The sequence below is a fragment of the Methanolobus vulcani genome, assembly GCF_006546655.1.
GTDB lineage: Archaea > Halobacteriota > Methanosarcinia > Methanosarcinales > Methanosarcinaceae > Methanolobus > Methanolobus vulcani_A.
This window is the reverse complement of record NZ_VIAQ01000006.1, coordinates 1-57,452: the sequence shown is the minus strand read 5'-3', so window position 1 is coordinate 57,452 and position 57,452 is coordinate 1. Positions and strand designations below refer to the sequence as shown.

The following is a 57,452-nucleotide window of genomic DNA, read 5'->3' as shown; positions in this document are numbered from 1 at the left end:
TAACAATTCTGCTATATTCGCCCGGTAATAATTGCCCGATAAAATGCGTTGAAACCGTTGAAACGCAGATCAAATTAAATAATTATTTATTGCTTGAATAAAATACAAGAGACAACCATAAGGTATATTATACTTTTATTCATATAATAACGTGGTATTTTCGCGTAACAGCGATGAGGGACTGAATGGATTTGCGAGGCTTTTCATGAACACTGAAAACAGGGACTTTGTTATTGAACGCCTTGAGCGGCAGCTCAAGGAAAAAGAAGCAGAATTAGACGATATTAAAACCAATCTCCGGGAGTCTATACTCCGTGAGATCAGAAGCGATCTTAAGAACGACCTTGATTTTAACAATCGCATAGCTCAGCTTGAACGCAAGGTCCAGTCCATAAGCAGTAATCTTAACGGGATAATGGATGAGCTTCTTGACCAGAAATCAATGATCAGGTCGCTGAAAGAGGTTTCAGTTTCAAAAGAAAGGAAAGCTGAGCCTAAAGCCACACCAAGTCTGGTATCTAATCTAACACCCAATCCAACACCCAAGGTAGAAAAGCCAGTTTCTGAGGCAGCACCTGTTGAATACTCAAGTCCCAGGGTTTACAGGCCGGAACCTAAACCGGTTTCAGCTTCAGCCAATGCTTCTCCGCCTAAGAGTGCATCACTTTCATCGATGGTTCCTCCGTCAACCCCCTCAGTTCCTGAAGAAACCGTATCTTATACAAGCCAGTCAAGTCCAAAAGTATCCATCAGATCTGCAGAACCGGAGCCTGTTTCCAGACAACCCCCAACTTCTCAATCCTCAAATATGCGTTTTAATGTGAGGGAAGTTCCGACTGTAAAACAGCCGGAGATGCCAGAACCTGAACCAAGGTCTGAATATATTATTGCAGAAACCGATGACGAACGCCAGATGAGACTCAACTGGACATCACGTCAGGAAAGAGACTCCTGCAATTATATTGTTGCTGAAGAGGATAAGCCAGCTTCATGCAATGATAATAATGAAGATTCAGATTACGAGTCCGTAGAGGCACGTGAAGATGAAGATGCGGTAATAATGACCACCACACGAAGAAAATGACCTTTCATAAAAACAGAGGAATCACGTGCATATCAAGGAACTTGAGTTTATAAACTTCAAATCCTTCGGGAAAAAGGTAAAGATACCTTTTTTTGATGGTTTCACCACGATATCCGGTCCAAACGGCAGTGGTAAGTCTAACATAATAGACGGTATTCTCTTTGTGCTGGGTCTTTCAAGTTCCAGAACCCTGAGAGCTGAAAAACTCACCGATCTTATCTATAATGGGGAGGGTTCCAAAAAACCGGACTTTGCACAGGTTACCATTCGGTTTGATAATGTTGACCGTGAAATGCCAGTTGATGCAGATGAGATTTCCATCACCAGAAAGATAAGGGAAACTGATTCCGGTTATTACAGTTATTTCTATTTTAACGGCAAGGCTGTAAGCCTTACTGAAGTTCATAATTATCTTGCAAAGGCTCGTGTAACTCCTGAAGGATACAATGTTGTGATGCAGGGAGACGTTACCCGTATCATCAATATGACTCCTGGTGAGAGGCGTAAGATCATAGATGAGATTGCTGGTGTTGCTGAATTTGACAGCAAGAGGGATAGGGCACTCAGCGAACTTGAGATTGTGCGTGAGAGAGTCGAAAGGGTTGATATTATCATTGAAGAGGTAGGTCAGCAGCTTGAAAAGCTAAAGACCGAGCGTGACCAGGCTCTCAAATACCAGTCTCTTAAAGAAGAGAAAATGAAGTTTGAAGGTTTCGTTTTGCTGGCAAAGCTGAAGGATGCCAAAGTAGAACTCACAAATGTTGCTGACGATATTCTTGCAAAAGAGGAAGTTCTTGGTAAACTGGAAGTTGACCTGGAGGCCAAGAGAGTTGCTGTGGATAAACTGGAGCAGGAACTTGAGGAAATGACCCTGAACATCCAGAGAATGGGTGAGGATGAGCAGATCCAGATCAAGAAAGATATCGAGGGTATCCGTGGTGAAGTTTCAAGGTGCGTGGACACCATTGAGATTTCTGAAAAGGAAATGGAAGATGTTGAATCCAGACGAAGAAAGGCCTTTGTGGAAATCGATGAGATTAAAGGCAAGCTTGAGGAACTGGATTCTAAGATTTCTGAAGAGACAATGCGTAAGGAAAGCATCCTTGCTGAGATGTCAGAGCGCAAGACCGAACGCATGCTTCTGCAAAGTAAGATCGCTGATGTGGACGCTAAATTCGCACAGACCCGTGATGAGTTAAGCAAACTGAAATCCCGGCTTGAAGCTGTGAAGAATGAGAAAAACGAGCTTATGCGCCAGGAAGACCGCCTGCTTGATGCCCAGAGGAGAAAGTCTGTTGAAGCAAGGGATATCGAGGGCGAGATCGCTGATGCGAAATCAAAGGCAGAATCTTCAGGCAGTGACACAAAATCCGTAGAATATGATATTGATAAACTCAATGAGAAGATTGATGCCCTGACAAAGGACATGGATGACCTTGAGTTCACACGTTCCCAGTTGAAAGTTATTGTTAAGGAATTTGAGGACGAGCTTCGCAAGCATGAGAATGATTATGCCAGAATCGAGGTTCGTGTCAGGGCAGCAGAAGACCACAGTAAATATTCCAAAGCAGTTGACATGGTAATGAATGAGAAGAAGCACCATGGTCTGCCAGGAATTTATGGAACTATTGCAGAGCTTGGTAGCGTTGACCAGAAGTATTCCAATGCACTGGGAATTGCAGCCGGCGGACGTATGCAGGCAGTTGTTGTAGAAAATGATGAGGATGCTGCAAGAGCTATCTCTTTCCTGAAACAAAGGCGTGGTGGCAGGGCAACTTTCCTTCCACTGAACAAAATGGAAGCCCGCAGGCCGTACAAGGACCTTTCTGACAGGGAAGGTGTCATCGGTTATGCCATAGACCTTATAGATTTTGATAATAAATTTGAAGCTGCTTTCTGGTATGTTTTCAGAGATACTCTTATTGTTGACACTCTTACCAATGCACGCCGCCTGATGGGGGGCTTAAGAATGGTTACTCTTGAAGGTGAAGTTATTGAGAAGAGCGGTGCAATGGTTGGAGGTTCCCAGCAGCAGAAAGCCGGTCTTTCATTTGCAGCATCTGAAAAGGACAAGCTTGTGAGAATCGCTGAAAAGATCACCGAACTGGATTCAAAGCGCAGCAATGCGATCAAGAAACTGGACCAGGTTGAAGGGCATGTTGCTCAGATAAACCGTGAGATTCATGAGCACGATAAAGAAATCTCCAAGAAACAGATGCAGCTTGAGGAGATTGCAGGCAGGGGCGAGCGTCTTGAGCAGCTTATTGATGCAAAGAGTAACGAACTTGCAGAGATCGAGGAAGCCCGCAAGCAACTAAGAGTTGAGATGGATGCAACGCTGGCAAAGAAGCAGGAGCAGGAAGAACTTGTTGTTTCACTTGAAAAGGACATTGAGGTTCTGGAAGAGAAACTGGAAGGTTCAGAGGTTCCTGAACTTAACAGGCAGGCTGAGCAGCTTGACGAGGAAATCAGACGTCTGGATGGTCGTGTGAGGGATATTGAATCCACCCTTAATGCTCTGAACCTTGACCGCAATTATGCATCTAATAAGATCGAAGAGAACAGGGAACTCATCAAGTCTATGGATGAGAAGAAGAGCACTCACAAGCAGCGCGTTTCTGATCTTAAGGACAAGATCACTGAACTTGAGGAATCTCTCAAGGAGAAGCAGCAGCGTGAAATGGAACTTGCTGATGAGCTTAAGGAGTTGCAGCAGGAACGTACCCGCTTGCACGATGAACATATTGCGTTGAAGAAAGAATTTGATAAATTCAAGGCCAGGTTTGATGAAGGCAACAGGCAGATGATGGCTTTGAATGCAACAAAGGAAGCCCTTGATGAGCAGGTAAGTGATCTTACCGAAGAGATCCAGAGGCGTGGTATCGAGGAAACCGAGGAAGTTCCTAATTATGAGACTGTGCGCACAAGGATTGCTTCTATCGAAAGGGCAATGGAGCGCCTTGAACCTGTTAACATGCGTGCAATTGATGAATATGATGAGGTTGAAGCAAGACTTGATGAGCTTGTAAGCAGGCGTGACACTCTCTCATCTGAAAGGGAACAGATCCTTGAGCGTATCGCACAATATGAGCAGCTCAAAAAAGACACTTTCATGGAAACCTACAATGGTATCAACGAACCATTCAAGGAAATATTCCACGAGCTTTCTGATGGAATCGGAGAACTTGTTCTTGATAATTATGAAGACCCATTTGCAGGCGGTCTTACACTAAGGGCACAGCCTAAGGAAAAGACCCTTCAGCGTCTTGAAGCGATGTCCGGAGGAGAGAAGAGTCTGACCGCACTCTCATTTGTTTTCGCTATTCAGCAGTACAGGCCGGCACCTTTCTATGCATTCGATGAGATTGACATGTTCCTTGACGGAGCAAATGCCGGAAGAGTTGCCCAGCGTGTGAAAAAGGCAGTTAAGAATGCACAGTTCATTGTTGTGTCCCTGAGAAAACCAATGATCGAAGCTGCAGAGCGCACTATCGGTGTTGCAATGCAGGAAAATAACATTACAAGTATAACGGGAGTGAAATTACGTTGAACGAAATAGCAGAAGATATGGAAATGGTTCAGGCAGTTGACATTGCCCAGATAGCTGATGTTTCGTTACCATGTACCATTGATCCTGAGTTTGTTGAGACTTTGAGGGGTCTGGGTGTTGATGAAGCCCTTCTGGAATTCCCGGAAGATGTCCTCAGCGAACCTGTTGAGATCCTTATGAACCTTGCAAAGGATGGTGCTATCAATCCATGGGATATTGATATTGTCAATGTCACAGATATGTTCCTTGAGCGCATAGAGGTTATGCAGATGCTGGACCTTCGCTTATCCGGCAGGACTCTTCTTTATGCAGCGATCCTCTTGAGAATGAAATCCACCGGAATCGTTCAGGAAGAAGAGGAAGATGACGACTTTGATATGTTTGATGCTGAACTGGATTTCTATGAAGTTGACGAATATCCGGTCCCAAAGCTCCCAATAAGGCGCAGAGCCACTCGTCCTGTGACACTTCAGGAGCTTATCGTTGAGCTGCGCAAGGCAGAGAAGGTGGAAACCCGAAGGAAAGATCGTAGTGTTCACCGCAAACTTGAGGAAAAATCGGCAGTTACTACTGACGAGGTCCTTGGAATTGCACACGAAGAGGACATTCTTGGACGTGTAAAGGACATGGGTGAAATGCTGGAAAGATCCTTTGAAGACTGCGAATTTGTTATCCTTTCAGATCTTATGACCGATGACAGGTCTGAGAATATCATGACTTATGTTTCATTGCTGTTCCTTGCGACAGAAAAGAAAGTCTGGCTTGCCCAGAAGGAACTTTTCGGGGAACTGTATGTGTATCCATGCAACGAGACTTGCGATATTGTAAATGTAACTGAGGCTGCGTGAGGTGTATTCACAGTTATGAGCGATAAGGAAGTAATTGAAGCAGCTCTTTTTGCAGCCGGAGGGGCACTTGACGCTACAACTCTGGGCAGACTGATCGGCAAAAATAAGACGAAGGCTATTCCTGTTGCTCAGGAGCTTGTAAAGGAATATGCTGAAAGGGAAACCGGTCTTGAGGTTCTGGACCTCGGTGAACGTTACGTTATGCAGGTCAAACCAAAATATACAGATGCAGTACGACCACTTGCTCCAAAAGAGCTAAGCGCACCTATGTTGCGTACACTTTCCATGATAGCCTATCATCAGCCACTTGTTCAGTCTGACCTTGTGGATATGAGGGGCAATTCTGCTTACGATCATATCAGGGAATTAAAGGAAAGGGGATTTGTTGAAGCACTTCCTCACGGCAGGACAAAAATTCTGCAGACTACGTCTCTGTTTGCGGATTATTTTGGTCTGGAATCCAATGACCCTGAAATTGTTAAAAAGAAGATCATTGAACTTTCACGCGTCCAGAGTGGACAGAGCGGTCTTAATAAATGGCTTGGAAGAAGGTTCATTGGCGTCACTCCAATGTATGAATCCCTTATGCAGCTTTGTGGTATAAAAGAGTACAAAGTGATCAATGCCTATGACCCAACCGAAGAGGAACTTGAAGAGCTTGAAGATGTTTACAAGATGGTAATCTCAAAAGGCTATCTTGAGAAGGTCAGCAAGTATTATGATGGGGAGATAATCGAGGTTAGTTCCACTACATTCGATGATCTCATTGATTCAATTAAACTGCTTGAAAATGTGTGGGTAGAAGATACCGCAACTTCAAGTATTGAATCCATAACTGAACTCAAAGAGCGCTATGTATCAAAAGCCCTTGTGATAAGCAAGAAAGTCCAGCCTGCAACGGAGATGGTTGCGCGCATAGTCAGTGATCTGCGTCTTGGTGTTTCATCTACGGGAATCGTTATTGCTCCTGACTATGGACAATCAAGTGACGGCGTTGAAGTTTCAGAGGGCGCTGATATTCTGATACCCACGCACAAAGGCATGAAAGGCGATCTTATAGAACGTATATGCAGCAAATATGATGCGGTGATTGACGGTCTTAAAAAGTTTGAAGATGAATGATGCAGGATAATAATGTAAATTTCCTGTTAATATATCTTATAACATTTTCTATTTCATCAGTTTTTTAAAAACATATATAAATGAGAGGGTATAACTTTATATACTGAATTGTTGAATATTATCCCGCTTTAAATATGAGGATTATACTATGTCAGATTACAACATCAAAATTGAAAATGTGGTCGCATCTACCAAGCTTGCTGAGGAGTTCGATCTTACAAAAATAGAAGCTGAGTTCGAGGGCGCAGAGTATAATAAACAGAAGTTCCCCGGTCTTGTCTACCGTGTTTCTGACCCAAAAGCTGCATTTCTGGTCTTCACTTCCGGTAAAGTGGTATGTACCGGTGCAAAGAATGTGGCTGATGTTCACACTGTCATAGGCAATATGGCTAAGAAGCTTAATGATATTGGCATCAAGACAATCGAAAACCCTGAGATAACAGTTCAGAACATTGTTGCATCAGCAGACCTTAAGGCAGTTTTGAACCTTAATGCAATTGCTATTGGTCTTGGTCTTGAGAACATCGAGTATGAACCGGAACAGTTCCCCGGTCTTGTTTACCGCATTGACGATCCTAAGGTCGTAGTACTTATTTTCAGTTCAGGAAAGCTTGTGGTCACCGGCGGCAAATCCCCTGAGAATTGTGAACAGGGCGTTGAAGTCGTAAGACAGCAGCTTGACAGCATGGGTCTGCTTTAAGACCTTTTATTTCTATTTTATAATAATGTCAAACGAAAACGTTTGTATTTTGTTGCCCACTTTGAACGAAGAGGCTACCATAGGTCAGGTCATCCGGGATTTTCGCTCTGAAGGCTTTGATAACATTCTTGTAATTGATGGAAATAGCAATGACAGAACTCGTGAGATAGCTGAGGCAGAAGGAGCCAGGGTAATTATCCAGACCGGTAAAGGAAAAGGCCAGGCTATCAAGCAGGCTTTTGATTTTATCGAAGAAGACTATGTTGTCATGGCAGATGGCGACGGGACAAACCTTGCAAAGGATATTCATGCTGTGCTTGGTCCGGTACTGGAGGGCAAAGCAGATCATGTTATGGGTAACAGACTTGTGGATTTTGAAGAAGGAGCTTTCACCAGGCTCAATCTTTTCGGCAACAAGGTAATAAACAAAATGTTTGGCATGGCCTATGGTGTGTGGCTTGAAGATATTCTCACAGGTTACAGGGCATTTAACAAAAAGGCCATCAAGTCCTTTGACCTCAAAAAAATGGGATTTGAAGTGGAATCTGAGATCACCATAGAAAGTGTGAAGAAAGATCTGCGCATTGAGGAAGTTCCGACAACATATCTGGCAAGACATTCAGAAGGTGCTACTAAATTGAATCCACTTAAAGATGGCTGGAGAATCGGTTCTACTATTTATAAAATGGCAAAACTTCACAATCCTATGTTCTATTTTGGAATAATTGGCGGTGCGTTTATCCTTGCCGGTATTCTTGCAGGTACTTTTGTTGTCCATCAATGGTTCCATGGCGTTACACGCATTCCAATGACCATTCTTACAACCTTGCTTATAGTTGCAGGTTTCCAGATGTTTATTTTTGGAATTCTTAGTGATCTTATGGTCACTCTTCACAGGGAAAACATGCGTATGCTCAGAAAGATCAGTGAAAATACTGAAAACGAAGATAACTGATTTTAGGACTTGAGTTCATTTCTGTCTGCAAGTTCCCATAACTGTAACACTACTTTATTTTACAAGAAATCAAATCTGATTTAGTTGCATTATTCTCCATGATTATATTGTGATAATTTGATTTATAATATTCATACTGTCTAAGCATCCTTATTTTCACAATATGTTTTTTGTTATTTTGACAATATATTGAATGAACAACCAGCATCTATAAAGTTAACTTGACTTGATCTCAAGTTTATTTTTTGACAAATATTAAATAGAATTTGGTAATTGTAAGGTACATCAACACTTGAGGTATAAACAATGACAATAGTTACAGATGCAAAAAATGGTAAGATCACAGAAGAGATGAAGATCGTCGCCAAAGTTGAAAACAAAGACCCAGAATTTATCAGACGTGGTGTCGCATCAGGAAGAATCGTAATTCCAATGACTCCATACAGAGACATAAAAATCTGTGGTATGGGTGAAGGTCTTACAACCAAGGTAAACGCATCAATCGGTGCATCATCAGACATCGTTGACCTTGAAATGGAAGTAAAGAAAGCAAAGGCAGCAGAGGCAGCAGGTGCTGACACACTTATGGAGCTCGGTACCGGTGGAGATTTCCTTGGCATCAGGAAAGCTGTTTGTGACGCAATCTCCCTTCCAGTAGGTTCAGTACCACTCTACCAGGCATTCATCACAGCAGCAAGGAGAGATGGTTCCATTGTCCACATGACAGAGGACGATCTCTGGAATGCAACCGAGGAACAGGCAAAACTCGGTACAAACTTCATGGCTATCCATACCGGTGTTAACAACATTGTCCTTGACAGATTGAAGGCACACGGTAGATACGGTGGTCTCTGTTCCCGTGGCGGTGCATTCATGAGCACATGGATGCTGCACAACGAGAAGGAAAACCCACTTTATGCAGACTTCGATTACCTTTGTGAGATTCTCAAGGAACACGAAGTTACCCTTTCAACCGGAAACGGAATGCGTGCAGGTGCAGTTGCAGATGCAACTGACAGAGCACAGGTTCAGGAACTCATCATCAACTCCGAATGCGCACAGAAAGCACATGACAAGTACGACCTTCAGGTTATCGTAGAAGGACCAGGTCACGTACCACTTGACCAGGTAGAGACAAACGTCAAGCTCATGAAAGCAATGAGTGATGGAAAACCATTCTACATGCTCGGTCCACTCGTATCAGACATCGGTGCAGGCCGTGACCACATCGTGACAGCTATCGGTGCATCAGCTTCCGCAGCCGCAGGCTGTGACTTCCTCTGTTACGTTACACCAGCAGAACACCTTGCACTTCCAAACCTTGAAGATGTAATTGAGGGTGTCAAGACATCAAAGATTGCAGCACACGTTGGTGACATGGTCAAATACCCAGAAACAGCTCGTGAAGTTGACCTTGCAATGGGCAGAGCACGCGCAAGACTTGACTGGGAAGAGCAGTTCAAACTTGCACTCGATCCGGAACTTGCAAGAAAGGTCAGAACCGAGAGAGCTTCAGCAGACGAAGACGCATGTACAATGTGCGGTGACTTCTGCGCTCTTAAGATCGTAAACCAGAACTACGACCTTTGTAAGTAATGCCAATTGGCTTTATTTCTCTTCTTTTTTCTTTTTCAAAATCTAAATCTACACAAAAACTCTTTTTCACATTTTTCTTAATATTTTTTAAAAATCACTATCTATCGCGAGTCTTTGTCTGCTAAAAATGCAAATATTTTTATAATTATATGCCTTCCATATTATTGTGGGCAACACAATAAATAACGCAAAATGGTCTTTGTGTTCAGCAGGGCAATTCAGGCACTTATATTCTGAGAGGTAAACCTATGCATCCTCATGATGATGAAAAGAGGCAAACTAATCTTCGAAACAAGATTATAGGTCTGAGTGATACCTCTCACAGGAAAAGTTATTATCCTCAGTTAAAGGAGCAGATCAAAGAGCTTAAACAGGCAATGCAATCCCTGAAAGAAAGTGAGGAAAAATACAGGACATATGTAACTATATCTCCATACCCAATTTTTGTAATTGATTTTTATGGAAAGCATCTTGATGTAAATCCCGAGGCATGCAGGGTTACAGGTTACTCATGTGAAGAGCTTCTGGAAATGCATATTTCTGATTTAATTTTTCCTTCCCGCATGGATACTTATGCGGAAACTTTTTCCAGACTTCAGGAAGAAGGGAAAGTTTCCGGGGAATTTCCTTTTAAGAATAAGAAAGGGGACATATTCTATCTGGAACTCCATGCTGTGCTGATTCCAGGTGATAAGTTCCTTGCAATATGCATGGACATCACTGAAAGGAAAAAAGCCGAAGATGAGATGTTAAGAGCAAAAATTGTAGCGGAAAATGCAAACCGGACTAAAACCGAATTCCTTGCAAATATGAGTCACGAGTTGCGCACACCTTTGAATTCCGTAATAGGTTTTTCAGATATGTTACTTGAAGGTGTAGGAGGGGACCTCAGTGACAAACAGCTTAGCTATCTTACCAACATATCTAATAGCGGAAAGCATCTTCTAAGCATTATCAACGAAATACTGGATATTGCCAGAATCGAGTCTGGAGAAATGACAATTGATAAACAGATGATTCTCCTGAATGATGTATATGAAGAGATTTATCCCATTCTAAAACAACTTGCAGACAACAGGGGCATTGATTTCAGAATATCGCCTGAATCTGAAGAAACTTGTGTGTATGCTGACAAGGTCAAATTAAAGCAGATATTTTATAATCTTGTTACAAATGCCATCAAGTTCACAGAAAGTGGTGGCTCTGTTCTGATAGATTCAAATATAGATGGGAAATTCATTCAGATTTCTGTAATTGATACTGGAATCGGTATTGATACTGAGGGGTTAAAAAAGCTGTTTAAACCATTTGTGCAGTTGGATTCTTCTGAATCTCGCAAATATGAGGGGACAGGTCTTGGTCTCGCACTTTCAAAAGAGCTTGTTGAACTTCATGGTGGGACTATATGGGCTGAAAGTGAACCTGGTATAGGAAGCTCTTTTACTTTTACCATTTCTATATCCCGGTAGAATTTTCCCTATAAATGTAGGATTTTTAATTTCATTAGCAAGCCGAAACATTTTATAAAATAACTACTGATTGTATATATGGGATAATATAGTCGTAACGTAGTGGGTATTACGTCGTATGTATTTACGAAAAAAATTTCATGCTAAAAAGTTCACTTGTTTATGGGTGGTTTTTAAAAATGAGTGGGGAAAAAAGTGATAAAACAAGTAATCAGTCGCAGGGCAGTCTTCCAACCCGCAAGTTCTCTGCACCGGAAATCATTCTCGGCGATGGTTCCAGAAATCTTATTGGTCAGTACGTCAACAGTCTCTCTGGCAGAAACGTTCTTCTGGTTACAGATCCGGGCATTATTAAAGCAGGTTGGGCGGGAGAAATTGAAGATAGCATCAGTTCTGAAGGAATAGACGTTGTAGTCTATGACAAAGTCTCTTCAAACCCCAGGTCATTAGAGGTCATGCAAGGTGCGGAACTCTATGAAGCTGCAGGATGCGATCTTATTGTAACTATAGGTGGTGGAAGTCCTATGGATTGCGGCAAAGCAATAGGTGCAGTAGCTTCAAACCAATGCAATGTTCTGGAACTGGAAGGTGTTGATGAGGTAGCTTTGCCTGCACCTCCTCTAATATGTATTCCTACCACAGCAGGCTCCTCTGCGGATGTTTCACAGTTTGCTATCATCACCGATGAAGAGAAAAAACGTAAGTTTGCCATCATCAGTAAAACTATGATTGCAGATCTTGCACTCATTGATCCCGAAACAACTGTCTCTATGAATCCTGAACTTACAGCAGACACCGGATTGGATGCATTATGTCATGCATTTGAATCATACGTTTCCAATGCTTCCTCTGTGATAACTGATATGTATGCTCTTGAGGCTGCAAAACTGATAGTAGAATATTTGCCAAAGGCATATGATGAGCCTGATAATCTTGTATTTCGGGATAAAGTGATGCTTGGAAGTATGTATGCGGGTCTTGCATTCTCAAACGCCAGTCTTGGTCTGGTGCATGCAATGGCACATAGTTTAGGGGGTTATCTGGATTCTCCGCATGGTGAATGCAATGCTCAGCTCCTATGTCCGGTTGTCAGGTTTAATTACCCATTCGCATCTGAAAAGTATAAAATCCTTGAAAAAGCAATTGTCGGAGAAAATTCCTCACGCTCTGATGGATTAGATAAACTGGTGCGTGCGCTTGAAGATCTCAACGAGCATCTGGGAATAAAACCCGGATTGTCACGTATGGGTGTAAAAGATGATGACATCGAGCATCTAAGTAAAAATGCATTCCTTGATCCGTGTCTGGCTACCAACCCCAATCCTGCCACAGTTGAAGACATAGAGAGACTTTACCATGACTCGCTCTGAAGATGATCTCAGAAAGGATGATCTCAGACGGAAGATTATAGGATTAAGTGAGACATCCCATCGCAAAAGTTATTACCCTCAGCTAAAGGAGCAGATCAATGAGCTGAGCATAGCTATGGATGCTCTTCAGGAAAGTGAGGATAAATACCGCACTCTTGTTGAGAATGTGAATATCGGTATATTCAGAACTGAACCGTGGGAAGGTGGCAGGATTCTTCAGGCGAACCCGGCTCTATGGCAGACACTGGGATTTGAGAGTGAGGAGGAAATTTTAAGTCATCCAGTTGATGACATATATCTTCATATGGAAAACCGTGCTGAGCTGATGGATAAGTTGAAGCAGTTTGGAAAAATAAAAGATTACAAAATGGAATTTAAAGTGAGGGATGGTTCAACAATACTTTGTTCTCTCACCCTTTCCGCAGAATATGACTCAGAAGGCAATATCAAGTTCGTTGATGGTGTGGCTGAAGATATCACTGAGAAAGAAAAAAAGTCAGAAGCCCTCAGGCAGGCAAACAATAAACTGAATGTTCTCAGTTCGATAACCCGCCATGATATTGTCAATCAGGTAATGGTTCTGGAGGGATATTTGTTACTTCTCGAAGAAAAAGTAACGAGCCCTGAACAAATTGAATTGATACAGAAGATGAAGGGTAGTATAAGGTCTGTTGATAGGCATATTATGTTCACCAGAGATTATCAGGAAATAGGTATTAATGCTCCTGAATGGGTAAATCTCCGGGATGCCCTTAAAGATGCTATGATATCATTGGACAACTTTCAGGTGAATATCCATATGGAACCACAGGATTATATGGTCTTTACTGACCCGATGGTATGGAAGGTTTTCTACAATATTGGAAATAATGTGGTGAAACACAGCCAGGCCAAAAACCTTTACATAAGCACTGATGAGCAGGATAACCAGTTATTGGTGGTTTTCCAGGACGATGGAATCGGCATTGAGGACAAGAAAAAATTGTTCAAAAAGGGCAGTTCATCTTCAGGATACGGACTTTTTCTTTCAAAGGAAATCCTTTCAATTACTGGTATAGATATAAGGGAAACTGGTCTTCCTGATGAAGGTGCACGTTTTGAGATTATTTTTCCGCAGGGGCAGTACAAGCCTGTACAATGATATTTAATGATATGATGATGCTTACTGTATAATTTGAGTATATATTTATAGCAAAACTGGCAAAAATAACCTTATGTCAGTAATCACTCTTACTACTGATTTTGGCTCTCTTTATCCAGCATCCATGAAAGGTGTCATACTCAGCATAAATCCTGATGCCACAATTGTTGACATTAGTCACTCAGTACCTCCTGCTGACATCATGGCAGGTGCTTTTGCTCTCTATTCTGTTGTAAGGTATTTTCCTCAGGGAACAATTCATGTAGGTGTAATTGATCCCGGCGTAGGCAGTGACCGCAAAGCAATAATCGTCAAAGCAGGTGGTCAGTGGTTTGTGGGGCCGGATAATGGTCTTTTGATTCCTCCGGCACGTCTGCTAGGGGAGATTGAGGTCTATGAAATTATAGAAGAAGGGCTTTCTGGGCATATCTCATCAACATTCCATGGCAGGGATATCTTTGCTCCGGCAGCCGCATATTTGTCTACCGGTCGTGATGTCCTGGAAATTGCCCGCAAAACAGATGGTTATGTATATATGGATTTTTCAGGTTATAATATCGAAAAGGAGTTCATTGAAGCAACTGTTGTTTACGTGGATGATTTTGGAAACATAATTACCAATATTCCTGGCGAGAAAATCCTTGATGAAATAAAAGTAGGGACAGTTCTCTCCATATCAGGCAGGCAAATGCCTCTCCTGAATACCTATAGTGGAGTTTCAAAATGGGAACTGGTTGCATTGGTCGGAAGCCATGGATTCTTTGAGATTGCAGTGAATCAGGGTAGTGCATCACGTTTGCTTCAGCTGGGCAATGGAGGTAGTATGAGGATAGGAATAATGAGCAGGAGTTAACCGCTCATATTCTTATTTTCTCTTAATAATGTACAAACAGCACATTGCCATTATCGCTATTATTGCACTGTTCTGTCCGGTTTTTGGACTTTCTTCTTCATTAGTGGGTTCTGTCTCAGTTTCCTGTGCAGTTAGTTCCACATCACCAATAGCGATTTCTGCATTGGTTATTGTTATGGGTAGTTTGTCCCCGGCTGAGTTGGTAATAACCACATTTTGCATCTCAAGATCTGTAATTCCGGAATTGTCCTTTGCTTGAAGTGTGATGGTAGCAAAAACGTCCTTTTCAAGCATCATGTCATCTCCCATAATCACAGAATAAATGCCAGTCACAGTTCCAAGTTCATTATCAATGGTTCCTTTTGAGAACATTGTGCTTGCTCCTTCCTGTTTGAAGAAATTACCTTCTGTTATGGATACAACTTCTATCAGTGTGGGGTCGTATACAAGTTGCATCTCAGCTCCTGAAACATTGACATCACTTTCTATTGTGATATCAAGTGTGAATTCCTCGTTTTCTTCAACGTTTAATTGGGATGGGTCAAAAGACACTGAGATATCTGCGCTTGCAGTCCCTGCAAATAAAAGTGTAATAAGAACAAAAAAGGAAATAACTGCAAATGTCTTACAATTTTTAATATATGAAATATGATCACCTTCAATAATTCAATATAATTATTGGCGCGTTATTATATTAAAATTATTGCAGGTGCTAAAATAGTTGGATCTCACATCCATTCATAATGTCTTGCAACCTCAGGATTGAAATTATACATGAGGCTGTTCTCAACATAACCAAAGAACAGGCATTTTTGACAGTTACGTGCTTTCTCTTTTCGGATATCCCTTGTCCTTTCCCAGAAGTTTGCAATACCTTCGTTGATGTGTCCCAGTTGTTCACGATATACTCTGCAGTTCTCTATGCTGCCATCTGCTGTGACGTCAAGTATAATGTCGTTTGCATGGCAGGTAAAATCAGGTTTCAGGTCACGGACCATTTTAAGATATGTATAAGAGTTAATTATCGGATAGCCTTCCTTTTTCATCTCGATTATTCTGTCTACGGTCTGATGATACTTTGAGATATCACGAATTCCCATTCGGTCCCATGTATCCGTTTCTATTCCCTGGAATTCATACATGGGCTCAAATGATATTTTCACGTCAAGGTCTTTTGCCATTGTGATCAGTTCTTCGATATCATCCAGATTTTTTCCACTGATTACGCAGTTTAGAAGAAGTGGGTTGTCAATCCTGTCCTTTGCTTTAAGGATTCCAGGCATTATCCTATCAAGGTCAACTCCCCTGATATCCTTATAACTGGAAGTCCCATCAACAGAAACAGAAAGGTAGTCCAGGTCTGTGAGTTCATCTATCCGTTTTTCAAGTAAGAGTCCGTTGGTTATGAGGGATGTTACCATTCCAATGCTTTTAGCATGAGCCACAATTTCAGGAAGGTCTTTTCTGAGAAGTGGCTCTACTGTCCAGGCATTATATACAAGGATTCCAAAGTCTCTGGCTTCGTCAAGAAGCTTGAAGATGTCCTGAAGTTCCATTTCTTCGCCTTCTGTTTTCCAGTATTCGCAGAATGAGCATTTCATGTTGCATCTGGAATTGATAGCATGGGACAGCACAAAGGGACGTTTTTTGATGTGCATCTGCCAGACAGCTTTTGCAGCAATAAATGGTGAATATTTGGCCATGAAGATTATCCGGAATTGTTTCTCCTTTTTACCTTTACATAATGTAAAAAGATTTGCTTCACAAAACTACAATCACGATTGAAACCTTTTATATACCTTCAATATGAAAATATTATATGGGAGTGTGTAGCATCAGAGGTCATTCGGCAGAATCAATAACCGATGAGATTCTAAAAATATATTTATCCATAAAGGACCTTGAAGATGAAGATATACTTCAGGGTAATTCGAATTATGTTAAAAATATTAATCAAAAACTGGATGAACTGATCACACTACCCATAGAAGACGAAGCCGCAGAAGCTATTCTCAATGGTTACAGATTCAATCAGCTATTTGACACAATTGCCGCGTTCAGAGCTCTTTATACCATAAAGATTGAAACCGAATATGCTAATACTATACTTGCCAGTAATGATCCATGGCAGGTGCTGCAAAATTTTTCTTTTTATCCTAATTATTGCCAGCTGGTACAAACTGAATATCAGGGAGCTGAGCTTAAAGCCAATGATACGGTCGTATTCCTTGGAAGCGGACCTTTACCTTTGACCTTGATGGTAATGTGCCATCAGCATGGGTTGAAAGGTATTGGTATCGAACAGGATGAGCAGAGGGTTGAACTTTCAAGAAAGGTGGTGGATAAACTGGGACTTTCCAATTCCATTAAAATAATTCATGGAAACCATTACAAATTGCCTTTAAGTGAGAGGGTGGAGCTTATCATGATAGCTGGTCAGGCCCAACCCAAAAAAGAGATTATTGAGCAGTTGGCAAAGGCACTTCCAGCAGGTACAAAGGTATCCTGCAGGATATATGAAAAGGGTCTTAGGAGATTACTTGACAGGAGCATCCTTGTTGACCTTCCTGCAAACATAGCCGATGAATTTAATGAATCCTGCAGGATTCACCCGCAGCCCCCGGTTAACAATACTGTTGTATTTGCGGTCAAATCATCTGCTGCCAGGTCCTAAGCTTAGTAAGTCCGTTGATGAAAAAGCCTTTTATTTTTTGTGCCATACTCGGATTTCTCTATTCTATTTCACTTTCAATTGAATTATTACCGATACAGCAACATCTATACAGAAGTTACTTTCCTGATAATCAGAATCCCTAATTATCACCATTATTTCATATCATATTCTTTCTTCTTTTATGCTTCTCAGACTTCTCCAGACAGTTTCCCAAGATTATGGTAGTATTAATTTAGGTATTTATTCAAAAAATAATATTTTTATTATAAAGTTTCCAGAAAGCTCAATTCTGCATTATGACTAATATTCTATCTTATCTAATTAAATCTTACAAAAAATAATATTGCATTACTAAAATAACACAAACTATTTATTTAGTGTTACTGTGTAGGAGGTAATTCTATTATGTTGGTAGGAGATTAATAATGAGAAAATTTGTTTTGAGCTTATTGTTTATTGGAATGCTCTTGTGTTCCGTCGGTATTGGAAGCGCTCACTTCACAATGGTTTTCCCAAGTGATAGCGCAGACAGTGTATGGGATATATCTCCTGAGGATTATATTGCAGAACTTGGTGACACAAAAGATGTCTATATCATGTGGGGTCACCCTTACGAGCACATAATCTTTGATATGTCCAATGTTCCTGTGGTATCTGTTACAAAGCCGGACGGAACTGTAGAAGATCTTACAGTTGAGGAAGTAACTATCGATGGACAGGATGAAGACGGTAATCTGGGAACTTTCCTTGCTTACAAGACATCATTCACAGTTGACCAGATGGGCGACTCGGTCATCTCTGTAATATATGAAGATGAGGAAGAGGATATGGTAGACTGCACCAAAGCTGTAATTCACTGTGGTGAAGAAATGTGGATGGGTTGGGATGCTGAAGTTGGCCAGGGCACTGAAATCATTCCATACATGAGACCATACGGCATGGAAGAAGGATTTGTCTTTGCAGGTAAGGCACTTTCCGATGGTGAAGCTCTCACAGGTGCTGATGTGGAAGTAGAGATATACCACACACTTGAGAAAGGTATTGAAATTGTCGAAGCAGCAGAAGAGATGTACCCATACGATGCACCAATGGTTTTCACAAGGCTTACAAAGTCCAACGATGCAGGAGACTTCGTTTACACCCTTGATGAGCCTGGTATCTGGTTTGTCGGTGCAACCATGGAACCTGAAGATGGACAGCCTGTAAGAGGAGTATTCATTGTTCCTGTTCTGGAGTCATTCCCTGCAAAGGCTGCAACCGTTACAACCGTAGCTGTAGCTGAAGAAAGTGAAGCATCCTCTGATGAATCAGCAAGTGCAAGTGCACCTGGATTCATTGCATCAGTAGCCCTTGCTGGTATACTCGGTGCTCTCTACACAATAATGAGGAAAGAATAAATTACTACCAAAAAAGATAGGGAGTAACATCCCTATCAAACCCATTTTATACCTTGTTTTGGATTCTCAATCCAAAATCATATGGTTTATACAAAAATTCATACATAATTATACATATGGTATTATTTATGCATATTTCAGAAGGTGTATGTTCTTCCCGGTAATTGTTGCAGGGTGGATTACTACACTGGTTTTCTTCATCCGGAATGTATGGCCTGAGTTGTTATTACTGGACAGGGAGGTTTGAAATTATGGATTCTTTAAAAATAATGAAAATTATGGTATTGTTAGGCATAGTCCTGATTGCCTGTATGCCGGCAGCTTCTGCTCACCGTGTGTATGTTCAGGAGTCAATCACCGGGATCGAGATAAAGGCCTGGTTCGGCGGCGGGGATCCAATGGCAGGTGCAGATATTGTGATATATGCTATCAAAAATGGAGAGGAAGAAGTTTATATAGAGGATAAGACCGATTCAGATGGTCTGTATTATTTCACTCCGAAGCTTGGTGTTTCGGAATACAGGGTAGAAGTTTCTGAAACTGGTCACAAGGAAGAAAAAACATTCAGTCTGACAGGCGATGCGGTAGGGGACACTGCAGATGCGGAACTGCCACTGACTGCAAGGATTATTGCAGGCTTTGGATATATCTTCGGAATCGCAGGTATGGCGCTGTATTTCTCATCAAGGAAATCAAAGACTCAGTAGGTCAGCTGGCCTTCATTATAAGGATATATATAACGCATATTTCAGACAGTGCTATCTCCAGTTGTTATAACATTTAGCTGGATCGTTTCTATAGGTGCTGTTGCTTTTTTTTAAGTGGGCTCAAAAACTGGGTAGTATTGCAGAACAGATACCTAAACTGTCTGTGTTTATAGCAGCTTTTTTGTTGCTTCCCTCAGATTGACGTCCCTTTAGCAAGCCAATCTCTTATTCTGAATGGTCTGCTGGTTTTGTCCTTGGTGCACTTGTATATCCTGCAATGTTCATTGGTCTGGGACTTTCAAAGCCTGTCATTGGCGGTATCTTTGGAGGTCTGGCAATACTCCTGACTGCAGTGTTCCTTGCACTGGAACTTATAACTGTAGGGAATAATTTGAATGGGTGGCAAAGTTTGTAATACTGCACACATGGTTATAATGATGATCTGATCTTTTTTTATATGTAACACGTGTGAATGGCAGCATAATATAAATTAAAATGAAAAGACATATATATTGCAAATCTGTGTAACTTATGGAATCTATATAGGAAATATATGTGCATATTTTTTGATTTCATTCTACTGAATTGATTAAGTATTCAAAATCTTAATCATCATTAGTAAAACAAATTTGAAATTAATAGGAAGGTGAGCTATTATGAATATTAAAAAAGTATTTATTGTTGCACTATTGGCAACTGTCCTGATGGTTGCAAGTGCGTTCCCTGCATCTGCAAGCGAAGATGCAAGTGAAGCAATTGATGAGGTAATCGAGCACGCAGAAGAACTCGTAGAGATGTCTACAACTATCCACGATGAAACCATGAATATTGCAGATGATGAGTCTCTTGATGACGATTTAAGGGCTGCCGGTGAAGCTATCCACCAGTCCTCTCATGAAATCGAGCAAATAGGAGAAGCTATCAAAGAGGATGCCGATGAACTTAAAGTGCTTGCTGAAGATCCTGAAACAAATGAAGATGATATCATAATCGCACTCGATGAGATTATGGAGCATGCAGAAGAAGCACTTGAACTTATAGATAGCCTGGACGGAGATCTTCAGAAGGTAATGGATGATTCTCCTGAATCCCATCAGGAGTATGCAGAATCTATCAGTGATGCTCTTACAGAAACAGGTTCAATCGCAAACCACATCATTGATCACGCTGAAGAGGTGGAAGAGGCTCTTGGTCTTGCAGAAAGTGTAACGCTTGAAGGTGATGCAGGAACACATGTATCAGCTATGGAAGATCTCGCAAATGAAATCGTTGAGCTATCTGAAACTATCCACGATGAGACCGAGTACATTGCTGACGATGAGGCACTTGATCAGGAATGGAGAGACTATGGAGAGGAAGTACATCTTTCATCCCATACCGTAGAACAGGCAGCAGAGGCAATCCTTGAGTGCATCGATGAACTCAAACCACTTGCTGCAGATCCGGATGCAAACGAAGCTGCTGTTAAAAACAAGGTCAGCGAGATCGATGAACATGCACAGGGAATCATTGATGAACTTACAAGCCACGATGAAGCTGTTCACACAATACTTGAGCTGGAAGAGCCATATCTTGCACATGCAGAAGCAACCCACGATGCTGTACACAAGATAGAGTATGAAGCATTACAGATTCAGAAGAAAGGAGAGAAGCTTGAAGCTGCCCTTTATCCAGAAGAAGAAGCTGAATCCGTAGAAACAGCAACAGGGGACTCTGAGGCTTCATCTACGTCAACAGAGAGCAGTACTCCTGGTTTTGAGATTGCAATGGCAGTCGCAGGTATCTTTGGTGCAGTTTGCCTTTTCAGAAGGGAATAAATTCCAAAGATGAAAGGGGGATAAAACCCCTTATTCTTTATTTATAAGGAGAGATATATAATGCATATTTCAGACGGTGTGCTATCTCCAGCTGTTATAGCCTTTGGCTGGATTGTTTCTATAGTTTTTATTGCCTTTTCTTTCAAGTGGGCTCAAAAACATGGCAGTATTGCAGAACAGATACCTAAACTGTCTGTATTTACAGCAGCTTTTTTTGTTGCTTCACTTATCCATATTAACGTACCGCCCACAAGCGTACATCTTATTCTGAACGGTCTGCTGGGTGTAGTACTTGGTGCACTTGCATATCCTGCAATGTTCATTGGTCTGGTTCTTCAGGCATTATTGTTCCAGCATGGAGGCATAACCACGATAGGGATAAACAGTTTCAACGTAGGTGTTCCTGCTCTGATCAGTTATGTGGCTTTCAGAAAAGGTTCTGCAATGGGACTTTCAAAGCCTGTCATTGGCGGTATCTGCGGAGGTCTGGCAATACTCCTGACCACAGTGTTCCTTGCACTGGTACTTATAACTGCAGGTGAACAATTTGAAATGATGGCAAAGCTTGTAATAATCCCACACATGGTCATAATGGTAATCGAAGCAGTAATAACTGCCTCAGTAGTAGCATACCTGGCAAAGGTAAAACCAGAACTTCTTCCACTTGATAAGGAGGACAACAAATGAGATCCACCAGATTAATCACTATAGCAATACTTTTAATCCTGAGCATATCACTTATGCCGGCTGCATCTGCACACAGGTGTTATGTGGAGCAGGTCGGTGCGGATGAGATAGTCGTCAAAGCTTTCTATGAAGGCGATTCTCCAATGGGACTTGCAGAATACCAGATACTCAATGCAGACTCCGAAGAGGTCCTTTATGAAGGTGAGACCGATGAGGATGGCTTTTTAAGTTTTACTCCGGTTGAAGACGTCACTCAGTATACTGTGGTAGTTGACCAGTTTGGTCATATGGGAGAAGCCACTATAAGTGCGACAGGCGGCAGCGCCGAAACAGCTGAACTCCCTCTCTTCATGAGGATATTCACAGGTTTTGGATATCTTCTGGGACTTGCAGGTATTGCAATGATCTATACCGCAAAGAAAAAGCAGTAAAGAGGCGTAAGTAGGATGAAGTATCCTGAGATCGACAAATACGCAGAACTTGATTCTGTGATTCATCGTTTTGATCCAAGGGCTAAAATAATTACTTTCACCCTGCTTATTTTTTCATTTGTTTTTATAGAAAACCTCGGGGTTGCATTTTTAACCCTGTTATTTTCTTTCTTCATTTTGCTTTTGTCAAAGATTCCTCTGGGATTTATGTTCGACAGAATGAAACCCGGTTTGATCTTTGTCTTCCCTTTTTTGGTAATAATGCCATTTGCCGTGGAAGGCAATGTATTATTTTCTATTTATGGTTTGAACATAACTTATGAGGGTGTCTATTATGGTATCCTGGTATTTGTCAGGGCAGCAACTTCAATAATGTTTGCTTTAACCATGCTCGGAACAACAAAAATGGATGTAACGATGAAATCACTCTACTCGTTGAAGGTGCCTGCTCCCCTGGTTCAGACATTGATGTTCTCTTACAGGTATGTTTTTGTCTTCATTGATGAATTCATTAGTATGTGGACCGCAATGACTTCCAAAGGCTTTAAGTTAAAAGCAAATAAACATTCTCTTTCAGTCGTAGGTAATATAGTTGGTATGCTTCTTGTCAGGAGTTGTGAACGAGCTGAACGTGTCCATCATTCTATGTCCTCAAAAGGTTATACAGGAGAATCCAGAACCATTGTAAAATTTAAAATGCAGATGACAGATTATTGTCTGGTGGCGTTTCTGGTAGGTATTGCTTTGATATTCAAAATGTATGAGATGTCATTATTATGAAAAAAGCTATAAGTATTACTAGTTTGAATTATTCTTATCCTGATGGCACAAAAGCACTGGATGATGTCAATATTGAGGTAGAGCAGGGTGAGAAGATTGTCATCATGGGTCCGAATGGTGCCGGAAAGACAACTCTTTTCCTTCATCTTAACGGTATTATCCGTTCCGATGATGGTAATGTAAAAATATTCGGTAGTAGCATCGGAGACATGAAAGTCGAGGACAGAATAAAGGAGGTAGGGGTTGTGTTTGCCGAGCCTGACGATCAGTTATTCATGTCAACGGTTTATGATGATGTGGCATTTGGTCCTCTGAACATGGGACTTAGTGAGGAGGAAGTGGGCAGAAGGGTTAAAAAAGCTCTTGCAACTGTCGGTCTTGAAGGATTCGAGGAAAGAGTTCCTCATCACATGAGTTTCGGACAGAAGAAAAAAGCCGCTCTTGCAGCAGTGCTTTCTATGGAACCAAGGGTCCTTATACTCGATGAACCTACGGCGAACCTTGATCCGAAAAGCAAGGCTGATCTGATCAGAGTGATCAATGACCTGAACAGGAACGAAGGTGTCACCACCGTAATAGCAATGCATGATGTAAATGCACTTGCAGATCTTGCAGACAGGGTTTATGTCCTGAACAGGACAATAGTAGCTGAGGGAACTCCAAGAGATATATTTTCAGATCCGGTTCTTGTAAAAGAGAACAATCTGGATGCTCCTGACCTGTTCAAGTTCTTTAAGATCATGAGGTGTTTTGGTGCAGATTGCAGCCAGACTCCTATGTCGATAGATGAATCTGTCACAGTAATGACAAAAATGATCGAGTCACTTGAAGGGGAATTGTATCTCACGGTAGATGAAAACACTCATTCTCTGGTGAATGAAATAATAGCGAGTTACAGGCATTGATATTGGATTTTGATAAAATCAACAATATCATTTACATTTCTTCTTTTCCTTTTATCATTCTATTATTTTCTTTCTTATATTATTTGATTTTCAACAGTTCCAGTTGTGTAATAATATTTTTCACAGTGTTAACTCGTTATGTTTATGTACTCCTTATTGTATATTCACGCGTGTTAATAATTTCAACATTCTTGTTATTATTAATTACAATTTAATGAGGATTTATAATGCACATTCCAGATTCCTTTATACCAATGGGACAGGCAATTGTCTACTGGGTGATTGCCCTGCCTTTTGTATTTATGTCCCTTAAATGGGCTCGTAAAGAACTTGATGATATGAAAATACCAATTCTTGCTGCTCTTGCAGCAGGTATATTTGCTATACAGGCATTGAACATTCCAATCGGAATGGGTACCAGCGGCCACATGGTCGGTGCTGTCCTTGTTTCCATTATATTTGGAAGTCCGTTTGCAGGTGTTCTTGTACTTACACTTGTGCTTCTGGTTCAGGGTTTTGTCTTTGGTGATGGGGGCATCACAACAATGGGTGCAAACATCTTTAACATGGGTGTTGTCTCTGGCTTTGTGGGCTACTATCTGTTTGCAGCTCTGAAGAGTAAGGTAGATATAAAAGCTGCAGCTTTTGTCGGCGCATGGATCGGTCTTCTTGTTTCCGCACTTGTATGTTCTGTGGAAATGGCAATTGCAGGCACGTTCCCTCTTGTAGCGGGACTTGCAACAATGGGTCTATATCACCTGATAATCGGTATTATCGGTGAAGGACTTATTACAGCAATTGTGATCACAGCAATTGAAAAGTCAAGACCGGATTTGCTTGATTCATCAGTTACAAAGGCCAAAGGTGTGAGGGCATGAGTGTGACAGCAAATTCCAATATGAACATGAAATTCCTTTATGCGGGAATTGTAATTGCTTTACTGATTGCCATTGCAGCTCCTTTCCTTGCATCTTCAGACCCGGATGGTCTTGAAAGCGCAGCAGGAGGCTTAATCGATGAAGTCACATACTCTACTATGGAAGAATCTGCTCCTTTTGTAGAGTCTCCAATGCCCGATTATGCAATTGAGGGACAGGGCAAGATGGGTGAGGTAGCTGCAGTTGTTGCAGGTACCATTCTTGTACTTGGTATCAGTTTTGTATTAGGAAAAGCAGCGAAAAAGAACTAAATTCTTTTTCTTTCTCTTTTTTAATTTCCATTTCAGGCTGCAAAAGCCATGATCATTGTTCCAATTGTTAATATCGAAAACAATATATCGCTTATTTTTATTTTGTCTTTGTGAACGTATATTTTATTGGCACTGGAATATCCTCTGCATAGCATACTGATGTAGGTGCGCTCTCCCTGTTCATAAGAACGAATGAACAAAGAACTGATGGTATGTGCGACTTGCTCAAGAATCCATCTGCGTGGCACGTCTTTATTCCACAGGTAGAACAGACGTGTTTTCTGCGCAACCCTTATGCGTTTGAGAATTATCCAGAATACGAAAAGGTACCTTACCATCATTGACAGGATAAGTGTGAATTCTGCCGGCATTCCAAGTCTTCTTGCAGAGCTGACCATGTCGTTCATCTTCATTGTGGATGACATGAGGACAATGGCCGTAATGCAGACAATGTACTTGGCAAGTAGTATGAGACCAAATGTTATACCTTCATATGTCACAGTTATTCCAAGTGGAAGTTCTACCGGATAGACGGTGAATGTTTCAATAAAAGGCTGCCTGACAAAAGGCTGAATCAGGACAATAGTAACCCCGAATGGCAATATTGAGAGAAATCTCATGAGGGTGTAGAGCGGGTTAAGTCTTGCAACTGCCATCAGGAGAATAAGATAAATTTCTAGGATTGCAAGCTTTGTGAAATTAGCCTCGTCCATGCGCGGGAGGCTGACGGCAAAAATGATAATGGCAAGTGTTGTAAGTATCTTTACTCTTCCATCAAGCCTGTGGACCGGGCTGTCCCTGTATGCTTCCCTTTCAATATCATTAAGTGTGATCTTCATGGGCAGGCCTTTTATTTCTCATTTATGAGTCGGATTACTTCGTCTCTTGCATCCGGTGGTGTGATTTTTATATCAGCATCAAAACCGGATTCCTGAAGTAGCTCAAATACTTCTGCAATGCGTGGCATCCTTAGATGTGCATTTTTAAGCAACTGATGATTTTTGAATATCTCTTTTGCAGTCCCGTTGGCTTCTATCCTTCCGTGATGCATGACATATACCCTATCTGCAAAAAGAGGCACAATGTCAACATCGTGGGTTGAAAGGATAATAGTTATGCCGAATTCCTTGTTCATGCCATCGATGATCTTCATGATGTTTTCGGCACTCTGGGGGTCAAGTCCTGCTGTTGGTTCGTCAAGTACAACCACTTCCGGTTGCATTGCAAGTACCCCTGCAATAGCCACGAGTTTTTTTTGCCCTCCACTAAGGTGATGGGGCGATCTTTCCTCAAAACCGGAAAGGTTTACCAGTTCCAGGGCTTTCTTTACCCTTCTCTCAACCTCTTCCTCATCAAGACCCATGTTTATGGGTCCAAAAGCAATGTCCTGTTCAATTGTAGGTGCAAGAATCTGGTCGTCAGGATTCTGGAAAACTATTCCTACAGTCTGGCGCACCGTCCTGATATTTTTCTTAGAAATGTTTTCTCCTTTCACAAGAACTTCTCCTGCAGCAGGTTTCAATATGCCGTTGAGATGTCTGAAAAGAGTAGATTTGCCAGCTCCGTTTGCTCCGAGAATTGCTATCTTTTCTCCGGGATAAAAGTCAAGATCAATATTATCAAGAGCTTTTGTCTCGCTGCTTGCGTAAAAATAGGATACTCCTTTTAATTGAATGATAGGTTTTTCGGTCATTATAGTCACGCTGATTTACAACCGGCCAAAAAGCCTGTTTTTGACAGGGAGCTTTTTCCATTCTACTTAAGAATCCTGTTATAAATACTTGTTTGGTGTTACCAAATCGCAGTATTTTTTTATTTTAAATGTGTCTTTTCCTTCAGGATATCTATTGCTTCTTTTTTGTAAGACATGAAGAATTATTATGGTGGTACCAATCTATATCTACTAACAACACAAACATAATACTGATGTTCAGGAAGATACGCAGATACATTACTATTTTCAGGGTATTTTCAAAGTACAATCTTTTCAGTCTTGTTTACAGCGAAGTGAACCAGTATTATGTTTCCAACAGGAAAAATCCCTGCGCATTGGACACCAGGAACAGGGAGAAAGCCGTAAATCTAAGGAAAGCTCTTGAAGAGCTAGGTCCCACGTTCATAAAACTGGGACAGATCCTTAGTAAAAGACCTGATATTGTTCCTGCGATCTATGTGGAGGAACTGGGAAATCTTCAGGATAATGTCAATCCTCTTGGATTCGATGAAATGAAGGTGGCATTCGAAGGTTTCAGTTGCAGCATTGACGGGACTGAAACCAATGAAGGCACGGAACTATCTAATTTTGATGTTCTGAGTATTTTTGATGAATTCAATACTGAACCTATTGCATGTGCTTCCATCGCCCAGGTCTATGAAGCAAAACTTGATGGTAAAAGGGTTGCTGTTAAGATAACAAGACCAAAACTGGTCGAGACAATAAATCTTGATCTTGCAATACTTGATGATCTTAAGCCTCTAATCGTAAGAATTATCGGACTGGGCAAGAATTTCGATATCGCTGCTTTCCTTTTTGAGTTCAGAGAACTCTTAAACCGTGAGCTTGACCTTAGTAATGAGGCAAGGAACATCAAGCGTTTTGAAGCGAACTTTGCAGATGTGGAGGAAGTTCATGTTCCGTATATTTTTGACGAGTATTCAAATGAGAATGTTCTTGTTATGGATTACATGGAAGGTGTAACCATCAGGAAGCTTTCAGGAGTCACTCCTGAAAAGAAGAAATGGTATGCAGATATTATCAGTAAGAGCTACCTGAAGCAGGTCTATATCGATGGATTTTACCATGCAGATCCCCATAGTTCCAACATAATCCTTCAGGAAAATGGTATTGCATATATTGACTTTGGAGCAGTCGGTATAATTGATGATGAACTGCGCCGCAATATGCTGAATCTTTTCTATGGGATATATAAGCAGAGACTGGATGTTGTTTTTGAATCATTCATGAAGATTACGGGGGTAAACAAGGAAGATATCAATGTGCGCCGTTTCAAACTGGACCTTGATGACATCATCTCAAAGCAGAATTATTCATCCGGTGAACGCCAGAGCGATAACTATGCCACCCTTGCCCTAAAATACGATCTTTCTCTTCCAAGTGAATTCTCAACTCTTGAGAGGGCGCTTATATTGATTGAAGCAAACTGTCTTGAACTTGATCCTAAATTCAACCTTCTGGAAAATGCAAAACCTGTAATTATCAAGGTTTTGATGAAGCGCTATTCGCCATTTGAGGCTTTCGAGTATCTGCAGCTTGAAGGTGACAGGTATCTGGAAATCATCAAGGAACTTCCACAGGGTGTGAATGATGTTATTGAAACCATCAGGGGATACAAGATAGAGAGATTTGAAAAGAAGACCGATGAGATCAGGAAGTACAGGACAATTGATTCTATTTCCAAATACACTTTCCTTCTTGGCATTCTTCTTGCATCTTCATACTTTGCGATTAGTGGTGAAGGCTACCTGCCATTAATGGGTATTATGGGATTTATGAGTGCTATATTCCTGTTTGCAGTTATGTTTGTGAAAAGTTCTTAATGTATGTTCATCTTTATTTTTTATGATTTAATGGTTGTAAATTTTATTTATGTTTAGTTTCATACTACATATTAGAGGGGTAAGAGTTCATTAGTTTCTCTTGATTATAATCTTAAAGGGGCTGGAGGAGATTAATCACATAAAAGGGAATAATTTCGGGTGGTTATTTGGTGGGAAGCACTATGATTTTTTTGCAACAATCCTTGGTTTTGGTGATGCGTATTACCATCAGGTAGCTGAAATTTTGCCACTTGAAAAAGGGATGTCTGTCCTGGATCTTGGCTGTGGTACCGAGTCAGTTGGTATTGCAATTTCCAGACATTTTGGAAGAGATGTGGAAATCCACGGGGTTGACCTGTCGGATAATCAGCTGGGTTATGCAGCCATAAAAGGGTTAAGGTTGGATACTTCTTTGAATCTTTATAAAGGCTCAATGGATTTGTTGCCTTTCAGCAACGGATCATTTGATCTTGTAGTTACATCAGTGGCGTTTTGTGAGACAACATCCGATGTGAGAAGAGGTGCTATCAAAGAAGTTTCTCGTGTACTAAAGAACAAAGGGTTTTTTGCAATTGTAGATTGTGCAAAACCAATTCTTGGTCTGGATACAGTGATGATGCTTCCTTTCTTTATGTTCAAGGAAACAGCTGAAAGCTGGAACAATCATTATCCTGATATTTGTCGGGAAAATAATCTGATTCTTGAAAAAGAAGTATATATCAAATCCTATGTAAAGTGCCAGCTTTTCAGGAAAGCTGATTAAAAAAGAAAGTTTTGTCCGCACAAAGGCGGACAAGAAGTAGTTTGTTTATCCGAAGAGTGCTCCGAGACCAGCCATGCCGCTCTCTTCTGCTGCATCATCTTCTTCTTCAGCTGCTGCCTCTTCTTCTGCTGGAGCTGCTTCAGCTGCTGCTGGAGCTGCGCCTGCTGCAGGTGCTGCTGCTACTGCTGCGGTTGCCATTGCTTCCTCGATGTCTACGCCATCAAGAGCTGCGACAAGTGCCTTTGCACGTGCGTCGTTTACTTCAACGCCTGCTGCCTGAAGTACTGCTGTTACTGCTTCTTCTGTAATGTCTTTACCTGCTTTGTAGAGTAAAAGTGCTGCATATATGTATTCCATGTGAAATCACCTTTTATTTATATCAATGTAAGTTATGTAGTTGTTAATTTAGATTATCCAAAGAGTGCTCCAAGTCCGGCCATGCCGTCTTCTTCAGATGACTCTTCTTCCTGTTCTTCTTCCTTCTCTTCTTCTGCTTCTACAGTTTCTGTTACAACAGTTGCTGCTGCGCTTGCTGCTGCACCGAGAGCTTCCTTCAGTTCGTCGTCAACTGCTTCTTCATTGTTAGCAGATGCAATAGATGCTACTGAAAGCATTTCGGACTGTGCTTTTCCAAGAAGCATATCGACAATGCCTGGTTCCAGTACCACTGCGTTGACACCAAGGTTGCGTGACTCTGTTGTTGCTTTTGCAATGAGTGTCTTGATGTTTTCTCCAGTTGGGTATGCTGCAAACACGGATGTGTTGAATGCCTGCTGTGCAGCCAGAACAATGTCTGAGAAGTATTTGTCTTCGTCGATGGCCAGTACATCTGGTGTGAAGATCATTCCGTTCTCAAAGGCTGCTCTAAGGTCAAGACCTACTTCCATTGGGTAGATCTCAAGTCTTGTAAGCATCGCAGCGAGTTTCTGTGAAACTGCTTCGCCTTCCTTTGCTACGGCTTTTGTCTCTCTGATTACCACCTTGCCACCGTCGATAGCTGCAGGAATTCCTGCTGCCTGCATATCTCCGAGTATTGGGCCTGGTGGGAATGATGTTGGTCCCTTTTCGACGATAATGTCACGAGGTGCAATAGCACCTGCCTTGATTGGGGATGGGCTCTTGCTCTTTTCCAGTGTCTTGAACAGTTTGAATGGGTTCTGTTCTGTGAATACAAGGGCGGTCTGTACGTCTACGTACTCTTCCATTTCCTTTACTTCACTGGACTGCTCAAGTGCTCTTTTGATAAGAGTGTTCCTTGAGACTTTCAAAACAGCCTTACCTTTAAGGTCCTTTCTCATCTTCTGAAGCTGTTTTGCTGGAATTCCACCAATACCAATGACACCCATGATCGGGTATTCTTTGATGAGTTCCTTGATTGCCTCAACTTCATCCATTTTCCACTGTGGGATGTGGCTTGTGTGGTGTTCATCGGCCATATCATACCACCTTCACTGATTTACCCATCGTGGTTGTAACATAAATGGATCTTATGTTATGGTGACCCTTTTCAAGGGCTCCTTCCACTCTGCTAAGGACTGTTTCTACGTTCTCTGCAAGTTTCTGGACTTCCATATTTCTACGGCCAACAGATACATGGAAAGTAAGCTTATCCTTTGATCTTACTCTTATTGAGCTTCTTGCGCTGTTAATAAGATCAGCTACATTCTTTCCTGGTGGCAATGGAGTTGGCATCTTACCTCTTGGACCAAGGATAGCACCAAGTGCCTTACCAATCTGTGCCATGTATTGTACTTCTGCTACGAAGAAGTCAAACTCGTTGGCAACTGATCTTGCACGTGATTTATCTTCTGCCATCTCTGCAAGGTCTTCTTCGGAGAACACCATGTCTGCGCCAGCACTCTTTGCCTGTAGGCCTACCTCGCCTTTCGCAAATACTGCGATCTTGAGGTCTTTACCTAGACCGTGTGGAAGTAATATCTCTTCATCAACACGGTTTTTAGGCTGACTCATGTCCAGATTCTTCAAGTTAATAGCGAGTTCAACACCCTCTGAGAATTTTCTATCAGGTGATTCTGCTAATAACTTCTCAATAGTTTCTACTATATTTTCGTCTGCCATTCTTTACCTCCCGTAGTGTGAACTCATGGTTCAGGCAGGACCTTAACGGTCTACTACGGATTTATCTAGAGTTTCAGGCCTTTAGACCTTTACTCTGTCTATAATGGGCACACCAATAAACAGTATTTCTTTTAAAGTTATTGGTCAAAGCATGAAGTTACCATGCTTCTTGTGCCAGTGCATCGTCAAACTGTCCCTCGTCAATAGCTTTCTGGCATTCCTTTGGAGGCATGCCTTCTGCTGTAACGCCCATTGGGACACAGGATCCAATTACTTCTTTTACTGCAGCCTTAAGTTCGTATGAAAGTATATCTTCTTTCTTCATACGTGCTATTTTTGCTGCCTGTGCAATAGTAATGTTTCCTACGATTGTTGTGTTAGGTTCGCCGGATCCCTTCTGGATTCCTGCTTCCTGTAATATGAGTGCAGATGTTGGTGGGGTTCCTACTTCGATTTCGAAACTCTTATCGTCTGCTACTATTACCTTAACAGGGACTTGCATCCCATTGTAATCTTTTGTCTTTTCGTTGATCTTGTCGATCACGTCTTTGATGTTAATTCCAAGAGGACCAAGTGCAGGACCGAGTGGTGGACCTGGATTTGCTTTTCCTCCTGGGACCAATGCTTCTACAACATTTGCCATTTGAATATCACCGTTGGATTAAATAATAAATATTATTTTTGATTCTTTATGTTCTCAGGCATTTTTTTCTTCATCTTTCCTGAGGACTCTTACAGTATCTCCGCGAATAGTTATAGGTATCGGTACAACTGCATCGAACAGTTCTACTGTGATTTCCTCATGTCCTTCATCGACTCTCTTCACACGTGCCTTTTCACCTTTGAAAGGACCTGATGTGATTTCGATGATTGCACCTTCTGAGATTCCTGTTACTGTTGGTTTTGGTGTAAGGAAGTGTGATATCTCCTCTATGGACGACTGCCCTTTAACCAATGCCCTGGCATGAGGTACGGTCTGTATTGCCTGTTCCACTTCCTCTGGGGCCGCTGCTTCAATTAGCACATATCCTTTTAGCTCATCCGGTGCAAGAATTGCCCTGATGTCCAGATGCTCTTTTCTTGCGGACTGAGTTATCATATTTGCTACTGATCGTTCCTGATTCGCAGTTGTTTTTACTACGAATATTGCTGACTCTGCGGTCATGATTACACCCATTTAGGCATTTCCACCAGGAGTATATAAATAAGGAAACCTAAGAAACCAATCACGAGGATTCCAAGACCAGCAACCTTGGCTATGGTCAGGAATTCTTCCCTTGATGGTTTCTTTGTTAGTTTAAGTACCCTTAAATATGTCTTCAAGGATTGGTTTATGCTTGCGCTATTGATGTTGCTTAAATCAAATGAATTTTCTGCCAAAGTACTTCACAACCGGTTATGATCGTTTATAATGCATGCGTTAATTTGGAAGCTATATAATGTCAGAACTCTGTGTCTGTATATAGCGCCATCAAAACTACGTCTTTAATAAAATACCTTTCGATTGGATTGCGGATATTTGCCATCCATCGAAAGAATACTATGTTAAAAAAGGGAGAGATTCTATTTAACAAAATCGATTCCGTATTTTCTGGTTACGTTCATTGCACCGCCGTGGCCATATATTTGTGGTGATTTCACACCAGTTACCACGATCATCGTACGCACGGTCTGCTCAAGTTCATCGTTGACCTGGGCACCCCAGATAAGTCTTGCTTCAGGGTCGATTCTGCTGTATACTTCCTGTACAACACTTTCAGCTTCTGCTATTGTCATGTCCGGTCCTCCAACAACGTTGACAAGTGCTGATGTTGCACCGGATATGTCTACGTCCAGAAGTGGACTACGTAGCGCTTTCTGTACTGATTCTACTGCCTTCATTTCACCATCTGATTCTCCAAGTCCGATCATTGCCACGCCACCGTTCTGCATGACTGTTCTAACATCGGCAAAGTCAAGGTTAACAAGACCTGGTTTTGTGATAAGCTCAGTGATACCTTTTACTGCTCTCATGAGCACTTCATCGGATACTTTGAATGCTGCCTGAAGTGGTAATCTTGGAACGACTTCAAGGAGCTTATCATTTGGTACTACAATTACAGTGTCTGCGACCTCTCTGAGTCTCTCGAGGCCAGCTTCTGCATTTGTTCTTCTTACCTGTCCTTCCACACTGAAAGGCAATGTAACAACGGCAATAGTAAGAGCACCGGCATCCCTAGCAGCTTCTGCTACAATTGGCGCAGAACCTGTTCCGGTTCCACCTCCGAGTCCGCATGTAATGAATACCATATCACTGCCATTTACTACAGCTGCAATCTCATCAACGCTCTCAAGGGCTGCATCCTCACCTATCTGCGGTAGACTTCCGGCACCAAGACCTCTGGTCTTCTTCTTACCAATGAGTATCTTATGGTCTGCTCTTATATTTAGTAGGTGCTGAGCATCTGTATTTACTGCAATGAACTCTGCGCCTTTGATTCCATCTTCGATCATTCTCTGCGTACTGTTGGAGCCTCCTCCGCCACATCCTATCACTTTAATATTGGTGTGTAGCTGGCGTAGCATCTCCTCTAATTCTGCATTTATGTCTTTGTGCTCGGGGTTTACTGCAGCTGAACTGCGGAGGTTTGCCTCCTGTTCAGATCTTGCAAGTGCCTCTTCTACTATGGATCTCATTCTTTTTCTCCCTCAAATGAAAATCGTATATTGGATTACAGGTATCATTATTTATATTTAATCTGACAAATGGATACGCTTTACCTTCTTCTTGTGTACAATCTCGGGCGTAATGGTCTTTCCCTCTAATACTATTGGTTTACCTTTTGCAAGTTCTCCAAGCATTGGTCCTGGAGGGATTCCCAATTCCTTTGCTGCTTTCGGATCAAATTTTTCACTGATGATACAAAGTATATTCTCATCAGGAATATATTTTATTTCATAATGCTCTTTTAGTATTTTAATGCATTCATTTGTAACGTTCTGCATAGCACTTTTTGTATCTGCTCCCATTCCCAGTATTGTATTTGAAAGAGTTCCGTTATTTCTCTCCATGTAAATGGGTGCACAGCGTTCAAGCATTTCTTCAGTAAGCTTTCGGTTAGTTTTGACCGTTTCCTGGAATAGTTTTTCATTGATGCTGTAAAGGGCGATTTCATCATATTTTTCGTCTTTATGCCTGGATTTTTCTATTTGTGATCTGAATACCTCTGTAGCTCTGAACTTTCCATCTGGACAGAGTTTATTGCACCTGTTCTTAATGTTCATAAAAAGATTCCACGGTACCTTTCCAATCTCCTGGATATCACTCTCTCTTAGTAATATGTAGTGCAGTTCATCTATCAGGCTGGAAAGTCTGTCTCTTTCTTTTGCACTCATGGATTTCCTGTCAAAATATGCAAAATCAGCTCCCGATTTCTCAAAAGCCTGTATCATCATGTTTCTATCTACAAAGGCTAACTGGTAGTCCGGGAAATTATGGCCGAACGTAACTTCTGCATTCAGTATAAGTTCAGTTTGTCTTAAAGCATAATGTCCTCCTCCAAAACCAACAGCAATGGGGATGTATGCAGCACCATTCTCGCAGGATGTGAATTCTTTAATGGCTTCGAGTATGGCTTTTGCTGCAATGCTTCCTGCTTCTGGATAATTCCACTGTGTTTCAGAACTTCCAATCTCAGCATAGACCATTGGTGTTTTTAGTTCAGTTGGTCCGTGGTGAGTGGATTCCATATTCACTTCATAGCCAATATCGTCAGAGAGTTTCTGCATGTTTTTCAAAATAAGGCGTAACATATGTGGTGCAGCCACTGACAACTCCTTTGGTCTTCCTCCAAAATCTGCTTTATCCGGGTTTCCTGTAAAATGAGCAGTGAGTACAGATCTTCCATCGCTGCTTTTATGTTTTGAAGCGACAATTATCAAGTCAGTATCGTATCCTGACGACTTCATCTTCTCATCGATTCTGTCTTCGTAAATGTGATGCCCTTCAATTTCTAATATTCTCATTTCCTGATTATTGTAAACTGAAATGAGTTCTTTCCAATTATCGGGGGTCTCATCTATTTTATCCCAATATGCATTTTGAAGTAGGTGTTCTTTTATGTTCTGGCTTGCTGCGTCAGCAGCAGAACACAATATGTTAATCTTCTTCATGTTCTGTAGTCCTATCTCAGTTTCAGTGTTTTAAATAATTATTTTTCTCTCACTAACTTTAATGCTTATGATGTATTCATCTGGGATGAAGTTTTATCCTGGTATTAATCTTATAATTTGTATTTGGAACTAGGGACCGTTACAGGGTGAATCCAATTATGTATTTCTTAAAAATCATTTAAAGACGTGATACATTGGCTGATATAACAATTAATGGTGTATTGGTAAGAAAACTGGAATATGCAGGTTTTATGTTAAAATCCGATGAAATGGTACTTTACATCGACCCCAGTGGACTTGGAAATGAAAAGATTCCGGAAGAGGATATGGCTGACCTTATTCTCATCACGCATGAACACTTTGGTCATTGCGATCCGGATTCAATCCGAAAGATTCGCAAATCAGATTGTACAACGCTTATTCCTGAAAAAATTAGCTTGCAGTTCAGGGCTGATGCCAGGAGGGTAATGGAAGGTGACTCTTTAACAGGGGAATTAAGTATTAAGGGAGTGGATATCGAAGTTCTTCCTTCTTATGTTTCATGCGAGTCAGGCCGTTCCCTGGATGAGGGCGTAGGCTATTTCTTCTGTTTTGGAGGTCTTAATATTTATCATGCAGGACATTCATGTGATATTGCAGACATGGAGGGTCTTTCACCCGATGTTATAATGTTAACTGTAGGTGATGAACAGCTATATAGTATTGATAAAGCAGTGGACATCCTAACTAAACTTTCACCTGATTATGTTATTCCTATGTGTTATGATGGTGCAAAAGATATTGAGACGTCGGAATTTGTAAAATCAATAAAGTCAAAGCTTCCAACCACTGAGGTCTTACTCATTTAACTTCCCGGTGTTTATTCATGGCAAAATCCCGAAAAAAAAACAAGGCAATTGCCCGTAGCATTGCACAGGAGCGAATAGGGTACCTTTTCAGCCTTGCAAAAAGTGAGTTTTCAGAGAAGCCTGAAATGAGTAAAAGATATGTTGCACTTGCCCGCAAAATAGGTATGCGTCACAGAGTCAGTATCCCTTCTGAATTGAAAAGGAGCTTTTGCAAAAATTGTGGTTCTTTACTATTGCCGGGAAAAAACTCCAGGGTGCGTTTAAATGATGGCACTATTATTATAACATGTCTGGATTGTGGAAGCATCAAAAGATATCCTTTTGACAAAGAAAAGAAAGACTGATCATGGGTTGATCCATGCGAGCAATTTTGTTGCCAGGTAAGTTACTGTGAATATTATTACTCCCATGGTTATGTAGAGGAATATATTTCTGAAAACCACCTCTTTTTCAGAACCGGCTTTAATTCCTAATCCACAGGCGCATCCTCCTCCACATGAAGTACACGAGGTACAACTGGTATTTTGATTTTCTGTCTCTGTTTTATCAAATAAAGGAATTGTTGTTTTTTCAGACATTATTTGCCCTTTTCTTCTCTATTCTATTAGTTTCTTGCCGTGGGAATCTGGAATGTATATATTAACAGCTTTTAGAACTTTGTTTGTAATGAAAAACAGAACGACGAGAGGGGGATTCGAACCCCCGAGATGCAAAGCATCACAGGATTAGCAATCCTGCGCCATACCGGGCTTGGCTATCTCGTCATATTTATCGTGTTCGTTCCTAAATGCAATTCAGGTATTTAACGTTTTCCGGGTTAAAGTGACAGGCACGCCCGAAGTCGCTGCCTTTTCCATAATCAGGTGGTCTGGAACTTCTTCTCCACCCCGCAACCCTCCAAGCGACGATTGTCTACGGTAGGCCTGCTCCCTTCCGGGCCTGGGCTGGTTCCCGCAGTTAAGATATAAGTACATGCTCTCCAGTAAGCACCTATATCAACGTCATCCAAGCAGGACGGGGTTTCTCAGTTGAAATTACAGGTTTGAAAATGGTCCAAACATCTTCTTCAGGCTTCGTCTCCCGCATATCGGCGATTTCGGGTTACAGGTAACGCCGGCCTACCCAGACTAGCCTGCCACCCTTAGATATGCATTACTGGTTATAAAAGTATCCTTTGGCAGAGTTAGCATGGTTGTTGTTGTTCTGAAAAGAGTTTCTGGATGGATACATGTAAAAGTAATATATAGAATGCTAGACAATAATTAGTTAGGAGGCTGAAAATGGAAGAATTGATTGGATTTGTAACAGGTAACAAAAATCGCCAGAAATTACTCGCTCTCTTGGGTTCTAAACATCAACTAGATGCAGGAAAACTTGCCCGTAATATGCATATTGCACGCCCATCGGTAGAAAAGATTGTGGAAGAACTGCTTGAAAAAGAGTTGATAGTTCAGGAATCTGATATGTATATGCTCACTGAACTGGGTGAATCTCTGGAACGCAAGGTTCAGAGTATCTGATTATCTTTTCATTTTCTTATTTTTTTGTTAAAATTATATATCTGGTTTCATATCAGGGTGTCTGTCCTGAGTTTAATTCCACTCTCGGTGATTGCATATTCTTTGATGGAACGCTTATGCTTTGCACCTCTGGATTTTGTAACACACATATATCGGCGGTCTCTTGCTTTTGAATTATGCAATATGAGCACGGAATCCATTATTGTTGAGATATCTATCTTTTCATTACCCGGGCATTCCGAAGGTTTGATGTCTGTGGTGAACAAAGATGTGATGTTCTTACTTTTCAGGTAACCTGTGATTGAATAGATGTATCCTCTAAGTTCAAGCATATCAGGCATCGATATTTCCATATGGTTTGTACCATCAAAAAAGACCCTTTGAATATCGTTTGTTTCGGCAATTTCTTTAATTCTATCTGCATGTTCTGCCGGATATATCTGATTGGGGTTTGTACAGATAAAATGCAAAAGTCCTTTATTGATATATTCTTCTAAGTTCCACCCCATCCTTCTGGAATCCAGTATTATTTGATGAGGCGTATCTTCAAAAGTGATGACCATTGCAGCTTCGTTGTTTTCCAATCCCTGTAATATGAATTGTAATCCGAATAACTTCTTGCCAGTACCCGGGACACCTGCCACAAGCAGGCTGTTATATCGGTATAACCCTCCTCCAAACATACTGTCAAGGCCAGGAACTCCAATTTCAACCCGCGTGTCATCAAGATTTATTTCCTTCACCGGTTTCAGGTGTGGGTATACGGTAAAACCGGATGAATTGATGTCGTAGAGGTATTTATGTGTTGTAATTTCTGAACGTTTTCCGGGATCAATTCCTCTCATTTTAATAAATTCAAGGCGATGATTTGCTCTTGCGTTCCTGTCTTCTCTTGTAAGGTATATTATTCCATCAGATAGGTGGCTGACTACGGAATTGTGGATTTCTGTTTTGATTAGTTCTCCAACCAAAAATGTAATCATATTCCTTTCTTGCAGCATGGAATCAAGTGTATAAAAGAATCTTCTTTTTTCCTGTTCGATGAACCCATAGCCCAGTGGTGTAATGGGATCAATGACAAGTCTGTCAGGTTTTATTGATTCAAGGATGTTCCCTATTTCTATTAACGTGGTCAGTGGGTCTTTTTCAGCCAGTTGCCTGTTAATTGGATGAATCTCAAAGGAATCTTCATAAAATTCAAGTGTTGAATTATAAAGCATCAGTTTTTCAGGACTTTCAGTTGTAATTGGGATGTAAAGTGCTTTCTCTCCATTTTTGGAAGCGTTTGATAACATCTGCAGTGACATTATCGTTTTTCCCACGCCTGCAGTCCCTGCTACCAGGACTGTGGAGGGCGACATTATTCCTCCTATGATTGTATCAAGTCCTTTGATACCACATGAAATACGTTTCAATTTATCCATATTATCTCTGTTTTCTGTCGTCTGCATAAAGTTTATTCGTTAATTTAATATATACTTTTATATAATTACTTGTTGGTGAAAATAGGTGAATTACAGATGTCCTGTTTGTGAAGGTAAAATGAACCGCTGGAGATACCCTGTACTAAAAAGATATGATCACTTTGGCCGCACACTGGCAATCTATAAATGTGTTGAATGCGGCCATGAAGAAATGTATCCTGACTTATAATTTTTAGAACATTGAATACACTTCTTCGTGAGGATGGATCACAAATCCACCTGGAGTTATATCATATGGGTGGATCTTCTTGCTGTGGTCTGATCCTCTCATCTTGTATATTTCCATACTCCTCATTCTGACGTTCTCATGCCTCTTGTAGTATAATACTATAGTACCGTCAGTGACGAAGTTTTCAACACCAAATCTTGAAGGTTTGGATTCATCGATAAGTTCACATGTCATCATGGATGTAAGACCAATGACTTCCAGGGTAGTACTAAGTTTGAGAAGTTCAATTCTGATTTTTGCGGGGTCCTGCAAATAGAAGCTAACAGAAGTTGTTGAATCGACAAGTGCACGCTTTGCATTGATCTCTTCTTGTGTAGCTATTATCTGATCCATCATGGATCTGATGTCGAATGGTCTCACATCAACATATTTTTCTTGAGAAGGAATGCCTATCTTAGTTGAGCATGCATCAATAATTACGAGTTTGTTTTCATCTTCAAGTGCCTGAAGGTCCCATCCAAACTTAAGGACGTTCTCCCTTATTTGTTCGGGCCTTTCTTCAGTTGCCACTATGATTCCGTTTTCTCCGTATTTCGTGATTCCATTGTAGATAAATTGTATGGAAAAGTTTGTTTTTCCCGCACCTGATGTACCTGAAATCAGGTATGTTCTGTCGCGTATCAGGCCGCCGCCACATAATTCGTCAAAACCGGGAATGCCTGTTTTGACGCGATTTGTTTCGTCATCCATTGATATTTCTTCAGAAACTGCACCATCGAACATCTTATTTTTTCACTCCTAATAATTGGTAAATCCATCGTTGATTATGTCGAATATTTTCTGAATATTGCCAGACTTTTATTTCATGTCCCTTTTATGTAGTAACATATATAAATATATTGAACTATTAGAATTTCAAGGCATTGATTTTTTCGATTTTCTGGAATTAAGCAAAATCTGGCATCGACGATTTATGAAGGTTATTTCATGATTTGCCTATATTTTCTTCAAAAATTAAAAGTGAGTTCGACATTTACCGTCGAATGCATCGATGTTTGCCAATGCAATGCGATAATTGTCCAGTTTTAGACCACAAAAGATTTAATACGGCAATTGTTTAATAGAACACTTGTAATCCAATATGACGGGATTAGGAGGGTGATGAAGTCTCCTTCGGCAAAAGACGAATTATGTTGTTTGTCTGAAGCCAGGAGCTAATAGGGCGAAATTCGCTTTATTCTTTGATTCTCACTCTTTTATTATGAATAAATACGGAGGAAAATTTAATGAAAAGATTTACAACTATCGCATTAGTTGCCCTCATTGCACTTGCAGCATTAATTGCACCTGCAGTAGCAGTTGAGGACACAGTTGAAGTGCGCAGTGAAGTCTTCAACGGTGCAAATTTCACTGAAATATTTGCCGCTGAATCAGGAGATATCATAATCAATGCCACAAACTTTGCAGGTTTCTGGTATGACCTCGACGAAGGTCTCTCTAGTGAAGAACTGAGAATTGTCAATGGTTCCACAGACGGTGACAATGTAATCTATAAGGAAGGCGGTCTTTATTACAACGCAACTATTAAGCAGACTTCCTATGAATGTGCAGATTTCTCAGTTGAACCTGCTGACACCCACCCAGATGACAACGATACCTTCCCAATCATTGGTGTCTTTGCAGAGGAATATGTTCCTACTGCAGATGATGATGCAGGACAACTTGTAAAACTCCTGCTCGACAATGATGATAAGTACACACTCACAACCGGTTCCGCACTCGAACTTGCAGGAGGCTATGAACTTACTGCAAAGCAGATCGATGTAGATGGTGAACAGGTCTGGATGGAGCTCTCCAAGGACGGAGAATTTGTCGAAGATGAAGTCATGGATATTGATGGTAACGAGAATACCTGGGACTATGAAGTTGACATTGGTGACGAAGATGATGTTATTGTCTTCAGAGTATACGTTTCCGATGTATTCCAGGGTCAGGTAGACAGTCTTGCAGTTGTAGAAGGTCTCTGGCTTGTCGATTACGAAGACGTTCTTGAAATCGAAGAAGATGATGAATTCGGAGAGCTTGAAGTTGTAACTATTGATGATACAATCACAATGTACAACTCTAATGCAATCACTCTGTCCAATGACGATACTATTGACATTGCAGAAGGTATGACAATCGAGACTGCAGATTCTGATGCAGGCGATCTTAGATTCTATCTTATCAAAGAATATACTGATGCAGGTACTTATGAGGTAAGAGGTTCTGTTGCAGAAGGTATCGGTCTCGCCACCTGGGATGCAAGCACCTTCGCTGGCTTCTGGTATGATCTTGATGCTGACAAATCCTCAGAAACACTTAACGTCACTGTAACCGGTACTAATACTGTTGCTAAGGAAGGCGGCATCTGGTACAATGCAACTATCCAGCAGACTGACTATGAATGTGCTGATTTCTCAGTTGAACCTGCTGACACCCACCCAGATGACAACGATACCTTCCCAATCATTGGTCTTTTCGCAGAGGAATATGTTCCTACTGCAGATGATGATGCAGGACAACTTGTAAAACTCCTTATTGACTCTGATGACAAGTACACACTCACAACCGGTTCAGCACTCGAACTTGCAGGAGGCTATGAACTTACTGCAAAGCAGATCGATGTAGATGGTGAACAGGTCTGGATGGAGCTCTCCAAGGATGGAGAATTTGTCGAAGATGAAGTTATGGATGTTGCAGGTGACGAGAATACCTGGGACTATGAAGTTGACATTGGTGACGAAGATGATGTTATTGTCTTCAGAGTATACGTATCCGATGTATTCCAGGGCCAGGTAGACAGTCTTGCAGTCGTAGAAGGTCTCTGGCTTGTCGATTACGAAGACGTTCTTGAAGTCGAAGAAGATGATGAATTCGGAGAGCTTGAAGTTGTAACTATTGATGATACAATCACAATGTACAACTCTAATGCAATCACTCTGTCATCCGACAAGACAATTGATCTTGCAGAAGATATGAAGCTCAAGACAGCTGACAACGATACACTCAGATACTACCCATTCGTCGAGAGAACAATCGGTGAAAGTGCACCAGTAACTGAGGAAACTCCTGAGGAAACTCCTGAGGAAACTACCGAGGAAGTAACCGAAGAAACTCCTGAGGAAGTAACCGAAGAAACTACCGAGGAAGTAACCGAAGAAACTACTGAGGAAGCAGAAGATACTACAGAACCTGTTGAGGAAGACTCCCCAGGATTTGAAGCAGTCTTTGCAGTAGCTGGTCTTCTTGCAGTAGCATACCTCGTCAGAAGAAACTAAATTTTAAAATAAAGAAGGGTTAATCCCTTCTACTTCTTTTTTTAATTAATATTCTTAATCCAGAGGTGTAACCATGTTTAAAAAAATCATAACGGTTTTATTAATTAGTCTTCTTATACTGTCAATATCCGGTTGCACGGATGAGGTTGTTGAAGAAACCCCTGCAACTGAATCGGATAATGTTACTACTACTATTACTACAGTTACAGTTGATAATATCCCTGAAGGTTCTAACAGTACTGGTCTTTTACCTGTAGATGTTCTTCCTGACGGCTATGTGTTCCTTGGATCTCACGAACTCTCCATTGATGATGTGGAAGGTGATTATGTTTCGGTTTCCGGTATTCTAGGAGGAGCTGAAGGATTTTATAAGTATCAGGATTCCACAGATGCCTATATTAATATCATAGAGCTGAACAGTACAAGTTCCGCAGAAGAATTTATCACGGAATACCAGGCAGGTTTTAATGGTCTTCGATCAGGGGATCGCTTTACGGATGTTTCCGTTAATGAACATTCTGCCGTAATGGTACTTGAATATGTGACAATAGGCACAAGCGATATAGAAAGACACACTTACATATGGAACAATGGTGTGTATGTATTTGTTGTACATGGCGCAACAGAAGATGAAACTGTTGTGAGTATGTTGGCTGAAGCAACCGGGTATTAACCCGGAATCTTTTATTTTTAATGATTTGTGCAAACAGTGGGCCTTTCAATCGATACGCTTTAATATGACTTTGCCCTTTTACATGCTGCACTGCCCGGATAGCCTAGTTGGTTGGGGCGCCAGACTCATAGGGAATAAACTTCCGTGCGTCCAAAATCTCCTGAGATATCTGGAGGTCGCGTGTTCGAGTCACGCTCCGGGCACTCTTTCTTATTTTTCTTTTACTTTAACGCAAAGCATATATGTTGCAAGTCTGTAAGGTAAGTCATGAACTTTCAGATACTGGATGCTGATTACATAGGGCACGAAAGTGGCCCGGTGGTTCGTCTTTTTGGCAGGGCTGAAGACGGACAAAGCGTCTGCTGTTTTGTACCGGGATTTGAACCTTATTTCTATATGAATGCAGATGGAGAGCTTGATAAGCTTGCCATTATGTTGAAAGAAAGGTTTGATGTAATCAAGAAGGTAGAGATTGTTCCTAAATTTGAACCTGTAGGTTATCAGGTTTCAAAGAAACCAATGTTGCGCATTACTACCATGGAACCTCGTAATGTTCCTGAAATACGTGATGATGTTCTGACTCTCCCCGGTGCCAAAGAGGTATATGAAACCGATATCCTGTTCAGAAACCGTTTTATGATTGATATGGATTTTCATGGTATGGGTTGGGTCACAACAGAGAAGATCTCAGAAAATCCATTCACTAACAACAATATATACTGTGATTCTATTTTCACAGCTTCTTCTGTAAAAGAATCTGAAAGGCTCTCCAGTGCACCGCTTAAGCACGTTTCTTTTGATATTGAATGTCTTCCTATAGATGGATCAATGCCTGTCCCGGAGACATCACCTGTCATTATAATCAGTATGTCTTTCAGTCCTGCATTTAACGGTCATGACACTCTTGTTCTGGTGTCCAAAAAAGTAGAAGGGGCAGATGAGGATGTACTAAGTTTTGATTCCGAGGCTCAGATGCTTAACAGGTTCTTTGAGTTGTTCCAGGAATATGATGCAGATATTGTATCAGGTTATAATATCAATGATTTTGATATCCCTTATATTGCTGATAGGGTTGCTGTCCTTGCAAACTCCGGGGAAACCATCAGGCCAACGGTCGGGCGTGATGGCAGGGTATTGAGTTACCGTAAGATTGGTAATAGGACAATGGTGTCCATCCCTGGTAGGGTTGTTGTGGATGCATTGCCACTCATACGAAGCCAATACAGTCTTAAGCGCTATACACTCCGAAATGTGTCAAAAGAGCTTTTGGATATGGAAAAACTGGATGTTGCGCCTTCTGAGATGGAAGAATACTGGCGAGATGATGGCGAGAAGCTCCTTAAGTTCATAGATTATGCCCGCAGGGACTCTGAACTTGCAATAGCGCTTATCTTAAAACTTCGTCTACTCGATAAACACATAGCAGTAGCCCAGGTGAGTGGCTCTCTCCTGCAGGAAGTCGTTGATGGTGGCCAGACTTCAATGGTTGATAATCTTCTTTTGAGGGAATATGGTAAACATGATCGGGTTATTCCTCCAAAGCCAAGTGATGAGCTTGTAGCGATGAGAAATCGTAGTAGTGAAGGTCTGAAGGGCGGTGAAGTACTTGAGCCTAAAAAAGGACTGCTTGAGAATGTTGTGATTCTTGACTACAAATCACTTTATCCAACTATTATGATGGCACACAACCTGTGTTATACAACTGTTGTGGAGCGGGATCGTCCAGAAGGCAGCGAAACTATAATTCCTCCCTCTGGTGGTGAGTTTGTTTCTGCAGATGTCTCCAAAGGAATAATGCCATCTATTCTTGAAAGTCTGCTTCAGAGAAGGGTTGAAACTAAAAAGAAAATGAAAAACGCATCAGATGATGCAGAATATCGTGTTCTGGATGCTACTCAGCTTGCACTGAAGATTCTACTTAACAGTTTTTATGGTTACTCCGGATATACTCGTGCAAAACTTTACAGTCTCACTCTTGCAAACGCTGTAACCAGTTTTGGCAGGGAGAATATTCTCAATACGCGTGCTCTTATTAATGGTGGCATCAGTAAGGTTATCCTGAGGGACGGTTCTGCTTATTTTACAGAAGAATTATCATCTATTGAACCTGATGATCATGTAGTGTCCCTGTCAGTAGTTTATGGTGACACAGACAGTGTTTTTGTGCAATGTACCTCTAAAAAGGATTTTTCTCTTGATGATGGCGGCCTGTTAGGCAGCAAAATTGCTTCAACAGTTTCAGCCTCGCTTCCGGATCCTATGGAATTAGAGTTCGAATCGATTGCAAAACGTGCTCTTTTCATTGCAAAGAAGCGTTATGCTCTATGGGTATTTGAACGCTCTGGAGATGAATGGAAGGGCGGTATAAAAGTAAAGGGTATGGAAACAGTTCGCAGGGATTGGTGTGAGTTAACTTCAAAGACTCTTAACCGTATCCTTGAGATGGTCCTTAAAGAAGGTAATGTTGAAGCTGCTGTGCAACATGTCAGGGGCGTGGTTGATGGTGTAAGAAATATTGATGTCAGAAAAGATTCCGATATCATTGAAGACCTGACCATGACTCGCATGTTCTCCAAGAAAGCTTCCAGTTATAAAAATAAACAGCCACATCTGACTGTAGCTGAAAAAATAGAGGAAAGGACAGGAACGCCTCCACCAGTGGGGGAGCGTATTCCTTTTGTGATCATAGCAGGAAAAGACCTTTTTGTAAATCGTGCTGAGGATCCCGAATACGTGAAGGATAACAATATTCCTATTGATGTAGATTATTATATCAAAAAGCAGTTGTTGCCACCTGTAGAACGCATTCTGGGTGTTTTTGGAGTGGATATAGCAAACCTTGATTATGATTCAAAACAAAAAGGTTTGTTCGATTTCTCTGACAAGCCACAAGAATCTCCTGTAAAAAAGTTTAAGCAAAAGGAAACAGAAGTAAAAACCCAGCAAACACCTGTGGACAAGAAGTCACAGAGTTCGCTGTTTGATTTCTAAATTTTAATTGTTTTATTAGATCAATTAAGATCCTTTCTTTGAGCTTCTGCAATGTAAACTATGCTTTCGCATATATTGCATGCATGATCTCCAATTCTCTCAATGTAGCGCAGCACGAATAAAAGATGTGATGCGTTTGTAATTATGCTATTATCTGCTGCCATCATTTCTATGAGCTCTTTTTCAATGGCATAGAATGCTCTATCTATCTCATCATCTTTTTTTGCAGTAGCTTCAGCAAGTTTTGCATCATTTGTTTCAAAGGCTACCATCGCCTGTTCAAGCATTCCGCTGGCAATTTCTGCTATCTTTGGGATGTCTACAAGAGGTTTGACATGATCTCCTTCCATGTCTTTTGCAATCTCTGCAATATTCACAGCAAGGTCGCTCATTCTTTCGATATCTATTGCTATTTTAAGACATGATGTGACAAATCTCATATCTCCTGCAGTAGGGCTTTGGAGTGCTATGATCTGGGTAATTGATTTTTCAATTTTCATTTCATAATCATCGATTAGCTGGTCTCCGTCAATCACTCTTTTTGCCAGCTCTTTATCAAGCTCTCTCAGAGCTATTATTGAGTTGTCAATAGCTTCATGCGCCAAATTCCCCATTTCATTCATGTCTCGTTTCAAAGAATTAAGACTATCATAGTATTTTGTACGTGTCATTTATCCACCCTGATTATAGTATGCTTATCATTCTATGTAGTTTTAGCTGCTTTTTTCTCCCTTTTGCAAAAACTTATTCTTCCAGATATTTATGCCAATTACCATTAACAAAAAAGTGAAGATTCAAGTGTTTAATAGGAACTTTGAATCTTTTATTTTGGATCTATGCGTATTTTTAAGCTATCAATTGAGATTAACTCGCTGGCCTGTTGCCATATAAACAATACTCTCACAAATGTTGCATGCGTGGTCTCCAAACCTTTCAAGGTAGCGAAGTACAAGCAGGAGGTGCGATGCATTGTTTATGAGGGAGTTGTCCTCTATCATTAATTCTATAAGCTTAGTTTGTGTTCCGTAGAATAGTTTATCGACTTGGTCATCCTTCAGGGCTATAGACGATGCCAATTCATGGTCAAGTGTCTCAAAGGATTTGATTGTCTGTTGCAACATTTCATCACAAATGTCTGCCATTTTCAGAATATTATCCTGTTCTGTATGATCTGTTCCCATGCATTTGGCAACATTCGCAATATCGACTGCAAGGTCACTCATTCTCTCCAGATCAATTGCTATTTTAAAACAGGAAATTATTAATCTCATATCTCCTGCTGTAGGGTTCTGGCGTGCAATTAACTGAGTAGAGCATTTTTCTATTTTTAGTTCATAATCATCTATTGCCTCGTCGCCCTGGAATACCTTCTCTGCCAGTTCGGCATCCTGGGTTTTGAGCACCTGTATTGCTCCAAGCATTGCTTCATGGGATAATTTCCCCATTTCAATAACGTATCCTTTGAGTGTTTCCAGATTTTGTTGGAATATATCACGTGCCATATAACTTCACCCGAATCTGCCAGTGATATAATCTTCAGTTTCTTTCTTCTGTGGATTTTCAAAAATCTGGTTTGTTTTACCAAATTCTATCAGGTCACCCAACAGGAAGAATGCTGTATAATCAGATATCCTAGCAGCTTGTTGCATATTATGTGTAACAATGACAATTGTGTAATCTTTTTTCAGCTCAAGAATCAGGTCTTCTATCTTACTTGTGGAGATGGGGTCCAGTGCACTGCATGGTTCATCAAAGAGTATCACTTCAGGTTTTACTGCAAGTGTTCTTGCAATACAGAGTCTCTGTTGCTGGCCACCACTAAGGTCAAGGGCTGAGGCATCAAGTCTGTCTGAGATCTCTTCCCAGAGTGCACCTGATTTGAGTGCATGTTCAACAATTTCTGGCATCTCTTTTTTGCTAAAACCATGAATCTTGGGTCCATAGGAAATATTGTCAAAGATTGACATTGGGAAAGGATTTGGTTTCTGGAAAACCATTCCTACTTTTTTTCTGAGATCAACAACATCTGTTTCCCTGGAGTATATATCCTCATTACTAATGTTGACCTGACCTTCTATCTTACAGGTAGGAATAAGATCGTTCATCCTGTTGAGGCATCTCAGGAATGTAGACTTTCCACATCCTGATGGGCCAATAAAGGCGGTCACGCTGTTCTTTGGGATATCGATTGATATGTCGTGGAGTGCATGTTTCTCTCCATACCAGAGGTTAAGGTTTTTTACCTCAATTTCGGTACCGTTATCGTAAGTTTCTGGCATATGTTATCCTCTTGATTTTATGCAAAATGGACTGATTTATTATCTTTTGAGTTTTTTGCGATAGTGAGATCTGACGGTGACTGCTATCACATTTACAAATAATACTAATGCAAGCAATACTAGTGCCGTACCATATTGGATAGGCCTTGTCTGGGAAATGCTGGTTCCAGCAGTGGCAAGTACATACAGATGGTATGGAAGTGCCATGAATTGTGAAAATATAGTACTTGGGAGTCTTGGGTAATAATATGCAGCACCAGTTAGCAATATTGGTGCAGTTTCTCCTGCAACTCTTCCTATTCCCAGTATCGCACCTGTTACTATTCCCGGTATTGCAGCAGGGAGAACTACTTTTCTGATCGTTTCCCATTTAGTAACTCCAAGGGCGAGTGATGCTTCCCTGTATTCTTTTGGAACAGTTAGAAGTGCTTCCTGGCTGGCTCTTATAATAACTGGTAATATCAATAACGCAAGTGTCAATGATGCAGCAAGAATCGAGTCTCCAAATCCGAAATATTTGACAAATACTGCAAGCCCGAACAGTCCGAAAACAACTGATGGCGTACCTGCAAGGTTATTAATTGCCATCTCAATTGCCCATGTTGTCCTTCCTGGCTGGGAATACTCTGTCAGGTAAATTGCTGAAAGGATTCCAAGAGGAAGCGCAACAAGCATCGAGCCTATAATCAGATAGATCGTTCCAACAATTGCCGGATATATCCCTCCTTCTGTCATTCCTTTTCTTGGAGCTTCTGTAATGAATTCGATACTCAGTACGCTGTACCCATTGGATATAATGTCATATAGGATTATTACAACGAAAGCAATAACCATGGCTGTTGCAATTTTTAATAGCGAAAATGCTATTTTTTCATTAGTTTTTGCATTGAATATCATGGTTATCACAGGTTGAACCTATATCTCCTTTTTATATAGTTGGCAATTATGTTTATGATAAAAGTAGTTATGAAAAGTACAGAACCTATTGCAAAAAGTGCATGGAAGTGGTCGCTTCCCTGTGGAACTTCTCCCATTTCAAGTGCAATTGTAGCTGTCATCGTTCTTACTGATGTGAAAAGGCCTGAAGGAAATCCTGGAATAATTGCTGAGTTACCTGAAACCATCATTACAGTCATGGTTTCGCCGATAGCTCTTCCGATTCCTAACATTACGGCTGCGGATATTCCAGATAATGCTGCTGGAAAAGTGACCTTATAAATTGTCTGCCATTGTGTGGATCCAAGTGCAAGTGATCCTTCTTTTATACTTCTGGGCACTGAACTAATGGCATCTTCTGAGATTGATATGATGGTGGGCAAGGCCATTATACCAAGTATTATTGAACCGGTGAGTGCTGTCTGGCCTGTAGGGAGTTGTAAAGTTTTCTGAACAATTGGTACAAGTACTACAAGGCCAAAAAAACCATAGACTACAGACGGTATGCCTGCAAGTATTTCTGCAACAGGTTTCATGATGTTTGCAAATCTTGGGTCGGCTATTTCAGAAATATAAATTGCTGCGGCCAGTCCTAATGGTACCGAGAATAGTATTGCACCGACGGTCACTACAAAAGATCCAAGAAGCAGAGGTAAAAGCCCGAATTGTGGTTCTTTAGCTGTTGGTAACCATCTTGTATCGGTCAAGAAATTGATAATTGAATAATCTTTGAATAGGAGCACACCTTCTTTAAATAAAAAGATACAAAGAAGGATAAGGGCAATCACTGCCACTGCTCCTGATGCGAAAAGCAGTGATTCTATGCCCTTTTCCTTCAAGTTTCTGGTTAACATCTATCCTCTAAGCTGTTGAATACTTAGTTTACTGGGAAGTATCCGGATTCGGAGACTACATCCTGTCCGGTAGCACTGAATACGTAGTCTATGTATTCCTTTGCAAGTCCGGTTGGTTCGCCATTAGTGTAGTAATAGAGTTGTCTTGCAAGTGGGTACTCGCCGCTTGTAATCATTTCAGGGGTAGCTTCTACAAGTGTGCCATCTCCTGCTGCATCAAGTGCAAGTGCCTTTACATTTTCATCAAGGTATGCATAACCGATGTATCCGATTGCCTGTGTGTTGCCTACTACGGATTCCTTTACAAGTCCGTTATCAGACAGTGCAAGTGCATTCTCTGTAAATTCTACATCGTCTCCGAGAACTTCTTCCTTGAAGTATTCGTATGTTCCTGAGGAACTGTCACGGCCTACAACACTGATCTCAGCGTCTTCTCCGCCTACTTCTGCCCAGTTGGTTATGGTTCCTGTGTAGATGCCTTTAAGGTCTTCAAAAGTGATTTCTGTAACCGGGTTCTCTGGATTTACAACAACAGCAATTCCATCCCATGCAATAGCGTGTTCTACTGGATTGATTCCATTGCTCTGAGCTTCGTCTACCTCAGAATCTTTTATGGATCTTGATGCCTGAGCGATTTCAGTAGTTCCATCAAGTAATGCAGCAATTCCTACTCCTGATCCGCCACCTTTTACGGTGATAATTGCATCCGGATATTCATCCATAAATGCTTCAGCTTCAAGTGTGGAAAGTGGAAGTACTGTGGTTGATCCTGTTACACTGATCTCTCCTGAAACTGTTGCTTCTTCAGCAACGTCTTCAGTTGTAACATCTTCTGTAGTTGTATCTTCGTTATCTACACAACCGATTCCAATGAATGCGGCTGCAATAATTAACATTACTACTGAACAAAGTGTAATGTTTTTGAATAATTTTCCTGATATCATATTCTGGTTCACCATTTTATTATGGGTTCTACGTAACTTGTCAGTGAACCATTACAAAATCGATACATAAGGGTTATGTAAGTACAATATATATTCCTATATTTCAGTTACTCGCGTACATTGGATATATAGCAGCTATATATCTATATAGTCAATGCATATTTTCATTAGATTCAAAAAATCATAAAACGCATATACTTCTATGGGGATATAGGATACTATGCCAGATATTCTTATCAAGAACACTAAAGTCTTTGTCAATGATTATCTTCAACCCGCAGAGGTTCTTATAGAAGATGGAAAGATATCCCGTATTGCAAAAGAGATAGATGTTCAGCGTCTGAATCAGGTTATTGATGCCAGGGGTTCACTTACTCTTCCTGCCGGTATTGATGTCCATGTCCATTTCCGCGATCCGGGATTAACTGAAAAGGAAGACTGGTACACAGGATCGTGCTCTGCCGCATCAGGTGGTATCACTACTGTTATTGATCATCCGAATACTATTCCTCCTACCATTGACAAGAAAACTTTTAAGGATAAGCTCAAAATAGCTAACCGTAATTCCATAGTGGATTTTGGACTTTATGGTGGGGTAACAGGGAATATTGATAAACTGCCAGAGTTGTGGACGAGTGGTGCTACTGCTTTTGGCGAGATATTTATGGCAGAATCAACTGGTGCTCTTAATATTGATGAAAAATGTCTTGATGAAGCACTGGCTGTGATGAAACAACTTGATGCTCTGCCATGTATCCATGCGGAAGATGACAAAATCCGGCTGGAATGTGAGGCTTTCCTTAAGAATGATTATGCTCCGGATTCTCACTCCCGCGCTCGCCCGGATTATTGTGAGGCTATTGCAGTTGAAAAAGCTATCAAACTGATACGCAAGAACGGAACAAAAGCGCATTTCTGTCATATAAGTGCCATGGGGTCCGTGGGGCTTTTGCGTAAAGAACGTTATATTGATACAAAAGGGGGCGGTGTTCCAATGATTACAAGTGAAGCCGCACCTCATCATCTATTTCTCTCCACCAAGGACTGGGACCGTCTAGGTTCATTTGGCAGGATGAATCCACCTCTGAGGAGTCGCAAAAGTGTTAAGGTGTTACTTAACTCTTTGAATGACTGTACTATTGATGTAGTGGCATCAGACCATGCGCCGCATACTGAGGCTGAAAAGGATACTGACATCAAGAGTGCTCCTTCAGGTGTCCCCGGGGTTGAAACTTTAATTCCGTTGATGCTGGTTGCAGTAAAAAGAAATCTTTTGTCGTTGGGGCGCATGATAGATGTGACAAGTAAGAATCCTGCAAGGATATTTGGTCTGAATCGTTTTTCAAAAGGAGTATTTGCCGAAGGCTATGATGCTGATATCATTATAGTTGACCATTCCAAGGTTACTGAGATCAAAGGTGATGAGCTCCACAGTAAGGCAGGCTGGACTCCATACGAAGGTATGGATGGCATTTTCCCGGAATATACTATCGCGCGTGGTGAAGTTGTGTGGGATGGTGACCTGATTGCATCAAGAGGTCGGGGAAATTTCCTTCCGGGTAGAGGTTACACTTCAAGTGACTCTGAATAAGTGTGTTCATAATTTAGAAAGTGTGGTCATAATACCATAACATTTTAAATATATAATCACATATTATGTACATACAGGTGGTGTGATGAAAACCAAATTCCCCATTCATACTACGTTAAGCGCAGATGCTATTAAAGTTCTCGAAAGATACGAGAAAGAACTTGGCGCAAAGAACGTTGTACTAGAAAAGGCACTTCTTAATCTTGATTCTACACGTTTCAAGGCCAAGCTCGATACTCAGAATATAGACCGTATCATCAAGAGAGTTACAACTGGAATTCCGGGAATGGATGATTTTCTGGAGGGAGGTTTCCCAAAAGGGTTTGCCATAGTTGTGACTGGTCCTCCTGGTACTGGTAAGACTACTTTTTCCATGCAGTACCTTATGGAAGGTGTAAAAAATGGTGAACGTTGTATTTTCTTTTCCTTTGAGGAAAGGGCTCAGCAACTTGTGCAGCATTTTGCAAGATTTGGATGGGATGTTGGAAAGTATATTGATGACGGTTATCTGGAAATATTCGGTATCTCTATGTTGACTTCAGAGGAAATGATGGAGATAATAGATTCACATAAACCTGAAAGGGTTGTTTTTGATTCAATGAATGTCCTTACAGCTCCAAGTGATTTCCGCACTTCAGCTTCGTGGCGTGGACTTCACCGATTACTAAAGAAAAATCAGACTACTGCTATTCTTGTTACTGAGAAATCCCATGGAATAGAAGTAAAGGAATATGATGACTTTGATTTCCTTGGTGATGGTGTTGTTTTCCTTGACTTTATTCAGACAAATGATATTGATACTACTCCAATGCCTGTGATGGCAGTTCAGAAAATGAGGGCGACCCGTTTGGATCATACACCTCAGCCATTCAGGTTCACAAATAACGGCATAGCCAAGTACAGGGCCCTAAACATCCCTTCTAAGGTTCTACAGGACAGAATCGAAAAGAGGAGAGCTGAAAGGCTTGGTGGCGGAATGTCAATGGACGAAGTATGATAATAAACTGGCAACAATTGTTGTCAGGTATATTGCTTTAAAACTACCAGCGCCACCAATACTAATAAAGGCGCTACCTGTTCTTTCTTTATTGAATGTGAGTACTGAGATTATATTTCCTGTAAGTATTCCTCCAACGCCTGCAATGAATGTTACAGATGCGGCATTTTCGGGTGAAACTATAAGTGAGAATGGCAATGCAATAAGGCCAATATAATCTGGTATTACTAATCCTATGCCTCCTGTCATCTCTGAAAGAAGGCTAACTGCGATAACAACTATAAGCATAATTTCCAATGCTGTGTTGTTTGGCTGGGTCAGTAAAAGGTATATTGTTGCAAGTGCAGGGATGACCGCACCACCAACATTTGTGCTTATTGTGGTGTTAAAAACTCTGTCTTTTCCAATGCTCAGTTCTTTTACGACTGGAACTGAATATATGTCTTCAAGGATTGGTGCGTATCTGAATAATTGCTCTGGTTTTTTTGATCGTGTTGTAATTAACGGTATCTCAGCGACCGAACCAAGTAGCATTGCAAAAAGGATGACCATTAGTACAAAGGGACTTATGGTTCCCAGCGAAAGGTATCTTTTATAACAAAGGGCTGCTGTGGGGAGTAATATCAGTACAAAAGCTGCGTATGTCCTAATCTCGGAACTATTAGTGTATCCTCTCATCTGTCCTCTGATAATCATTAGGGTTTCAGAGCTTTTATATTTTTGGTGAGATATACTATTCGTATATCTCAAAAAGTTGGTAATTTAGTAGTAATCAAGCTGTGACTGGAGTAGTTCCTGCCTTTTCTTTTCCAGATAGCTGTAAACACTTCCGTGATTTGCTCCGTCAATCAGCATCTCTATTGCAGTTCTTGCTATCTGATTTTGTTCAGGTGTACCAATTACACTGACCGTCTTTCCATAGACTGACATTTTTACGCCTATCAGTCTTTCAGTAATTTCTCGGGTCTTACCGCCTTTTCCTATTATTCGTCCTTTAAGGCGCAGCAGTTCTTTTTGGGTTCCCGTATGTTTTGAAAGGTCAATGACTTCAAGCATCAGCATATCGTCATCAAACATTGTGAATGTCTTGTCCGGATTGAATCCTCTTGCAATTGCATTGATTACGTCTTCCGCCTTCATGGCTCCGACAGGATCATCTCCTGGTATGATCTCTACAGTTCCTTCTTCACTGTCAATATCCAGACTTGCTGTTGATTTCTCTTCTATTATCTGTTTGACGCGACCCTTTGGTCCGATAATTGCGCCAACTCTGTCTTTAGGAACTTTGATGTGTGTCATAATTGTCTACCTTGTACGTTATAGGTTATTTTCTTCGTTTTTCGCTTCTTTGTTCCTGATCGATGTATACAGTTCGTGTGGATCTTCGTTAATACTATATTTTTTGAAATAGCGTGCTATGTTCTCGATATCTCTTCTCAGGAATTCAATTGATCGGGGATGTTCCCTGGTTACTGACTGGCCCATGTCAATGAATACGGGTTCTTCAGTTTCAGGGATTATTAGTATGTTATACTCACTTAAATCTCCATGAACAAGGTTTGCTTCGTTGTACAGGAGATCGATGTAGTTAATGATTATATTAAATGCTTCCTTTGCAGCTTCTTTTTCCATCCTGTAATCTTTTAATTGGGGGTATGGTATTCCTTCCTCTCCCATAAATTCCATTACCAGGATGTTGCGTTCTGCTACAATGGGTTCTGGTACTCTAAGGCCTGCTTCTTTTGCACGTACCAGGTTTCGTTGTTCTTTTTTTGTCCATGCAAATATTATATCACGTTTTGAATGCCTCACGTTTCTGAAACGCGGGTCTCCGAGGATGTAGTCCTCCATGGAATTGAAGGTACTTGAAGATATTCTGTATATCTTCACCGCTATGTCTTTTTCAGCATCTTCAGCAAGGAATACGTTTGCTTCTTTTCCTGTGCTGATGGATCCTCCAATGGCTTCTATTATTCCTTTATTAGATAATGTATAAAGGGTCTTTAATGTTGGTTCGTCAAAGACGTTCTCTTTTACTTTTAGAGTATCGGTGTCTTTGCGTTTCATCCTTGATTTATCGACTTTGGTGTCGATGCGCTTTACTTTGCTTGTTACTTCTTTTTTCATGTTCTGTTTTATCCTTTCAGGTATCCCTTGCGTTCAAGCCAGTTTACCTGCGGACGTGTATATTTCCATATTACGTCTGCTTTCTCATTCTGAAAGCTCCAGGGGACTGCAATTACAATATCTCCTTCCCGTATCCATGTTCTCTTTTTCATTGATCCGGGGATTCTGCCCATCCTCACGACGCCATCCATACATCTGAGCTTTACATGATTTGCTCCTAGCATGCTTTCCACGGTGGCTAGAATTTCGTTGTTTTCCTTGCGCGGGGTGCGAACTCTTGTGACTTCGCCTGTGTCTGGAACATTGTTTCTTTTCTTGTACTGCAAGCTTATCCCTCTTGCATTTTTCTGGGTTGTGTACTGCTATGTCACATATATTGTTAAAGCTTGCGTAGCTTTGCTTTTGTTTATGATTTTGTTCTTTTTTGTTGATGGTAATTGGTATTATATCCAGTTATTATTCATTTGAAATTAATTAAATACGTAATCTTTATATGCAATGTGTGGTATGTATGAATTCCCTCCAAGGCAGCTTGGAAGGGTCATTAGTTCTTTTCTGTCTATATGGCAGTGAGTTTGATGACGATGCCACAAGTTCCATATAGGATTAAAACATACATATGAAATCCGAGTGGGAATGTGAGCATTTTAGATGTGCTCCAAAGGTTCATCCTTTGGCTTCGAACCTTGTGTTCGAAAGCTATATATACGATGATGGCCTTTGAAGGAGTCCGCGCAAATCGCGCGAAAACACTTACAATCACCGCCTTACAAGTGGAGACAGAAGTTTTTTCTGTCTGACGTTGGATTTGGCAGTTCGGTTAATTCTGACCGGTAGTGTATAACTACTAAACAAAATCAAGGAATTAACCAAACTATGTGCAAATAGGAAA

At 41.0% G+C, this 57,452-nt stretch carries 59 protein-coding genes, 2 tRNA genes and 1 other RNA gene (1 of these 62 running past the window's edge); 34 read left to right on the top strand and 28 right to left on the bottom strand.

The features are described 5' to 3' along the window. From FKV42_RS00805 to FKV42_RS00750, 12 genes are all read left to right on the top strand, one after another. Window positions 1-28 carry the 3' end of an AAA family ATPase gene (locus FKV42_RS00805; protein WP_230375408.1) on the top strand. The gene continues 2,633 nt to the left of window position 1, outside the view, so the window shows 28 of its 2,661 coding nt (coding positions 2,634-2,661); its start codon lies off the left edge, out of view; its stop codon occupies window positions 26-28. Between the two features lie 177 nt (window positions 29-205). After that, window positions 206-1,084: a hypothetical protein gene (locus FKV42_RS00800; protein WP_196214001.1), complete on the top strand. Its 879-nt coding sequence runs from the start codon at window positions 206-208 to the stop codon at window positions 1,082-1,084. A gap of 25 nt (window positions 1,085-1,109) precedes the next feature. Continuing rightward, window positions 1,110-4,634 carry a chromosome segregation protein SMC gene (gene smc / locus FKV42_RS00795; protein WP_154808342.1) on the top strand — a complete coding sequence of 1,175 codons (3,525 nt, stop codon included), beginning with the start codon at window positions 1,110-1,112 and terminating at the stop codon, window positions 4,632-4,634. Continuing rightward, the gene (locus tag FKV42_RS00790) at window positions 4,631-5,482 is read left to right on the top strand and encodes a segregation/condensation protein A (RefSeq protein ID WP_230375364.1); all 852 of its coding nucleotides are present in this window, start codon (window positions 4,631-4,633) and stop codon (window positions 5,480-5,482) included. The genes smc and FKV42_RS00790 overlap by 4 nt, the downstream gene beginning before the upstream one ends. A gap of 15 nt (window positions 5,483-5,497) precedes the next feature. Further along, window positions 5,498-6,604 carry an SMC-Scp complex subunit ScpB gene (gene scpB / locus FKV42_RS00785; protein WP_154808341.1) on the top strand — a complete coding sequence of 369 codons (1,107 nt, stop codon included), beginning with the start codon at window positions 5,498-5,500 and terminating at the stop codon, window positions 6,602-6,604. A 148-nt stretch (window positions 6,605-6,752) separates the two neighbouring features. Next, a complete protein-coding gene (locus tag FKV42_RS00780; protein ID WP_154808340.1) occupies window positions 6,753-7,304 on the top strand; it encodes a TATA-box-binding protein in 552 nt (183 codons plus the stop codon). A gap of 25 nt (window positions 7,305-7,329) precedes the next feature. Next, window positions 7,330-8,259, top strand: coding sequence for an S-layer glycoprotein N-glycosyltransferase AglJ (gene aglJ, locus FKV42_RS00775; protein WP_154808339.1), 930 nt, complete (start codon window positions 7,330-7,332; stop codon window positions 8,257-8,259). A 306-nt stretch (window positions 8,260-8,565) separates the two neighbouring features. Then, window positions 8,566-9,855, top strand: a complete 1,290-nt coding sequence (gene thiC, locus FKV42_RS00770) for a phosphomethylpyrimidine synthase ThiC (RefSeq protein WP_154808338.1) — start codon at window positions 8,566-8,568, stop codon at window positions 9,853-9,855. Window positions 9,856-10,103: 248 nt separating this feature from the next. Further along, window positions 10,104-11,324, top strand: a complete 1,221-nt coding sequence (locus FKV42_RS00765; protein WP_154808337.1) for a PAS domain-containing sensor histidine kinase — start codon at window positions 10,104-10,106, stop codon at window positions 11,322-11,324. 179 nt (window positions 11,325-11,503) lie between these two features. After that, window positions 11,504-12,694: an iron-containing alcohol dehydrogenase gene (locus tag FKV42_RS00760; RefSeq protein ID WP_154808336.1), complete on the top strand. Its 1,191-nt coding sequence runs from the start codon at window positions 11,504-11,506 to the stop codon at window positions 12,692-12,694. Next, window positions 12,681-13,835, top strand: a complete 1,155-nt coding sequence (locus FKV42_RS00755) for a PAS domain S-box protein (RefSeq protein ID WP_154808335.1) — start codon at window positions 12,681-12,683, stop codon at window positions 13,833-13,835. The genes FKV42_RS00760 and FKV42_RS00755 overlap by 14 nt, the downstream gene beginning before the upstream one ends. Window positions 13,836-13,908: 73 nt before the next feature. After that, window positions 13,909-14,688, top strand: coding sequence for an SAM hydrolase/SAM-dependent halogenase family protein (locus tag FKV42_RS00750; protein ID WP_154808334.1), 780 nt, complete (start codon window positions 13,909-13,911; stop codon window positions 14,686-14,688). Between the two features lie 12 nt (window positions 14,689-14,700). Here FKV42_RS00750 and FKV42_RS00745 read toward each other — a convergent pair whose 3' ends face one another. Both FKV42_RS00745 and FKV42_RS00740 read right to left on the bottom strand, forming a co-directional pair. Further along, a complete protein-coding gene (locus FKV42_RS00745) occupies window positions 14,701-15,240 on the bottom strand; it encodes a cohesin domain-containing protein (protein WP_196214000.1) in 540 nt (179 codons plus the stop codon). 176 nt (window positions 15,241-15,416) lie between these two features. Next, window positions 15,417-16,391 carry a radical SAM protein gene (locus tag FKV42_RS00740; protein WP_154808332.1) on the bottom strand — a complete coding sequence of 325 codons (975 nt, stop codon included), beginning with the start codon at window positions 16,389-16,391 and terminating at the stop codon, window positions 15,417-15,419. A 116-nt stretch (window positions 16,392-16,507) separates the two neighbouring features. On the opposite strand from FKV42_RS00740, the gene FKV42_RS00735 reads away from it, so the two are divergent. The 3 genes from FKV42_RS00735 (at window position 16,508) to FKV42_RS00725 (ending at window position 19,466) form a co-directional block, all read left to right on the top strand. Next, the gene (locus FKV42_RS00735; RefSeq protein WP_154808331.1) at window positions 16,508-17,362 is read left to right on the top strand and encodes a nicotianamine synthase family protein; all 855 of its coding nucleotides are present in this window, start codon (window positions 16,508-16,510) and stop codon (window positions 17,360-17,362) included. Window positions 17,363-17,787: 425 nt separating this feature from the next. Next, window positions 17,788-18,759: a DUF4198 domain-containing protein gene (locus FKV42_RS00730; RefSeq protein WP_196213999.1), complete on the top strand. Its 972-nt coding sequence runs from the start codon at window positions 17,788-17,790 to the stop codon at window positions 18,757-18,759. Window positions 18,760-19,010: 251 nt separating this feature from the next. Then, entirely contained in the window at window positions 19,011-19,466 is a 456-nt protein-coding gene (locus tag FKV42_RS00725) for a carboxypeptidase-like regulatory domain-containing protein (RefSeq protein ID WP_230375362.1), read from the top strand. A gap of 225 nt (window positions 19,467-19,691) precedes the next feature. On the opposite strand, the gene FKV42_RS00720 is transcribed toward FKV42_RS00725, so the two are convergent. Then, complete coding sequence (locus FKV42_RS00720; RefSeq protein ID WP_154808330.1) at window positions 19,692-19,889, bottom strand: hypothetical protein; 198 nt, start codon at window positions 19,887-19,889, stop codon at window positions 19,692-19,694. A 233-nt stretch (window positions 19,890-20,122) separates the two neighbouring features. Between FKV42_RS00720 and FKV42_RS00715 the strand changes: the two genes are divergently transcribed. The 7 genes from FKV42_RS00715 (at window position 20,123) to FKV42_RS00685 (ending at window position 25,275) form a co-directional block, all read left to right on the top strand. Continuing rightward, on the top strand, window positions 20,123-21,283 hold the full coding sequence (locus FKV42_RS00715; RefSeq protein WP_154808329.1) for a PGF-CTERM sorting domain-containing protein: 1,161 nt from the start codon (window positions 20,123-20,125) through the stop codon (window positions 21,281-21,283). A gap of 60 nt (window positions 21,284-21,343) precedes the next feature. Further along, window positions 21,344-21,970 (top strand): cobalt transporter CbiM, encoded by a 627-nt coding sequence (gene cbiM, locus FKV42_RS00710; RefSeq protein WP_154808328.1) that lies wholly within the window; start codon window positions 21,344-21,346, stop codon window positions 21,968-21,970. Then, window positions 21,967-22,401 carry a hypothetical protein gene (locus FKV42_RS00705; RefSeq protein ID WP_154808327.1) on the top strand — a complete coding sequence of 145 codons (435 nt, stop codon included), beginning with the start codon at window positions 21,967-21,969 and terminating at the stop codon, window positions 22,399-22,401. Before cbiM (FKV42_RS00710) ends, FKV42_RS00705 begins: the two co-directional genes overlap by 4 nt. A 15-nt stretch (window positions 22,402-22,416) precedes the next feature. After that, complete coding sequence (cbiQ, locus tag FKV42_RS00700) at window positions 22,417-23,181, top strand: cobalt ECF transporter T component CbiQ (protein WP_154808326.1); 765 nt, start codon at window positions 22,417-22,419, stop codon at window positions 23,179-23,181. Then, the gene (locus FKV42_RS00695) at window positions 23,178-24,086 is read left to right on the top strand and encodes an energy-coupling factor ABC transporter ATP-binding protein (RefSeq protein WP_154808325.1); all 909 of its coding nucleotides are present in this window, start codon (window positions 23,178-23,180) and stop codon (window positions 24,084-24,086) included. Before cbiQ (FKV42_RS00700) ends, FKV42_RS00695 begins: the two co-directional genes overlap by 4 nt. A 227-nt stretch (window positions 24,087-24,313) precedes the next feature. Continuing rightward, a complete protein-coding gene (cbiM, locus tag FKV42_RS00690) occupies window positions 24,314-24,964 on the top strand; it encodes a cobalt transporter CbiM (protein ID WP_154808324.1) in 651 nt (216 codons plus the stop codon). Continuing rightward, window positions 24,961-25,275, top strand: a complete 315-nt coding sequence (locus FKV42_RS00685) for a PDGLE domain-containing protein (RefSeq protein WP_230375361.1) — start codon at window positions 24,961-24,963, stop codon at window positions 25,273-25,275. Before cbiM (FKV42_RS00690) ends, FKV42_RS00685 begins: the two co-directional genes overlap by 4 nt. A gap of 32 nt (window positions 25,276-25,307) precedes the next feature. Here FKV42_RS00685 and cbiQ (FKV42_RS00680) read toward each other — a convergent pair whose 3' ends face one another. Beyond that, window positions 25,308-26,114, bottom strand: a complete 807-nt coding sequence (gene cbiQ / locus FKV42_RS00680; protein ID WP_154808323.1) for a cobalt ECF transporter T component CbiQ — start codon at window positions 26,112-26,114, stop codon at window positions 25,308-25,310. 11 nt (window positions 26,115-26,125) lie between these two features. Further along, entirely contained in the window at window positions 26,126-26,968 is an 843-nt protein-coding gene (locus FKV42_RS00675) for an energy-coupling factor ABC transporter ATP-binding protein (RefSeq protein ID WP_154808322.1), read from the bottom strand. A gap of 233 nt (window positions 26,969-27,201) precedes the next feature. Here FKV42_RS00675 and FKV42_RS00670 point away from each other — a divergent pair, with 233 nt between their 5' ends. Both FKV42_RS00670 and FKV42_RS00665 read left to right on the top strand, forming a co-directional pair. Beyond that, entirely contained in the window at window positions 27,202-28,833 is a 1,632-nt protein-coding gene (locus tag FKV42_RS00670; RefSeq protein WP_154808321.1) for an ABC1 kinase family protein, read from the top strand. Window positions 28,834-28,933: 100 nt separating this feature from the next. After that, on the top strand, window positions 28,934-29,596 hold the full coding sequence (locus FKV42_RS00665) for a class I SAM-dependent methyltransferase (protein ID WP_154808320.1): 663 nt from the start codon (window positions 28,934-28,936) through the stop codon (window positions 29,594-29,596). Window positions 29,597-29,641: 45 nt separating this feature from the next. Here FKV42_RS00665 and rpl12p read toward each other — a convergent pair whose 3' ends face one another. The 8 genes from rpl12p to FKV42_RS00625 all read right to left on the bottom strand — a co-directional run bounded on the left by rpl12p (window position 29,642) and on the right by FKV42_RS00625 (window position 35,827). Continuing rightward, window positions 29,642-29,953 (bottom strand): 50S ribosomal protein P1, encoded by a 312-nt coding sequence (gene rpl12p, locus FKV42_RS00660; protein ID WP_154808319.1) that lies wholly within the window; start codon window positions 29,951-29,953, stop codon window positions 29,642-29,644. A 53-nt stretch (window positions 29,954-30,006) separates the two neighbouring features. Continuing rightward, window positions 30,007-31,032: a 50S ribosomal protein L10 gene (locus FKV42_RS00655; protein ID WP_154808318.1), complete on the bottom strand. Its 1,026-nt coding sequence runs from the start codon at window positions 31,030-31,032 to the stop codon at window positions 30,007-30,009. 1 nt (window position 31,033) lies between these two features. Then, the gene (locus FKV42_RS00650; RefSeq protein WP_154808317.1) at window positions 31,034-31,675 is read right to left on the bottom strand and encodes a 50S ribosomal protein L1; all 642 of its coding nucleotides are present in this window, start codon (window positions 31,673-31,675) and stop codon (window positions 31,034-31,036) included. A gap of 157 nt (window positions 31,676-31,832) precedes the next feature. Then, the gene (locus tag FKV42_RS00645; RefSeq protein WP_091710920.1) at window positions 31,833-32,318 is read right to left on the bottom strand and encodes a 50S ribosomal protein L11; all 486 of its coding nucleotides are present in this window, start codon (window positions 32,316-32,318) and stop codon (window positions 31,833-31,835) included. A gap of 54 nt (window positions 32,319-32,372) precedes the next feature. Further along, window positions 32,373-32,840, bottom strand: a complete 468-nt coding sequence (locus tag FKV42_RS00640) for a transcription elongation factor Spt5 (RefSeq protein WP_154808316.1) — start codon at window positions 32,838-32,840, stop codon at window positions 32,373-32,375. A 2-nt stretch (window positions 32,841-32,842) separates the two neighbouring features. Then, window positions 32,843-33,055, bottom strand: coding sequence for a protein translocase SEC61 complex subunit gamma (locus FKV42_RS00635; RefSeq protein ID WP_154808315.1), 213 nt, complete (start codon window positions 33,053-33,055; stop codon window positions 32,843-32,845). A 183-nt stretch (window positions 33,056-33,238) separates the two neighbouring features. Beyond that, window positions 33,239-34,351, bottom strand: coding sequence for a cell division protein FtsZ (ftsZ, locus tag FKV42_RS00630; protein WP_154808314.1), 1,113 nt, complete (start codon window positions 34,349-34,351; stop codon window positions 33,239-33,241). 57 nt (window positions 34,352-34,408) lie between these two features. Continuing rightward, window positions 34,409-35,827, bottom strand: a complete 1,419-nt coding sequence (locus FKV42_RS00625; protein WP_154808313.1) for a D-aminoacyl-tRNA deacylase — start codon at window positions 35,825-35,827, stop codon at window positions 34,409-34,411. 194 nt (window positions 35,828-36,021) lie between these two features. Between FKV42_RS00625 and FKV42_RS00620 the strand changes: the two genes are divergently transcribed. Both FKV42_RS00620 and FKV42_RS00615 read left to right on the top strand, forming a co-directional pair. Further along, window positions 36,022-36,675: an MBL fold metallo-hydrolase gene (locus tag FKV42_RS00620; RefSeq protein WP_154808312.1), complete on the top strand. Its 654-nt coding sequence runs from the start codon at window positions 36,022-36,024 to the stop codon at window positions 36,673-36,675. Between the two features lie 17 nt (window positions 36,676-36,692). Beyond that, window positions 36,693-37,019 (top strand): ribonuclease P protein component 4, encoded by a 327-nt coding sequence (locus FKV42_RS00615; RefSeq protein ID WP_154808311.1) that lies wholly within the window; start codon window positions 36,693-36,695, stop codon window positions 37,017-37,019. Here the strand turns inward: FKV42_RS00615 and FKV42_RS00610 are convergent, their stop codons facing one another. The 3 genes from FKV42_RS00610 to ffs all read right to left on the bottom strand — a co-directional run bounded on the left by FKV42_RS00610 (window position 37,020) and on the right by ffs (window position 37,813). Next, window positions 37,020-37,253, bottom strand: a complete 234-nt coding sequence (locus tag FKV42_RS00610) for a hypothetical protein (RefSeq protein WP_154808310.1) — start codon at window positions 37,251-37,253, stop codon at window positions 37,020-37,022. A gap of 101 nt (window positions 37,254-37,354) precedes the next feature. Beyond that, window positions 37,355-37,439: transfer RNA gene (locus FKV42_RS00605), tRNA-Ser, on the bottom strand. A 59-nt stretch (window positions 37,440-37,498) separates the two neighbouring features. Beyond that, window positions 37,499-37,813: signal recognition particle sRNA (gene ffs, locus FKV42_RS00600), an RNA gene on the bottom strand. A 142-nt stretch (window positions 37,814-37,955) separates the two neighbouring features. Here ffs and FKV42_RS00595 point away from each other — a divergent pair. After that, window positions 37,956-38,195, top strand: coding sequence for a transcriptional regulator (locus FKV42_RS00595; protein ID WP_154808309.1), 240 nt, complete (start codon window positions 37,956-37,958; stop codon window positions 38,193-38,195). A 47-nt stretch (window positions 38,196-38,242) separates the two neighbouring features. Here the strand turns inward: FKV42_RS00595 and FKV42_RS00590 are convergent, their stop codons facing one another. Then, entirely contained in the window at window positions 38,243-39,619 is a 1,377-nt protein-coding gene (locus FKV42_RS00590) for an ATPase domain-containing protein (RefSeq protein ID WP_154808308.1), read from the bottom strand. Between the two features lie 85 nt (window positions 39,620-39,704). Here FKV42_RS00590 and FKV42_RS00585 point away from each other — a divergent pair, with 85 nt between their 5' ends. After that, window positions 39,705-39,848 (top strand): hypothetical protein, encoded by a 144-nt coding sequence (locus FKV42_RS00585; RefSeq protein WP_154808307.1) that lies wholly within the window; start codon window positions 39,705-39,707, stop codon window positions 39,846-39,848. 3 nt (window positions 39,849-39,851) lie between these two features. Here FKV42_RS00585 and FKV42_RS00580 read toward each other — a convergent pair whose 3' ends face one another. Continuing rightward, the gene (locus FKV42_RS00580) at window positions 39,852-40,631 is read right to left on the bottom strand and encodes an ATPase domain-containing protein (RefSeq protein ID WP_091710929.1); all 780 of its coding nucleotides are present in this window, start codon (window positions 40,629-40,631) and stop codon (window positions 39,852-39,854) included. Window positions 40,632-41,134: 503 nt separating this feature from the next. On the opposite strand from FKV42_RS00580, the gene FKV42_RS00575 reads away from it, so the two are divergent. The 4 genes from FKV42_RS00575 to FKV42_RS00560 all read left to right on the top strand — a co-directional run bounded on the left by FKV42_RS00575 (window position 41,135) and on the right by FKV42_RS00560 (window position 46,832). Next, the gene (locus tag FKV42_RS00575; protein ID WP_154808306.1) at window positions 41,135-43,168 is read left to right on the top strand and encodes an S-layer protein domain-containing protein; all 2,034 of its coding nucleotides are present in this window, start codon (window positions 41,135-41,137) and stop codon (window positions 43,166-43,168) included. A gap of 73 nt (window positions 43,169-43,241) precedes the next feature. Beyond that, window positions 43,242-43,841 (top strand): hypothetical protein, encoded by a 600-nt coding sequence (locus tag FKV42_RS00570; protein ID WP_154808305.1) that lies wholly within the window; start codon window positions 43,242-43,244, stop codon window positions 43,839-43,841. A 92-nt stretch (window positions 43,842-43,933) separates the two neighbouring features. After that, window positions 43,934-44,044 (top strand) — tRNA-Met (locus tag FKV42_RS00565). A 64-nt stretch (window positions 44,045-44,108) separates the two neighbouring features. Next, window positions 44,109-46,832, top strand: coding sequence for a DNA-directed DNA polymerase (locus tag FKV42_RS00560; protein ID WP_154808304.1), 2,724 nt, complete (start codon window positions 44,109-44,111; stop codon window positions 46,830-46,832). 20 nt (window positions 46,833-46,852) lie between these two features. Here FKV42_RS00560 and phoU (FKV42_RS00555) read toward each other — a convergent pair whose 3' ends face one another. The 6 genes from phoU (FKV42_RS00555) to FKV42_RS00530 all read right to left on the bottom strand — a co-directional run bounded on the left by phoU (FKV42_RS00555) (window position 46,853) and on the right by FKV42_RS00530 (window position 51,845). Continuing rightward, window positions 46,853-47,503 carry a phosphate signaling complex protein PhoU gene (phoU, locus tag FKV42_RS00555; RefSeq protein ID WP_154808303.1) on the bottom strand — a complete coding sequence of 217 codons (651 nt, stop codon included), beginning with the start codon at window positions 47,501-47,503 and terminating at the stop codon, window positions 46,853-46,855. Window positions 47,504-47,686: 183 nt separating this feature from the next. Continuing rightward, window positions 47,687-48,334 (bottom strand): phosphate signaling complex protein PhoU, encoded by a 648-nt coding sequence (phoU, locus tag FKV42_RS00550; protein ID WP_154808302.1) that lies wholly within the window; start codon window positions 48,332-48,334, stop codon window positions 47,687-47,689. 6 nt (window positions 48,335-48,340) lie between these two features. Continuing rightward, window positions 48,341-49,111: a phosphate ABC transporter ATP-binding protein PstB gene (pstB, locus tag FKV42_RS00545; RefSeq protein WP_154808301.1), complete on the bottom strand. Its 771-nt coding sequence runs from the start codon at window positions 49,109-49,111 to the stop codon at window positions 48,341-48,343. Between the two features lie 39 nt (window positions 49,112-49,150). Further along, complete coding sequence (gene pstA / locus FKV42_RS00540; RefSeq protein WP_154808600.1) at window positions 49,151-50,008, bottom strand: phosphate ABC transporter permease PstA; 858 nt, start codon at window positions 50,006-50,008, stop codon at window positions 49,151-49,153. A gap of 5 nt (window positions 50,009-50,013) precedes the next feature. After that, the gene (gene pstC / locus FKV42_RS00535) at window positions 50,014-50,901 is read right to left on the bottom strand and encodes a phosphate ABC transporter permease subunit PstC (protein WP_154808300.1); all 888 of its coding nucleotides are present in this window, start codon (window positions 50,899-50,901) and stop codon (window positions 50,014-50,016) included. A 23-nt stretch (window positions 50,902-50,924) separates the two neighbouring features. Further along, complete coding sequence (locus tag FKV42_RS00530; protein ID WP_196213998.1) at window positions 50,925-51,845, bottom strand: PstS family phosphate ABC transporter substrate-binding protein; 921 nt, start codon at window positions 51,843-51,845, stop codon at window positions 50,925-50,927. A gap of 220 nt (window positions 51,846-52,065) precedes the next feature. On the opposite strand from FKV42_RS00530, the gene FKV42_RS00525 reads away from it, so the two are divergent. Together FKV42_RS00525 and FKV42_RS00520 are read left to right on the top strand one after the other, a co-directional pair. Next, on the top strand, window positions 52,066-53,436 hold the full coding sequence (locus tag FKV42_RS00525; protein ID WP_154808299.1) for a dihydroorotase: 1,371 nt from the start codon (window positions 52,066-52,068) through the stop codon (window positions 53,434-53,436). A gap of 85 nt (window positions 53,437-53,521) precedes the next feature. After that, window positions 53,522-54,433, top strand: coding sequence for an RAD55 family ATPase (locus tag FKV42_RS00520; RefSeq protein ID WP_154808298.1), 912 nt, complete (start codon window positions 53,522-53,524; stop codon window positions 54,431-54,433). On the opposite strand, the gene FKV42_RS00515 is transcribed toward FKV42_RS00520, so the two are convergent. The 4 genes from FKV42_RS00515 to eif1A form a co-directional block, all read right to left on the bottom strand. Continuing rightward, entirely contained in the window at window positions 54,416-55,111 is a 696-nt protein-coding gene (locus FKV42_RS00515; protein WP_154808598.1) for a DUF1614 domain-containing protein, read from the bottom strand. The two genes, FKV42_RS00520 and FKV42_RS00515, sit on opposite strands and share 18 nt — an antisense overlap. An 84-nt stretch (window positions 55,112-55,195) precedes the next feature. After that, a complete protein-coding gene (locus tag FKV42_RS00510) occupies window positions 55,196-55,732 on the bottom strand; it encodes a KH domain-containing protein (protein WP_196213997.1) in 537 nt (178 codons plus the stop codon). 18 nt (window positions 55,733-55,750) lie between these two features. Beyond that, window positions 55,751-56,560: a serine protein kinase RIO gene (locus tag FKV42_RS00505; protein ID WP_154808296.1), complete on the bottom strand. Its 810-nt coding sequence runs from the start codon at window positions 56,558-56,560 to the stop codon at window positions 55,751-55,753. 8 nt (window positions 56,561-56,568) lie between these two features. Continuing rightward, a complete protein-coding gene (gene eif1A, locus FKV42_RS00500; RefSeq protein ID WP_154808295.1) occupies window positions 56,569-56,886 on the bottom strand; it encodes a translation initiation factor eIF-1A in 318 nt (105 codons plus the stop codon). Window positions 56,887-57,452: the final 566 nt, after the last annotated feature.

Bases quoted from the DNA above. Each gene is read 5' to 3' on its own strand.
- scpB (WP_154808341.1), top strand. From the start codon at position 5,498: ATGAGCGATAAGGAAGTAATTGAAGCAGCTCTTTTTGCAGCCGGAGGG.
- FKV42_RS00655 (WP_154808318.1), bottom strand. From the start codon at position 31,032: ATGGCCGATGAACACCACACAAGCCACATCCCACAGTGGAAAATGGAT.
- pstB (WP_154808301.1), bottom strand. From the start codon at position 49,111: ATGCCAGAAACTTACGATAACGGTACCGAAATTGAGGTAAAAAACCTT.
- FKV42_RS00760 (WP_154808336.1), top strand. From the start codon at position 11,504: ATGAGTGGGGAAAAAAGTGATAAAACAAGTAATCAGTCGCAGGGCAGT.
- FKV42_RS00735 (WP_154808331.1), top strand. From the start codon at position 16,508: ATGGGAGTGTGTAGCATCAGAGGTCATTCGGCAGAATCAATAACCGAT.
- FKV42_RS00740 (WP_154808332.1), bottom strand. From the start codon at position 16,391: ATGGCCAAATATTCACCATTTATTGCTGCAAAAGCTGTCTGGCAGATG.
- FKV42_RS00610 (WP_154808310.1), bottom strand. From the start codon at position 37,253: ATGTCTGAAAAAACAACAATTCCTTTATTTGATAAAACAGAGACAGAA.
- FKV42_RS00510 (WP_196213997.1), bottom strand. From the start codon at position 55,732: ATGACACACATCAAAGTTCCTAAAGACAGAGTTGGCGCAATTATCGGA.
- FKV42_RS00525 (WP_154808299.1), top strand. From the start codon at position 52,066: ATGCCAGATATTCTTATCAAGAACACTAAAGTCTTTGTCAATGATTAT.
- FKV42_RS00645 (WP_091710920.1), bottom strand. From the start codon at position 32,318: ATGGCAAATGTTGTAGAAGCATTGGTCCCAGGAGGAAAAGCAAATCCA.
- FKV42_RS00725 (WP_230375362.1), top strand. From the start codon at position 19,011: ATGGATTCTTTAAAAATAATGAAAATTATGGTATTGTTAGGCATAGTC.
- FKV42_RS00505 (WP_154808296.1), bottom strand. From the start codon at position 56,560: ATGAAAAAAGAAGTAACAAGCAAAGTAAAGCGCATCGACACCAAAGTC.
- FKV42_RS00515 (WP_154808598.1), bottom strand. From the start codon at position 55,111: ATGAGAGGATACACTAATAGTTCCGAGATTAGGACATACGCAGCTTTT.
- rpl12p (WP_154808319.1), bottom strand. From the start codon at position 29,953: ATGGAATACATATATGCAGCACTTTTACTCTACAAAGCAGGTAAAGAC.
- FKV42_RS00625 (WP_154808313.1), bottom strand. From the start codon at position 35,827: ATGAAGAAGATTAACATATTGTGTTCTGCTGCTGACGCAGCAAGCCAG.
- FKV42_RS00520 (WP_154808298.1), top strand. From the start codon at position 53,522: ATGAAAACCAAATTCCCCATTCATACTACGTTAAGCGCAGATGCTATT.
- FKV42_RS00800 (WP_196214001.1), top strand. From the start codon at position 206: ATGAACACTGAAAACAGGGACTTTGTTATTGAACGCCTTGAGCGGCAG.
- FKV42_RS00715 (WP_154808329.1), top strand. From the start codon at position 20,123: ATGAATATTAAAAAAGTATTTATTGTTGCACTATTGGCAACTGTCCTG.
- FKV42_RS00670 (WP_154808321.1), top strand. From the start codon at position 27,202: ATGTTCAGGAAGATACGCAGATACATTACTATTTTCAGGGTATTTTCA.
- FKV42_RS00685 (WP_230375361.1), top strand. From the start codon at position 24,961: ATGAGTGTGACAGCAAATTCCAATATGAACATGAAATTCCTTTATGCG.
- FKV42_RS00730 (WP_196213999.1), top strand. From the start codon at position 17,788: ATGAGAAAATTTGTTTTGAGCTTATTGTTTATTGGAATGCTCTTGTGT.
- cbiQ (WP_154808326.1), top strand. From the start codon at position 22,417: ATGAAGTATCCTGAGATCGACAAATACGCAGAACTTGATTCTGTGATT.
- FKV42_RS00705 (WP_154808327.1), top strand. From the start codon at position 21,967: ATGAGATCCACCAGATTAATCACTATAGCAATACTTTTAATCCTGAGC.
- FKV42_RS00570 (WP_154808305.1), top strand. From the start codon at position 43,242: ATGTTTAAAAAAATCATAACGGTTTTATTAATTAGTCTTCTTATACTG.
- FKV42_RS00560 (WP_154808304.1), top strand. From the start codon at position 44,109: ATGAACTTTCAGATACTGGATGCTGATTACATAGGGCACGAAAGTGGC.
- FKV42_RS00640 (WP_154808316.1), bottom strand. From the start codon at position 32,840: ATGACCGCAGAGTCAGCAATATTCGTAGTAAAAACAACTGCGAATCAG.
- FKV42_RS00590 (WP_154808308.1), bottom strand. From the start codon at position 39,619: ATGGATAAATTGAAACGTATTTCATGTGGTATCAAAGGACTTGATACA.
- phoU (WP_154808303.1), bottom strand. From the start codon at position 47,503: ATGACACGTACAAAATACTATGATAGTCTTAATTCTTTGAAACGAGAC.
- FKV42_RS00675 (WP_154808322.1), bottom strand. From the start codon at position 26,968: ATGACCGAAAAACCTATCATTCAATTAAAAGGAGTATCCTATTTTTAC.
- FKV42_RS00650 (WP_154808317.1), bottom strand. From the start codon at position 31,675: ATGGCAGACGAAAATATAGTAGAAACTATTGAGAAGTTATTAGCAGAA.
- FKV42_RS00695 (WP_154808325.1), top strand. From the start codon at position 23,178: ATGAAAAAAGCTATAAGTATTACTAGTTTGAATTATTCTTATCCTGAT.
- cbiQ (WP_154808323.1), bottom strand. From the start codon at position 26,114: ATGAAGATCACACTTAATGATATTGAAAGGGAAGCATACAGGGACAGC.
- FKV42_RS00575 (WP_154808306.1), top strand. From the start codon at position 41,135: ATGAAAAGATTTACAACTATCGCATTAGTTGCCCTCATTGCACTTGCA.
- FKV42_RS00530 (WP_196213998.1), bottom strand. From the start codon at position 51,845: ATGATATCAGGAAAATTATTCAAAAACATTACACTTTGTTCAGTAGTA.
- aglJ (WP_154808339.1), top strand. From the start codon at position 7,330: ATGTCAAACGAAAACGTTTGTATTTTGTTGCCCACTTTGAACGAAGAG.
- FKV42_RS00765 (WP_154808337.1), top strand. From the start codon at position 10,104: ATGCATCCTCATGATGATGAAAAGAGGCAAACTAATCTTCGAAACAAG.
- phoU (WP_154808302.1), bottom strand. From the start codon at position 48,334: ATGGCACGTGATATATTCCAACAAAATCTGGAAACACTCAAAGGATAC.
- FKV42_RS00780 (WP_154808340.1), top strand. From the start codon at position 6,753: ATGTCAGATTACAACATCAAAATTGAAAATGTGGTCGCATCTACCAAG.
- FKV42_RS00595 (WP_154808309.1), top strand. From the start codon at position 37,956: ATGGAAGAATTGATTGGATTTGTAACAGGTAACAAAAATCGCCAGAAA.
- ftsZ (WP_154808314.1), bottom strand. From the start codon at position 34,351: ATGAGATCCATAGTAGAAGAGGCACTTGCAAGATCTGAACAGGAGGCA.
- FKV42_RS00615 (WP_154808311.1), top strand. From the start codon at position 36,693: ATGGCAAAATCCCGAAAAAAAAACAAGGCAATTGCCCGTAGCATTGCA.
- thiC (WP_154808338.1), top strand. From the start codon at position 8,566: ATGACAATAGTTACAGATGCAAAAAATGGTAAGATCACAGAAGAGATG.
- FKV42_RS00580 (WP_091710929.1), bottom strand. From the start codon at position 40,631: ATGTTCGATGGTGCAGTTTCTGAAGAAATATCAATGGATGACGAAACA.
- cbiM (WP_154808328.1), top strand. From the start codon at position 21,344: ATGCATATTTCAGACGGTGTGCTATCTCCAGCTGTTATAGCCTTTGGC.
- pstA (WP_154808600.1), bottom strand. From the start codon at position 50,008: ATGATATTCAATGCAAAAACTAATGAAAAAATAGCATTTTCGCTATTA.
- FKV42_RS00755 (WP_154808335.1), top strand. From the start codon at position 12,681: ATGACTCGCTCTGAAGATGATCTCAGAAAGGATGATCTCAGACGGAAG.
- FKV42_RS00750 (WP_154808334.1), top strand. From the start codon at position 13,909: ATGTCAGTAATCACTCTTACTACTGATTTTGGCTCTCTTTATCCAGCA.
- cbiM (WP_154808324.1), top strand. From the start codon at position 24,314: ATGCACATTCCAGATTCCTTTATACCAATGGGACAGGCAATTGTCTAC.
- pstC (WP_154808300.1), bottom strand. From the start codon at position 50,901: ATGTTAACCAGAAACTTGAAGGAAAAGGGCATAGAATCACTGCTTTTC.